50 protein-coding genes (2 of these 50 only partly in view) are annotated in these 57,671 nt (G+C 43.2%); 4 read left to right on the top strand and 46 right to left on the bottom strand.

What is annotated here, in order from left to right; translation table 11 throughout:
• The 29 genes from ABS301_RS08970 to ABS301_RS09110 all read right to left on the bottom strand — a co-directional run.
• Window positions 1-331, bottom strand: partial view of an alpha/beta hydrolase family protein gene (locus ABS301_RS08970; protein ID WP_349671899.1) — the beginning only. Its footprint begins 884 nt before the window's first position; the window shows 331 of its 1,215 coding nt (coding positions 1-331); it begins with the start codon at window positions 329-331; its stop codon lies beyond the left edge, outside the window.
• A 356-nt stretch (window positions 332-687) separates the two neighbouring features.
• The gene (locus ABS301_RS08975) at window positions 688-1,563 is read right to left on the bottom strand and encodes an AraC family transcriptional regulator (RefSeq protein ID WP_349671900.1); all 876 of its coding nucleotides are present in this window, start codon (window positions 1,561-1,563) and stop codon (window positions 688-690) included.
• A 263-nt stretch (window positions 1,564-1,826) separates the two neighbouring features.
• Window positions 1,827-2,159, bottom strand: coding sequence for a putative quinol monooxygenase (locus tag ABS301_RS08980; RefSeq protein WP_349671901.1), 333 nt, complete (start codon window positions 2,157-2,159; stop codon window positions 1,827-1,829).
• A 130-nt stretch (window positions 2,160-2,289) separates the two neighbouring features.
• Window positions 2,290-3,696 carry a helix-turn-helix transcriptional regulator gene (locus tag ABS301_RS08985; protein WP_349671902.1) on the bottom strand — a complete coding sequence of 469 codons (1,407 nt, stop codon included), beginning with the start codon at window positions 3,694-3,696 and terminating at the stop codon, window positions 2,290-2,292.
• A 572-nt stretch (window positions 3,697-4,268) separates the two neighbouring features.
• Complete coding sequence (gene rlmD / locus ABS301_RS08990) at window positions 4,269-5,639, bottom strand: 23S rRNA (uracil(1939)-C(5))-methyltransferase RlmD (RefSeq protein ID WP_349671903.1); 1,371 nt, start codon at window positions 5,637-5,639, stop codon at window positions 4,269-4,271.
• Window positions 5,640-5,769: 130 nt separating this feature from the next.
• The gene (locus ABS301_RS08995) at window positions 5,770-7,458 is read right to left on the bottom strand and encodes a DEAD/DEAH box helicase (protein WP_349671904.1); all 1,689 of its coding nucleotides are present in this window, start codon (window positions 7,456-7,458) and stop codon (window positions 5,770-5,772) included.
• Between the two features lie 217 nt (window positions 7,459-7,675).
• Window positions 7,676-8,605 (bottom strand): magnesium transporter CorA family protein, encoded by a 930-nt coding sequence (locus ABS301_RS09000; RefSeq protein WP_349671905.1) that lies wholly within the window; start codon window positions 8,603-8,605, stop codon window positions 7,676-7,678.
• A gap of 172 nt (window positions 8,606-8,777) precedes the next feature.
• Window positions 8,778-9,374, bottom strand: a complete 597-nt coding sequence (locus tag ABS301_RS09005) for a cytidylate kinase-like family protein (RefSeq protein ID WP_349671906.1) — start codon at window positions 9,372-9,374, stop codon at window positions 8,778-8,780.
• A gap of 15 nt (window positions 9,375-9,389) precedes the next feature.
• Window positions 9,390-10,052, bottom strand: a complete 663-nt coding sequence (locus ABS301_RS09010) for an amino acid ABC transporter permease (RefSeq protein WP_349671907.1) — start codon at window positions 10,050-10,052, stop codon at window positions 9,390-9,392.
• Window positions 10,046-10,780, bottom strand: coding sequence for an amino acid ABC transporter permease (locus ABS301_RS09015; RefSeq protein WP_349671908.1), 735 nt, complete (start codon window positions 10,778-10,780; stop codon window positions 10,046-10,048). The genes ABS301_RS09010 and ABS301_RS09015 overlap by 7 nt, the downstream gene beginning before the upstream one ends.
• 25 nt (window positions 10,781-10,805) lie before the next feature.
• A complete protein-coding gene (locus tag ABS301_RS09020) occupies window positions 10,806-11,702 on the bottom strand; it encodes a transporter substrate-binding domain-containing protein (protein ID WP_349671909.1) in 897 nt (298 codons plus the stop codon).
• Window positions 11,703-11,744: 42 nt separating this feature from the next.
• The gene (locus tag ABS301_RS09025) at window positions 11,745-12,476 is read right to left on the bottom strand and encodes an amino acid ABC transporter ATP-binding protein (protein WP_349667320.1); all 732 of its coding nucleotides are present in this window, start codon (window positions 12,474-12,476) and stop codon (window positions 11,745-11,747) included.
• 129 nt (window positions 12,477-12,605) lie between these two features.
• Complete coding sequence (locus ABS301_RS09030; RefSeq protein ID WP_349671910.1) at window positions 12,606-13,601, bottom strand: ABC transporter ATP-binding protein; 996 nt, start codon at window positions 13,599-13,601, stop codon at window positions 12,606-12,608.
• A complete protein-coding gene (locus ABS301_RS09035; RefSeq protein ID WP_349671911.1) occupies window positions 13,594-14,622 on the bottom strand; it encodes an ABC transporter ATP-binding protein in 1,029 nt (342 codons plus the stop codon). Before ABS301_RS09035 ends, ABS301_RS09030 begins: the two co-directional genes overlap by 8 nt.
• Window positions 14,623-14,637: 15 nt before the next feature.
• On the bottom strand, window positions 14,638-15,516 hold the full coding sequence (locus tag ABS301_RS09040; protein WP_349671912.1) for an ABC transporter permease: 879 nt from the start codon (window positions 15,514-15,516) through the stop codon (window positions 14,638-14,640).
• Window positions 15,517-15,522: 6 nt separating this feature from the next.
• A complete protein-coding gene (locus ABS301_RS09045; RefSeq protein WP_349671913.1) occupies window positions 15,523-16,476 on the bottom strand; it encodes an ABC transporter permease in 954 nt (317 codons plus the stop codon).
• Between the two features lie 83 nt (window positions 16,477-16,559).
• The gene (locus tag ABS301_RS09050) at window positions 16,560-18,191 is read right to left on the bottom strand and encodes an ABC transporter substrate-binding protein (protein WP_349671914.1); all 1,632 of its coding nucleotides are present in this window, start codon (window positions 18,189-18,191) and stop codon (window positions 16,560-16,562) included.
• A 258-nt stretch (window positions 18,192-18,449) separates the two neighbouring features.
• On the bottom strand, window positions 18,450-20,090 hold the full coding sequence (locus ABS301_RS09055) for a hypothetical protein (RefSeq protein ID WP_349671915.1): 1,641 nt from the start codon (window positions 20,088-20,090) through the stop codon (window positions 18,450-18,452).
• A gap of 20 nt (window positions 20,091-20,110) precedes the next feature.
• Entirely contained in the window at window positions 20,111-21,061 is a 951-nt protein-coding gene (locus ABS301_RS09060) for an ROK family protein (protein ID WP_349671916.1), read from the bottom strand.
• 65 nt (window positions 21,062-21,126) lie between these two features.
• The gene (locus tag ABS301_RS09065) at window positions 21,127-21,849 is read right to left on the bottom strand and encodes a phosphatase (protein ID WP_349671917.1); all 723 of its coding nucleotides are present in this window, start codon (window positions 21,847-21,849) and stop codon (window positions 21,127-21,129) included.
• Between the two features lie 122 nt (window positions 21,850-21,971).
• Window positions 21,972-22,664, bottom strand: a complete 693-nt coding sequence (locus ABS301_RS09070) for an MgtC/SapB family protein (protein WP_349671918.1) — start codon at window positions 22,662-22,664, stop codon at window positions 21,972-21,974.
• Between the two features lie 187 nt (window positions 22,665-22,851).
• Window positions 22,852-23,865 carry an inositol 2-dehydrogenase gene (gene iolG, locus ABS301_RS09075; protein WP_349671919.1) on the bottom strand — a complete coding sequence of 338 codons (1,014 nt, stop codon included), beginning with the start codon at window positions 23,863-23,865 and terminating at the stop codon, window positions 22,852-22,854.
• Between the two features lie 27 nt (window positions 23,866-23,892).
• A complete protein-coding gene (gene iolE / locus ABS301_RS09080) occupies window positions 23,893-24,792 on the bottom strand; it encodes a myo-inosose-2 dehydratase (RefSeq protein ID WP_349671920.1) in 900 nt (299 codons plus the stop codon).
• Between the two features lie 70 nt (window positions 24,793-24,862).
• Window positions 24,863-25,648: a 5-deoxy-glucuronate isomerase gene (locus ABS301_RS09085; RefSeq protein ID WP_349671921.1), complete on the bottom strand. Its 786-nt coding sequence runs from the start codon at window positions 25,646-25,648 to the stop codon at window positions 24,863-24,865.
• A gap of 31 nt (window positions 25,649-25,679) precedes the next feature.
• The gene (gene iolD / locus ABS301_RS09090) at window positions 25,680-27,611 is read right to left on the bottom strand and encodes a 3D-(3,5/4)-trihydroxycyclohexane-1,2-dione acylhydrolase (decyclizing) (RefSeq protein ID WP_349671922.1); all 1,932 of its coding nucleotides are present in this window, start codon (window positions 27,609-27,611) and stop codon (window positions 25,680-25,682) included.
• Window positions 27,612-27,632: 21 nt separating this feature from the next.
• A complete protein-coding gene (iolC, locus tag ABS301_RS09095) occupies window positions 27,633-28,667 on the bottom strand; it encodes a 5-dehydro-2-deoxygluconokinase (RefSeq protein ID WP_349671923.1) in 1,035 nt (344 codons plus the stop codon).
• Between the two features lie 158 nt (window positions 28,668-28,825).
• Window positions 28,826-29,845, bottom strand: coding sequence for a LacI family DNA-binding transcriptional regulator (locus tag ABS301_RS09100; RefSeq protein ID WP_349671924.1), 1,020 nt, complete (start codon window positions 29,843-29,845; stop codon window positions 28,826-28,828).
• Window positions 29,846-29,941: 96 nt separating this feature from the next.
• Window positions 29,942-31,453 (bottom strand): CoA-acylating methylmalonate-semialdehyde dehydrogenase, encoded by a 1,512-nt coding sequence (locus tag ABS301_RS09105; RefSeq protein ID WP_349671925.1) that lies wholly within the window; start codon window positions 31,451-31,453, stop codon window positions 29,942-29,944.
• Window positions 31,454-31,502: 49 nt separating this feature from the next.
• Window positions 31,503-32,348 (bottom strand): class II fructose-bisphosphate aldolase, encoded by an 846-nt coding sequence (locus ABS301_RS09110; RefSeq protein ID WP_349671926.1) that lies wholly within the window; start codon window positions 32,346-32,348, stop codon window positions 31,503-31,505.
• A gap of 225 nt (window positions 32,349-32,573) precedes the next feature.
• Here ABS301_RS09110 and ABS301_RS09115 point away from each other — a divergent pair, with 225 nt between their 5' ends.
• Entirely contained in the window at window positions 32,574-33,353 is a 780-nt protein-coding gene (locus ABS301_RS09115) for a DeoR/GlpR family DNA-binding transcription regulator (protein ID WP_349671927.1), read from the top strand.
• Here the strand turns inward: ABS301_RS09115 and ABS301_RS09120 are convergent.
• From ABS301_RS09120 to ABS301_RS09135, 4 genes are all read right to left on the bottom strand, one after another.
• A complete protein-coding gene (locus tag ABS301_RS09120; RefSeq protein ID WP_349671928.1) occupies window positions 33,350-34,669 on the bottom strand; it encodes a glycoside hydrolase family 28 protein in 1,320 nt (439 codons plus the stop codon). The two genes, ABS301_RS09115 and ABS301_RS09120, sit on opposite strands and share 4 nt — an antisense overlap.
• Window positions 34,670-34,816: 147 nt before the next feature.
• Window positions 34,817-35,662, bottom strand: coding sequence for a carbohydrate ABC transporter permease (locus ABS301_RS09125; protein ID WP_349671929.1), 846 nt, complete (start codon window positions 35,660-35,662; stop codon window positions 34,817-34,819).
• Between the two features lie 5 nt (window positions 35,663-35,667).
• A complete protein-coding gene (locus ABS301_RS09130; protein ID WP_349671930.1) occupies window positions 35,668-36,579 on the bottom strand; it encodes a carbohydrate ABC transporter permease in 912 nt (303 codons plus the stop codon).
• Between the two features lie 79 nt (window positions 36,580-36,658).
• Window positions 36,659-38,029 carry an ABC transporter substrate-binding protein gene (locus ABS301_RS09135; RefSeq protein ID WP_349671931.1) on the bottom strand — a complete coding sequence of 457 codons (1,371 nt, stop codon included), beginning with the start codon at window positions 38,027-38,029 and terminating at the stop codon, window positions 36,659-36,661.
• Between the two features lie 214 nt (window positions 38,030-38,243).
• Here ABS301_RS09135 and ABS301_RS09140 point away from each other — a divergent pair, with 214 nt between their 5' ends.
• Together ABS301_RS09140 and ABS301_RS09145 are read left to right on the top strand one after the other, a co-directional pair.
• Complete coding sequence (locus ABS301_RS09140; RefSeq protein WP_349671932.1) at window positions 38,244-40,001, top strand: sensor histidine kinase; 1,758 nt, start codon at window positions 38,244-38,246, stop codon at window positions 39,999-40,001.
• Window positions 39,995-41,521, top strand: coding sequence for a response regulator transcription factor (locus tag ABS301_RS09145; protein WP_349671933.1), 1,527 nt, complete (start codon window positions 39,995-39,997; stop codon window positions 41,519-41,521). Before ABS301_RS09140 ends, ABS301_RS09145 begins: the two co-directional genes overlap by 7 nt.
• A gap of 67 nt (window positions 41,522-41,588) precedes the next feature.
• Here ABS301_RS09145 and ABS301_RS09150 read toward each other — a convergent pair whose 3' ends face one another.
• Genes ABS301_RS09150 through ABS301_RS09160 form a run of 3 tightly spaced genes read right to left on the bottom strand, consistent with a single transcriptional unit; the run spans window position 41,589 to window position 44,635 of the window.
• Window positions 41,589-42,440 carry a sugar phosphate isomerase/epimerase family protein gene (locus tag ABS301_RS09150; protein ID WP_349671934.1) on the bottom strand — a complete coding sequence of 284 codons (852 nt, stop codon included), beginning with the start codon at window positions 42,438-42,440 and terminating at the stop codon, window positions 41,589-41,591.
• A 17-nt stretch (window positions 42,441-42,457) separates the two neighbouring features.
• Window positions 42,458-43,612 (bottom strand): Gfo/Idh/MocA family protein, encoded by a 1,155-nt coding sequence (locus ABS301_RS09155; protein ID WP_349671935.1) that lies wholly within the window; start codon window positions 43,610-43,612, stop codon window positions 42,458-42,460.
• Window positions 43,613-43,615: 3 nt separating this feature from the next.
• A complete protein-coding gene (locus ABS301_RS09160) occupies window positions 43,616-44,635 on the bottom strand; it encodes a Gfo/Idh/MocA family protein (RefSeq protein WP_349671936.1) in 1,020 nt (339 codons plus the stop codon).
• Between the two features lie 121 nt (window positions 44,636-44,756).
• On the opposite strand from ABS301_RS09160, the gene ABS301_RS09165 reads away from it, so the two are divergent.
• Complete coding sequence (locus ABS301_RS09165; protein WP_349671937.1) at window positions 44,757-45,602, top strand: helix-turn-helix domain-containing protein; 846 nt, start codon at window positions 44,757-44,759, stop codon at window positions 45,600-45,602.
• 13 nt (window positions 45,603-45,615) lie between these two features.
• Here ABS301_RS09165 and ABS301_RS09170 read toward each other — a convergent pair whose 3' ends face one another.
• The 10 genes from ABS301_RS09170 to metK all read right to left on the bottom strand — a co-directional run.
• Complete coding sequence (locus tag ABS301_RS09170; RefSeq protein WP_349671938.1) at window positions 45,616-46,374, bottom strand: DUF6062 family protein; 759 nt, start codon at window positions 46,372-46,374, stop codon at window positions 45,616-45,618.
• Window positions 46,375-46,376: 2 nt separating this feature from the next.
• Window positions 46,377-47,066 (bottom strand): response regulator transcription factor, encoded by a 690-nt coding sequence (locus ABS301_RS09175; protein ID WP_349671939.1) that lies wholly within the window; start codon window positions 47,064-47,066, stop codon window positions 46,377-46,379.
• Window positions 47,063-48,493: a sensor histidine kinase gene (locus ABS301_RS09180; RefSeq protein WP_349671986.1), complete on the bottom strand. Its 1,431-nt coding sequence runs from the start codon at window positions 48,491-48,493 to the stop codon at window positions 47,063-47,065. Before ABS301_RS09180 ends, ABS301_RS09175 begins: the two co-directional genes overlap by 4 nt.
• Window positions 48,494-48,780: 287 nt before the next feature.
• Window positions 48,781-50,055, bottom strand: coding sequence for a zinc-binding dehydrogenase (locus ABS301_RS09185; RefSeq protein WP_349671940.1), 1,275 nt, complete (start codon window positions 50,053-50,055; stop codon window positions 48,781-48,783).
• 35 nt (window positions 50,056-50,090) lie between these two features.
• A complete protein-coding gene (gene pfkB, locus ABS301_RS09190) occupies window positions 50,091-51,020 on the bottom strand; it encodes a 1-phosphofructokinase (RefSeq protein WP_349671941.1) in 930 nt (309 codons plus the stop codon).
• Window positions 51,017-51,487: a PTS mannitol transporter subunit IIA gene (locus ABS301_RS09195; RefSeq protein ID WP_349671942.1), complete on the bottom strand. Its 471-nt coding sequence runs from the start codon at window positions 51,485-51,487 to the stop codon at window positions 51,017-51,019. The genes pfkB and ABS301_RS09195 overlap by 4 nt, the downstream gene beginning before the upstream one ends.
• Before the next feature lie 162 nt (window positions 51,488-51,649).
• Complete coding sequence (locus ABS301_RS09200; protein WP_349671943.1) at window positions 51,650-53,755, bottom strand: BglG family transcription antiterminator; 2,106 nt, start codon at window positions 53,753-53,755, stop codon at window positions 51,650-51,652.
• Between the two features lies 1 nt (window position 53,756).
• Window positions 53,757-55,085 (bottom strand): PTS sugar transporter subunit IIBC family protein, encoded by a 1,329-nt coding sequence (locus tag ABS301_RS09205; protein WP_349671944.1) that lies wholly within the window; start codon window positions 55,083-55,085, stop codon window positions 53,757-53,759.
• A gap of 97 nt (window positions 55,086-55,182) precedes the next feature.
• Entirely contained in the window at window positions 55,183-56,565 is a 1,383-nt protein-coding gene (locus ABS301_RS09210) for a PTS mannitol transporter subunit IIBC (RefSeq protein ID WP_349671945.1), read from the bottom strand.
• A gap of 253 nt (window positions 56,566-56,818) precedes the next feature.
• Window positions 56,819-57,671 carry the 3' portion of a methionine adenosyltransferase gene (gene metK / locus ABS301_RS09215; protein ID WP_277409513.1) on the bottom strand. Its footprint extends 335 nt past the window's final position, so 853 of the gene's 1,188 nt are visible here — the last part of the coding sequence; the start codon falls outside the window, past its right edge; the stop codon is at window positions 56,819-56,821.

Raw genomic sequence — 57,671 nt, forward strand, 5'->3', positions numbered from 1 at the left:
TTTCAAATGCCATTACGCTTTTATCAAAATTTTCCATTCTTCTTTCATCAGTTCCATCTAAAAAGAATTCTCCAGTACGATAGTAATTATGGGCCCGTAAAAATGCCTCTCTGGCGCTTACCTTATGCTTATTATTAAAGCAATCCATTGCCGTCTGGCAGGTTCTGTCCGCTGTTTTTTTCCATTCCAGAAACCAGCTTTCAAAATTGCCCTCTTCTATTTTTGCTGCTGTTGCAAGGCACTCCCCTATTTCTGCTCCTTGATAACCTGCGTATGCTGCTGCCCTTAATAATTCAAATGAAAATGCCTGATCATTAAAATAAAATTTCATGTCGGTTTCCTCCTTGTAATTGTGATGTTAATTAGAAAAATTTGTTTTATTATTATTTCATTGAACATTCAGTGAATTATAATTCTTAAAAACTACCTGGAAAATTATACATTCTATTTTCCAGGTTAAAAATCACAATCAATATTTTCATTCACCGTTCGTTCAATCAACATTATATATCAATGTTTTTTTAAATGCAATAGTTTTTTATTGATAAATTATTGCATCGTAGCCATACGTTTGCACTGGTCAAAACAACTGTATTGACTTCTCCTATTTTAAATAGCTGGCACTCTATGGAATTACGCCTTAGAGTGCCAGCTCATTTTCAATTTATTTACTCTTATTTTGTAGTCTTATTTCTGGATAACCGGAATCCATATCTCAGCACTATATCCGGATTGTAAATCGCCAAAATACATTTCCATATCAAAATCACAATCAGCATGCTCATAGCTTGCTACTGGAAACCATTCAGAATAGATTCTTCTCCAGACTTCATGCAGCTTTTCATCATCGTTTTCACTTTTCCATTCCGTTTTAAATATTGCCCATGTTTGCTTTGGTATGGCCAGAGTCTTATATTCAGGTGGAACTGCCTGATCCTTCTTCATACAGCCAACCATGTAGGACATGTCTCCATTCGCATTATGTGCATATGTTACGCCTGCATCAATCGGCTCACCAGTCTTTTTGCCGGCTGCCTCCAGGAGTGACTGCCCCCGCCCATCCTGTCCACAGGCCATCCAAAACGCAGGGATGTCTTTGTAACATTGACCATTAATAACAGTTGTTTTCAGCTCAAGTCCAAATACCTCAAATGATTCTTTCTCTTCAATACGATAATTCATCTCAGATACTCCTTTAATCGATATTAAGAAGGTCATTTTAGGAAAAGCTTTGAGCGAAACACCTATATCGCGCGCTGATATCGGCATTACACCATGAAGATTTTTAAATGCACGACTAAATGCTTCTGGCGATTCATATCCGTACTTTACAGCCACATCAATCACTTTAATATTACTTGTCTGCAGTTCAAAGGCTGCCAATGTCAAACGTCTTCGTCTGATATACTCAGATAGCGGCACGCCCGTAATAAATGAAAACATTCTCTGAAAATGATATGTGGAACAACATGCAATCTGTGCCAGTTTCTCGTATGAAATTTCATCCGTAAGATTTAATTCAATATAGTCTACAGCATTGTTCATTCTGTCAATCCATTCCATTAATCTACCTCCTCTCGAAAGTTATATTATCATATCGGATTGTCTGACACCTTGCATTTGATGTACAAATAAATCATGTTGCGCCATGCGGATGCTACTATTGGTTTCCTATTACACCATAATATTTTTTCATAATATACATTATGCATTTTTAACTCTTGTAATCTTTGATCCAATACCTTCGACATATATAAGACTATAATCATACAATATCTCTATATATTTATCATTATTCTATAACACGCAAACCTGATTTTTATAAGTTATTCCTTTATAAATCCTTTATCCGAATTCGGTATTCCACTTTCATCAGATACATACCTTTCTACTCGCATATGAAGGTTATACTTATCACGAAGTTTTATAATTTGTTCCATCATGGGAGAGGAATGATGTAAATCAATAGAATTTTGGTCATTCCAACTGTCAATCAATAAGACCGTTTCCTTGTCATCCATGGGAAAGAAATATTCATATTTGATATTTCCATACTCTGCACGAATATTTTTTACCACATTACTTTCAACCATTTCTTCTGCAAACTTTCTTGCACTTCCATTTTTCCCACTGTAATAAATATTTATTGTGATTGCCATTTTCTATTACCTCTACAAATTCAAATTTGATTTTACGTTGCCAAATCATATACCAGTACATCTTAAGTAATTATACTAGTCCGTATCCTTATCCTTCTCACGTTCACCTCGTCAGAATATGCAAATATGATTACTCAATAAGAACGCAAGCAGCATCATAATAACATTGCTCAACTTTTCTGACAAGTCCGGCCAGTTCAATGCGGAAATCTTTGTTTAGAAGTGCTTTTCGGTTGGCCTCAAAGAAATAACCCCCCTGAAATTCAACAAGTCTTTGGAGTGCCTCATCTTCTTTTTTATAAGCCTGTTTAAGACTTTCAATCATAATTTGCATATCAGGACAATATTCTAAAGCGCGGTTAAGATATTCTTGAATATAATACATATTGGTACCAACAGAAACCACACAACTACCATAGGTATCCAAAGGGTTAGCCAACATATCCTCATTTATAAAATACTCGTCACACAATAATGACTCAGCCCATTGTTCAAAAGCTTTTTTTCCGAAATATATATTATCTTTGGATGTCAATGAAGCCAAAACAGGTATGTTTAGAATTGATAATCGTATACTTTCTGCAATATCTGGTATCTTATCTTTTCTTTTAAAAAAGATCAAAGCTTCCGAACGATCAAGACCGTTTTTCTTTGAAAAATAATTTTCCGATATTACCAGATCTGTTGGAATATCTTCTTTGCGCTCATCTGTGAATTGCGACCACCCTATTAATACCTCACCATTTTCATCATAACCGCAAATTATTGAACAAACAGGGGGGCCAGCAACGCCATATGTTAAAACTGGTAAGCCTTTATCTATAGAATCCACTATTTTTTGTATACATTCGCGTTTCATTCTTATTATATCATCTTTATAAAAATATTCGTATGAATATCCGCAAGAATCAAATGCTGCTTTAATAGGCAATTGAGTCTCCTTGCATACATTTGAATATGAATCGTTATATTGCCATTTTGGCTCAATCCATATCTGAGAAAACAGGTCACCAGTAACGCCAGCAAAATAAAGAAAATCCATTTCGTTTTTTTCTTTAAGCGCTCCCATTACAGATCCCATACAACTGGGAAACATATAATTTTCAGCTGGGTTTTCGTACAATTTAGATACATTTGGAATTAATCTTCTGGACATGGTGAATCCTCCCTTAACATTAATTTGTATTGTGAGAGGGCTGAAACACTTGACACATTTATGGAATGAGATCACCTCAGACGGAGTAACACCATGAAAACGTGAAAATGCTTTTGTAAAGCTTTCGGGAGTTTCATATCCGTATTTTAAAGCAATTTCTATTATTTTGCTTTTTGAATATAATAAATCTTCTCCAGCAAGTGATAATTTTCTATTTCGCATATATTCGCTGACGGAGAATCCCGTCACTATACGAAATACTTTATTGAAATAATCACTTGACGAAAACACATGATTTGACACATCATCAATGCTGATATTTTCCAACAAATGCATTTCCATATAGTTTATTGCTTTTTGAGTATCTTTTATCCAATCCATGCCAGTCACCTCACAGTACAATTATAGTGAACTATCTAATGATTATCCTGTCTTTTTTCGGTTTTATCTGTCCATAAACCAATTCTCAAATAAATGGCCTAATTACTGGCTGCAGGTGTATCCTATTCTATATTGAAACTATATTGGCCAGGATTCTGAAATGAATCATAATAGAACCGTTTTACATATCAATAATTAATAGAAAAAAGGCTGGTAAAAATATGAATGGCATATCTGTTTCATTTGATAGGGTATTTTTTGCCACGCTGTTCTTATTGCCCTTCTATGTCCGGGAAATTGCTTTACATTCACTTACAAAAGTATAGCACAGTTACTGATGATTTAAAACGTTTGGAGATCGTCAGAAAGCAAAATAATACCATGTATTTGTTTTCTATTACTAATTTACTTACGCCCATTTTTGCACTCATATTCGCAACCACATCCTTTCTAAAATAAATTTCGGAAAACAAAAGGAGACCATCCATTCTCAATTAGCTTGAAAATGAACGGTCTCACGACATGTTCTTATTTAGTTGAATAATGGAAAATAGTTGAAATGTTAACCTTTCTCAGATATTTTTCCGATGTAGTAGTATCACACTCTCCACATGGGTCGTCCACGGAAACATATCACACCCTCTCACCCGAACAAGCTCATACCCTCGCTCCGCCAGATACTTCAAATCCCTAGCTAACGTCGCAGAGTCACAGCTGACATACACTACCCGTTTCGGTCCCATCTTCACAATGGTCTCCAGGCATTTCTCATCGCAGCCTTTTCTTGGCGGGTCCACCACAATCACATCGGCATAAACCTGGTTCTTTTCAAACTGTTCCGGCAGTACCTCCTCTGCCTTCCCTACAAAAAACTCTGCGTTCTCAATTCCATTCAGCCTTGCATTCTCCCTTGCATCATCAATCGCCTGGGGAACAATTTCCACTCCATAGACCTTCTTCGCCTTCTGCGCAAGAAACAGGGATATAGTTCCAATTCCGCAATACAGATCCCATACTGTCTCACCGCCGGTAAGTCCCGCATACTCCAAAGCAGTTTCATATAACTTCTTCGTCTGTACCGGATTAACCTGATAAAAAGAGAGAGGGGAAATACGGTATTGAACGGAACCTATATAATCGGTGATATATCCGGGGCCAAAAAGATTCTCCACCTTGTCTCCAAGAATCACATTGGTCTGTTCCTTATTCACATTCAGGGATATACTTGCCATTCCCGGGATTTCAAGCAGACTCTTCACCAGTTCCTCACTGTGTGGCAGCTGATTTCCGTTAATCACCTGGCACACCATCAGCTCACCTGACTGAAATCCTTTTCGGATCAGAGTATGGCGGATCAGTCCCTTATGAGCGCTCTCATCATAAGGAGCCAGATGATACCGCTCCATGTGGTCCTTAATCCGTCCTAATACTTCCCGATTCTCTTCAACCCCTAACAGACAGTCCTCGCACCCGATAATGGCATGAGTCCTTCCTGCATAAAAGCCTGCCATCGGTTTCCCATCCTTATCCAGTCCCCAGGGAAACTGGGCTTTGTTCCGATATCTCCATGGCTCGTCCATCCCCATAATGGGTAGCATTGGAACATCTGTAAAGCCGCCGATCCGGGTAATATTGCCATAGATTTTGCGTTCCTTGTATCGTAGTTCCTCTTCATAGCTCATGGTCTGAAGCTGGCAGCCTCCGCACTGCTTCGCTACCGGACACCGGGGCGCGATTCTGCCTTCTGACGGCGTGACAATTCGTTCTAAATGTGCAAAGCCGTAAGATTTTTTCACCTTCATTGCTTTCGCTTCCACCTGATCACCAATTACTGTATCCTTTATAAACCAGGTAAAACCATCGGTTTTACCAATTCCTTCTCCGGTTTCACTCAGATCCTCAATTAACACCTGAATCCTGTCATTTTTTTTCCACTCTGCCATTTCGTCCTCCAATTGACTCCTCATTTGAACTAATTGTATCCTGTTTTCTATCAGGAAGCAAGAAAAAAACAGGAGCTAAACACCTCCGGTAAGACAGGCCGTCTTCCTTCGTTGTTTAGCTCCCGAAAATTTATTTGCCTTTTCCGTTGGCTTTTTCCATATGGATATTTTTACCCTTAATTTTTACATCCTTCATAGCAGTTAACACAGCATCAGCGCTTTCTCTTGGAACTTCTACAAATGTATATTTGTCATACATGTCGATGCTTCCAACCATCTTGCCGGGCATACCGGATTCTCCGGCAATGGCACCAAGAATATCTCCTGGTTTGACATTCTGGTTCTTACCGATGTTAATGAATAAGCGAGCCATATCATCTCTGGAAGAGGAATCATATCTTCCGCTGTTTCCTCCACGGCTGCTGCTGTTGCTTCTTCCTCTGCCGCCTCTGCTGTTGTTTCCGCCTCCGAAGCCTTCCAGCTCGTCAAGGTTGCGAGGTTCTCTGGTATCGATGATATCTTCATTCTCTTCACCCATCATCTTACGTAAGAGAGCCGCTGCCAGATCAAGAGAAGTGTAATCCTCTTCCAACAGCTTCTTCTCGATGATATTAACTGTTTTGCTGAGATCTGTATCACCAATGGTAGCTGCAACGCCTTCTAAAATCTTGTCTACCTTAATGGCAGTTACATCGTTGAGTGATGGAATTGCCTGAGGTACGATCTTGGTCTTGCAGTAACGCTGAATGTCACGAAGCTTGTATACTTCCTTACCAACCACGAAGCTAAATGCGATTCCTTCACGGCCGGCACGACCTGTACGGCCAATACGGTGTACATAATACTCGTCATCCTGAGGAAGGTCATAGTTAAATACCGCTTCAACGTCGTCTACGTCGATTCCTCGGGCTGCTACATCAGTAGCCACAAGAATCTCTGTTTTACCGTTACGGAAGCTGTTCATGACACGATCACGCTGGATCTGCTTTAAGTCTCCGTGAAGACCTTCCGCAAAATATCCTCTTCCCTGAAGGGACTGTACCAGTTCATCTACCTGCTTTTTCGTGTTACAGAAAACAACGGAAAGCTTCGGTGCATACATGTCTAAAAGACGACACATTACTTCCAATTTACTCTTTGGTTTCACCTCATAGTAATACTGGGTTACTTTCGGCACTGTCAGTTCTTTCTTCACTACCTTTACATTTACCGGTTCTTTCTGGAACTTTCTTGCAATGTCCGAAATTGCCGGAGGCATGGTAGCTGAAAACATAACTGTCTGCCGATCTTCGGGAAGCTGACTTAAAATGGTTTCCATGTCCTCTAAAAACCCCATGTTCAGCATCTCATCTGCCTCATCCATAACAACTGTATGGACAAAATCAAACTTAACGGTTTTCCGGCGCATATGGTCCATAACACGTCCCGGTGTTCCGATGATGATCTGAGTACCGTCTTTTAAGGAACGGATCTGTTTCACGATGTCCTGGCCGCCGTAGATAGGGACGACCTTCACACCATGCATATATTTAGCAAGCCTGCGGATCTCATCTGCCACCTGAATAGCAAGCTCTCTGGTTGGACAGAGGGCCACCGCCTGAAGCTTTTTTACCTTAGGGTCAACTTTTTGTAACAGGGGAATTCCAAAGGCAGCGGTCTTTCCCGTTCCTGTCTGGGCCTGACCAATAATATCTCTTCCTTCCATCTGAACCGGAATTGCCTGGGTCTGGATCGGAGATGCCTCTTCAAATCCCATATCTGCTACTGCCCGCAGAATTCTTTCATCTAATTGTAACTCATCAAATCTAACTGTTTCCATAAATGATTAATTCCTTTCTCATTGCCAGCCGGGTTCTTATGTTGCCGACGGCCGCACAAACACACTATCGCAAATAAAACGAGAGGTATCAGGCACGTTTCAGACCTTCATCCTCTCGTTTCACACGAAAGTAAAGTATAACAGGTTTTTTTTTTCATGTCAAGGGAATCATATTATTTTTTTTACTGTTTTGTGAGAATTTTATTCCTGTCTCCTGTTATTTTTTTAACCACCCTTTTTTCGTAAAATACCATATTTCCAATCCAATCAAAAGGATGCTTAAAAGAATACAAAGGGGATATCCATAAGTCCAGTTAAGCTCCGGCATATTTTTAAAATTCATGCCGTACCAGCCTGCTATGAGAGACAGGGGAGCAAAAACAGCGGTCACCATAGTCAGAAAGGATAATGCATGATTCTGCTTCATTTCCATTCTCACCTGATACATCTCCCGAATCTGCTGAGCGTATTCTCTCAGTTCTCTCCCGTATTCCAAAAGCCTTGCCACTCTGCCGGCAAACAGGTGAAACAGGGCCCGTTCTTCATCCTTTAACAGACCATTATAATTCTCTGTTAATGTCTGACTCATATTCATCAGCTGCCCATAATAAGACGCCACCTTTGCAAGTTCCTTTCTGGCCTTTAGAATGATTCCCAGCACGTCTTCCTTTTCCCTTCTGCCGCTCATGATTCTGTCTTCCATTTCCGTTAAGTATTCCTCATATTTCTGAAGATATTCAATGTCATCTCTGACCTGATATTCCAGAAACTCAAACAGGAGATGAGCCGGATAAGTTTTCTCAAAAATCTGCGTCTTATCAATCTCCTTTAACATTCTTTCCGCTTCTCCGCTGTCATCAATCAGGATCAGGCGGTTTTCATTCATATAATAACCAAATATCAGTGGGCGTTTCAAAGGATTTTTCTTTACAGGTATTACCAGGGTACCGACCACACAGTCTTTTAATAAATCTGTTCTGCAGTACTGGCCCCGTTCCAGACTCCGGATTAGTATATGATCCTCGTAACGGGTATGATGTCCCTTTAAGTATTCTTCCTTGCTTAAAATATCGATCAGGACATCATCCTCAGATATAGTTTCTTCCCCCTTTACAGGAATCAGTTTTTTGTCTAATTTATATCTCACATCTGTTTCCTCCTAAAACCCGATACTCGGTCCTATTTTATGACCTGCCTTTTCTAAGTTTAGTACCTGATATTTCACTTGTCAATAGAACAGGCCTTTTGGGCAAACGTTCGGACTCCCATCCTAGTTTCACCAAAAAGGCCTATTTTAATAGGAAACTTCTGAATTCATTTTATGATTCAAATAACTGATGTACAATCTCTGCGATTAACTTTGCGGTTCCAGTCACGCCAAGTAAAGAGGAGTCAATCATCAGCTGCTTGTGCTCCGGATCACCAGGTAAATAGCCTGCATATTTTTTATGATATGCATTTCGAGCTTTGTCTACGGAAAGAATCATCCGTTTTGCTTCCAGCTCTGTCATACCAAGTGTATCCACGCAGTTTTGCAGACGTTTTTCGTAAGAAGCGTAGATAAAAATGTTGATGTTATTTTTTTTCTTTTCAAGAAGAAAATCAGAGCATCTGCCAACCAGGATACAGCTTGATTTATTCGCCAGATTAAGAATTATATCCTTCTGCACATCAAATATAATATCCTGCATATATTCTTCGTCAGTTCCAAGAGGGAACATTCTTGGAAGAAAGCTGTGCCTGGATTTTTCCTCCTCGTTGCTGACTGTTGAAACCGGCAGATTCAGCTTATTTGCAACTTCCTCCACAATATCCCGGTCATAAAACTCCACTCCCAGAATCTGTGACAGTTCCCTGGCAATGGAACGCCCAAGACTGCCAAACTCACGGGTAATGGTGATCGTAAACTTCTCCATAACAGATGTACCTCCCTAACCGGTTACAATTGTTTTCTGATATCCCCTGACTACACAGCTGAGGGCAAAACAGATGGCAAAATAGCAAAGTGCCTCGAAAGCAAACAGCATCATCATTCCTCTGACATCGTAGATACTGCCCAGGACAACGGCGCAGTTTCTCATGAATTCGGCTACATCTACCATCTTTAAGAAAGAGGTGTCCTTTATAATGGTAATAACCTGGCTTAAGAGAGCCGGAATAACCTTCTTATATGTCTGAGGCAGCACAATGTACCATAATGTCTGTAAAAAGCTGAATCCCTGGGACTGAGCCCCTTCAAACTGTCCCTTGGGAATGGAATTTAATCCACCCCGGAAGATCTCTGCCACAACTGCAGAAGTGAAAAGGGTAATGGCAAATACCGATACTCCCACTTTATTCCCTTTTACAGTAAAATAGATCCAGAGAATCCATAAAAGATTGGGGGTACAGCGGAAGAATTCTGTATAGACTGCTACCAAAGTTCCGGCCCACTTCCATTTATCAGAAGAATAAGTACGAATCAGTGCAAGTATGGTTCCGAAAAATATACTGAGAATCGTAGCCAGCACGGCGATCATCACCGTCATCCGTAAGCCCTTCAGCATGAAAAGTACATTTGCCGGTGTAAATATCTGTTGAAATAATTCTAACATGCTGCCTCCTCGTCTGCCTGTATATCAAGCTTTTTTGCAACCGGCAGCCGCATGGAGCGGATCTCCAAATATCTTGCCAGTCTGGCTAACGGGAAACAGATAATAAAGTACATCACTGCACTTGTAAAATATGCCTGGGCAAAATACCCTCTGTCAGCGCCCCATGAATCCGTAAAATACATCAGATCCATGCCCGCAACCATGGCAAGTATGGAAGTATTCTTAACCAGATTTAAAGCCTGATTGGCAAGAGGCGGCATAATAATCTTAATGGTCTGAGGCAGAATGATATGATACATGGTTTCCAGATAGCTAAAACCCTGAGATGCTGCTGCCTCAGACTGCCCCTTCGGTATCGCTTCAATTCCAGTTCTTATGACCTCAGAAATATAGGCACCATGATAGACGCCTACCCCGATGACCCCTAATACGAACTTAGGGATACGAAACCCGGAACTGGAAAACAGCATGGGAAGAACTGAGTAATAACACATGACCTGTAAAGCCAGAGGCGTATTCTGTATGAATTCCACATAGATTCGTGAAATGATTTTAAGCAGCTTCCACTTGGATGATGAGAACATGCCAAATATCACTCCAAGGACCAGCGCAACCGCCAGTCCTACCAGTGATATTTTAAGCGTCATAATAAATCCAGGGATATAATATTCGGGGAATGCCGCAAAGAGGGCACTCCATCGTTTTCCATCAAAAAGACCTTTAATCATGTCATTTTTCCTTTACTAAAACAGCTTACTGTAATCCCCACTGATCCTGAAGTTTCTTCATGGAACCATCAGAAAGCATGGAAGTAACTTTTTTCTCTACAGTCTCTGCAAGACCTGTATTTCCCTTTGCAGCTGCAACACCGTAATCCTGCTCTGCGAAGCGGTCTTCCAGAATCAGATTGCCATCGTTTACATAACCTGCAAGAATTGCGCGGTCAACAGAGAAGCAGTCAATCTGCTTGGTTGCCAGTGCCTGAGCCAGTGCAGGATAACCATCAAATTCCTGGAACTGCGGATTTACCTTTAATCCCTTTTCATCCACATACTTTTTAAATCCGTCCTTCGTTGTGGAAGACTGAGCCACACCGATTACTTTCCCGTCTAAATCCTGAATGGATTTGATTCCGGAATCTTTATTTACTAAAAGACCAACTGCATCGGTATAGTATGGTGTGGAGAAATTATAGGTTTCTTTTCTTTCTGGTGTAATGGTAAAGGTTGCAATAACCAGATCGATTTCCCCATTCTCCAATAAAGGTCCTCTTGTTTTAGCCGTTACGCCCTGGAATTCCACCAGTTTCTTTTCCTTTGCCTCGGCTGCGCTGCATCCGAAGATGGATCCGGCAATCTCATATGCAAGATCATCTTCAAAACCTTCGTACTGTCCGGTTGCTGTATTCTGTAAGCTGAACTTTGGAATATCTGACTTACAGCCTACTTTTAATACTCCACGGTCAATAATCTTTTGTACGTCTTTTGCAGCTGTACCTGCTGCACCTGCTCCGGTTGTTGCCTCTGCAGAAGAACCTGCAGCTTTGGTATCTGCCGGTGCGGCGGTTGTCTCCGGTGCTTTGGAACCGCATGCGGTTAAGGTCGCTGCCATAGCAAACGTCAGTGCCAGGGATAACATTTTCTTCATCATAATTGTTTCCTCCTCAATCATCTTATTATATTAAACATCACCCTAATGAAGGATTTTGCTTAAGAACGCTTTTGTCCGCTCATGTTCCGGACATTCAAAGAAGTGTTCCGGTGTTCCCTCTTCCAGAATATACCCACCATCCATGAAAATTACACGGTCTGCGACCTGACGGGCAAAGCCCATCTCGTGTGTCACACAGATCATGGTGATATTCTCATGAGCCAGCTCCACCATAACATTTAATACCTCCTGCACCATCTCAGGGTCCAGTGCTGAAGTTGGTTCATCAAATAAAATCAGCGGCTGTTTCGTGCATAGTGCTCTGGCAATTGCCACCCTCTGCTGCTGTCCGCCGGAAAGCTGTACCGGATAATTACCCGCTTTTTCTTTTAAACCCACACGTTCCAGACAATTCATCGCTATCTTTTTTGCTTCTTCCTTGGGAACGTGCTGAAGTTTAACGGGTGCCAGTGTCAGATTTTCCAGAACAGTCAGATGGGGATATAAATTAAATTGCTGAAATACCATAGATGAATATTTTTTTGCCATTTCCAAATGATTTTTCTTTGTAACCTGTGTTCCTGCCACGGTAATGGTACCGCTGGTAGGCTCCTCTAAATAGTTAATACAACGGATAAACGTGGATTTTCCGGAGCCGGATGGTCCGATGATAACCAGTTTTTCCCCTTCCCTGACCGTAAGACTGATATCCTTTAACACCTCAAGGTCTCCGAAGTTCTTTTTTAAGTTTTCAACTTTCACCATATCTGGCATGTTTCCAGCCCCTCTCTGCGTAATTTCTGAAAAAAAGCACAAAGACGCCTAAGAATCTTAAGTTCTTAGGCGCCTTTGCCTGGTTGCGTTTTTATATTGTTGTTATTATAAAAAGTTTTGCATCAAAAGTCAAGAATTATTTTCCCCTGCATAGGGGCAGGATACAAAATGACCGGGAGAAAATTCCAACATTTCCGGAATATGGTTTTTACAGTCTTCCCTGGCATACATACACCTGGTATGGAAATGACAACCAGTTGGAACATTCATGGGGCTTGGAAGCTCGCCGCTTAGCATCACCCGTTTTGACTGGGCTGCCAGCTTTGGATCTGCCAGTGGAATGGCGGAAAGCAGAGCCTTTGTGTAGGGGTGCAGGGGATTTTCATAAAGCTCATCACTGTCTGCAATCTCTACCAGTCTTCCTAAATACATCACACCGATCCTGGTGGAAATATGGCGGACCATGGATAAATCGTGGGCAACAAACAGATAGGTAAGTCCCATTTCCTTTTGTAAATCCTCCAAAAGGTTAACCACCTGGGCCTGTATGGATACGTCGAGGGCGGAGATGGGCTCATCGCACAGAAGAAATTCGGGTTCTACTAACAAAGCCCTGGCAATCCCGATTCTCTGACGCTGTCCGCCGGAAAATTCATATGCATATTTATACATATCATCCGATTTCAAACCAACCTTTTTTAAGATCTCTTCCATTCTGCCTTCCATCTCATCTGTGGATAAGCCGGAAACTGCAGTCAGGGATTCTTTTAATATCTCCCGCACATTGTGGTGGGGATCTAAGGAAGAATAAGGATCCTGGAAAATGATCTGCATCTGTTTGTGAACAGGAAGAAGCTGCCTTCCCTTTAAGCCGGTGATATCCTGATCTTTAAACAAAATGGAACCGGAAGTCGGATCATACATACGGATTAAAGTACGGCCAAGGGTGGATTTTCCGCACCCGGATTCTCCTACCAGACCAAAAGTCTCTCCTTTTCGGATGGCAAGATTAATATGATCAACTGCCTTTACCTCCGCTTTCTTCCTGCCAAAGAAATCTCTGGCTGGAAAATACTTGCAAAGATCTCTGGCTTCCAGAAGTATCTCATTGTTTTTATTATCCATGGGATTCTACCTCCCCTTCCTTATGATCCAGCTCTTCCCCGGAATAGATGCACAAGGCTCTCTGAGTTTCGCTGTAAGTGCGGTACTGGGGAATTTCTTTCCTGCAGTCTTCACAGGCGAATTTGCACCGTTCCGCAAAAGGACAGCCAGATGGTGGGTTAATCAGTGATGGTGCCATGCCCGGTATGGGTTCCAGTCGTTCTTTCCCTGCTGAACGGGGTTTTGGTACTGCATGAAGAAGTGCTCTGGTATAAGGATGCTTTGGAGAATAGAAGATCTCCTCTGTAGTTCCTTCCTCCATTAAAAGTCCGCCGTACATAACAGCAATTCTATGGCTTAAGCTGGCTACCACCCCTAAGTCATGGGTGATGAGAATAATGCTCATCCCGGTTTCTTCCTGAAGGCTCTTAAGCAGATCCAGGATCTGTGCCTGAATTGTCACATCAAGAGCAGTGGTAGGTTCATCGGCAATTAAAAGCTTTGGCCTGCAGCAAAGAGCCATGGCAATTAAAACCCTCTGTCTCATTCCTCCGGAAAATTCGTGCGGATACTGTCCCAACCGCTTCTCTGGAGAGGGAATTCCCACCTGGTTTAATACCGCAACCGATTCTTTTCTTGCCGCTTCTTTATCCATTCCCCGGTGGCGTTTTAATACCTCCATTAAGTGAAAGCCGATGGTCTTTAAAGGATTTAAGGCAGTCATGGGATCCTGGAAAATCATGGCCATTTCTTTTCCCCGCATCTTTCTTAACTGCTCCGGATCCATAGCCAGCATATCCTGCCCGGCAAACATAAGTTCATCAGCCTTCACCTCTGCATTATCAGGCATCAGTCCCATAACCGATTTCATAAGTACACTTTTTCCGCTTCCTGATTCTCCAACCACTGCCAGAATCTCACCGGATTCCACATAAAGACTAACTCCACGCACGGCCTGCACGGTCCTGCCATGAGTATGGAAGGTGGTCCGAATGTCTGCAGCAGACAGTATTTTTTCTTTCTTTTTTAATGTCTCTTCCAATTCTTCGTCCCTCCTTTACTCTTTCTCACCGCTCATTACCTTTGGTTCTACATAGACCCGGAGCAGATTACCCAGTTTATTAAAAGCAAAAATTGTGATAATAATTAAAAGACCCGGAATCAAAGCCATATGAAAACTGTTCTGCATGGTTCCCTGGGCATTTTGCAAAAGGCTTCCCCAGGAAGACATGGGCTGCTGAATACCAACTCCAAGAAAGCTTAAGGAAGATTCCGTCATAATAGCATTAGCCATGCTGGTGGTAGCCGCCACAATAATAGTCGGGAAAACCGACGGTATAATATGGCTGATAATTATTTTCCATTTACTGACTCCGGAAAAACCAGCATAAAGAATAAACTCCCGCTCTTTTAAAGACAGCGTCTCGGCCCGCACAAGCCGCGCAATCTCCATCCATGTAAAAAGGCCAATAACCAGTATAATAGACTGAATTCCCGGCTTTAAGAAAATGCTGACAACGGTAACCAGTACCATCCACGGTATGGAATGAAGGATATCAACGATTCTCATCAGAATCATATCCACGATACCGCCGCTTAGGCCTGCAATGGTTCCTGCCGCCACACCAATGGTTAAACTTGTGAGCATGGCTAAAAACGCTACGATCAGGGAAACCCTGCCGCCATAGACCACTCTTGCAAAATAATCTCTTCCGACTTCATCCGTACCAAACCAATGGGTAAGAGACGGTTCTTTCAGTCTGTTGGCAATATCCGTTGCATTCGGCTCCATGGGAAGAAACGGTGCCAGAAGTGCAAACAGGATAATGATACCTAAAAGGATGAGGGAAATAACTGCCGCTTTATCATGTTTTAAAGCCAGCTTTACACTGTCAATCCGTATTGATTTATCTTTATTTGTCTTTTCTTTTCTCATGTCCCGTCACCCCATTTCCTTAATCCGCGGATCGATCAGACAGTACAAAATATCCGACAGCAGGTTTCCCAGAATAACCAGAGTGGAGGACAGCACCAGAATGATCATAACAATTGGGTAATCCATTCCCTGAATCGCTTTGATGAAATAAGGGCCTACTCCCGGCCAGCTGAACACCGATTCCGTGATGATGGCTCCTGTCACCAGAAGAGGCAGTGCCATACCAAGGCGCGTAATTACAGGCAGAAGCACATTTTTACATACATGCTTAAACATGATCTCACTTTTCGTTGCGCCAAACGCCCGCTGTACCAGAACATAATCTTCAGAAAACTGGGTCAGGGTGGAGGAACGGACAAACTTAATGTTTGCCGGCATAAAAGAAACCGTAAGAGTAAGAAACGGCATAATGAAGTGCTTTAAAAAATCAGCTATGGAAGATTCTTTACCCACTGCGTGCATTCCTACAATGGGCAGAAGTTTAAGTTTATAACCCAGAGCAAAAATGAGAAGCATGGCAAACCAGAAGGAGGGAACTGCAATTCCCACGGAAGAAACCGCATCTATGATCTTATCCGCTTTTTTATTTTTATTGGCACCAGCAATAAGACCCAGAACAACCGCCAGGATATAAGCGGTTATAAAAGCGGGAAGTACCAGTTTTATCGTATTGGGAAGTCTCACCGCAAGATCTGCCGCAATACTTTGTTTCGTCACGATGGAATATCCGAAATTACCGTTCATAATCCCGTCAAGCCAGCGGACATACTGAACATACACCGGCTGGTCATAACCGTATTTTGCTTTGATTAAATTAATTGTCTCCTGTGACATCTTAGGGGTTGTCATGGCGTCAATGGCATCATAGGGCGCAAAATGCATCAGCGCAAAGCATAAAACCGTTATAAGAAGGACCATAGGGATGGCTGTTAATATTCGTTTCAATATATATCTGGCCATATCATTTCTCCTTAATAAAGAAAGAGGTGTCTGCTGCAGCTAAAGCAGCGAAACACCATTCTCTCTCTTTTTTGCAGTTGCAATTACTTTTTCTGTAACTTGGAGGTATCCTCAAAGGTATAAACAGGAACCAGCTTTGCAGCATCAATACCTGATACATTTTTAGAAACCACTAAAAGGCGTTTGTTGGAATATAACGGATAGAAGCAGGCTGTATCCTGAATCTTCTTCTGAATATTGGTGTAGATTTCTTTCCGTTTTGTCTCGTCTGTTTCTTTGCGTCCCTGTGCAAACAGTTCGTTGATTTCAGGCTGATCATAATACATATAATTGAATCCAGCGCCTGTTTCAAATAAGCTGGAGAATGTGTCAGGATCAATTCCCATGATATAACCACCAAAGTACATATCATAGGTATTATTCTTATCCTTCATCTGCTGGCTGAGCGCCTTAGAATCAATACCGGAAAGAGTCACTTTAAATCCAGCCTTTTCAAGCTGTTCCTGTACCAGTAAAGCTGAAGTAGACTGTAAGCTGTCTGATCCGCTGTATGCAAGGTTCAGTTCAGGTTTCTGTACGCCGGAAGCTGCAAGATATTCTTTGGATTTATCAAGGTTCTGCTCGTATTTCTCCACATCCTCTGTAAAGAACTTGCTGTTTGGTGGCATGAAGCTCCATGGCAGATCATAATAATCAGAGCTTAAGAGAGCCGCATCTGCAATTGCCTTCTTATCCAGAGCATACAGAATTGCTTTTCTTAAATCCTCATTCTGAACCCGGGCTGCATTGATCATCATATATCCTACGCGGCCTTCCTGATAAGGATAAACAGTCAGGTTAGCAGAATCCAGATTCATCTGTGCAACCTGAGCCGGAGTACCAATCCATGCATCTACTTCGCCGCTCTGAATTGCAGTCATGGCTGTATTCTCATTTTCAATAATACGGTATACGATATTGTCAATGGAAGGTGCTCCCAGGAAATAGTTCTCATTCTTTGTGAACTTCACATAGGAACCTGCTGAGTATTCAGACATTACATAAGGACCGGTTCCCACTGGTTTTGTATTGACATCATTATTTTCAAAATTAGTTACATTCTCATACACATGCTTTGGCATGATGAAAATCTGGGAGAACATCTCCACTGCTGCGGAATTTACAAAAGGCATGGTTAATTTAACAGTATAATCATCAACCTTTTCGATCTTTACCGCACCTTCCTTATATACTAACTGGGAATAAGCCCAGCCTGCGTTCTCTTCCTTCTCCATAGCCTCGAATGTAAAGACAACGTCATCAGCGGTAAACTTCTCTCCATCTGACCACTTTACATCGTCGCGTAAATGCATGGTATAAGTTAAATTATCATCGGAGGTATCAATGCTCTTCGCAAGGAAATAGTTAATTCCATCTGCATTATACATATATAACGGGGAATAAATCATCTTGAGAGTCATAAGACCAAAACGGTCACTGGTTGTAATTACATTTACATTGGCGCCCGGATCACCAGCGATGGCATAGGTAAATGTACTTTCTCCTCCTTCAGACGGTTTAGCCGCCTCTGCTGTCGTCTCACCAGCCCCTGCTGAGCTGCCGGATACTGCCGTTGTTCCCTCTGCTGGATCTTTGCCGCCGCACGCGGTAAGTCCTCCAAGCACCATAACAGCTGCCAAAAGAATGCCCGCACGTTTCATAAAATTCTTTTTCATAATTTTCTCCTTTCATATACTGTCCCTTAAAACTTATCTGTCATTAATCAGAAAAAGTTAAAATCATTATATAACGAACTACCTACTTTTATCAACATATTTCGACATATATCCTATTTTTCTATAGTTTTAATATGTTAATAGTAGTTTCACCATAACCCAAGTAGTAAAAAAGACAGTCGTCAAGCCGGACAACTGCCTCTTTTGGCATATGATATATTTATTATGAACAATCTTGCAAATATGACTCTGCTTTTTTTATATATTTCGAATGGAAAACGTTCTTTCATAAGGAGTATAGTCATTTAAATAGAGAGTAAAGCCTGTCGTGTTGATTTCCTCCCCTGAATAATGACCGCCGAACTCATGTGTTCCGTAACCCGGTCCGATGAGAAGCTTCTGATCTTCGTGAATCAGATTGACGAAGCCGTCCCTGAGAACCATCTCTCCTGCCTTTTCCGCTCTCATGTGGAAGTGCTCATTTTCCAGAACACTGCCTGCTGGAATACAAATTTCGACACGGAGAGGCGCTCTATCAAGTCCTTCTGCCTTAACAGTCACTTCCATACCGTCAGTTAATTCTTTCAGTGTAACTGTCATACGAATTTCACTGCTGTTTAATATCTCACGTTTCTTATGATCCATCTTCCACCAGTCAGTTGTATCCTGCTTTTCCTTAAAGGGAAGATAATACCAGCCTTTGGCTACAGAGGTCAAAACACAGACCCCGTCTTTTTCTTCAATGGTCTGGGGAACGAAATTACGGATATCACAGTAGCTTTCGCCTATTTTTAAATATACCAGAGTTTCTTTAAATTTCAAGAACAAAAATGCACTTTTCCCCTTGAGAATGCTGTAGCCATAATTGGGAGTCTTTCCTCTGATTACGCCTGCTTCTTCAAAATGCTTGTGGTAGGTATCCAGAAAGCCGCAGCCCTTAAACTCATACTGTTCCATAAAATCATGAAGCATGATTATATGCAGGCATTCCGGTGCCATATCCCCCCGCTCCATATTGTCTTTGATGATTTTATGAGCGGCGCGGTCAAAGATTTCTTCTCCCGTTTTTGCAGCCATATATAAATACTGGTAGAAATACTTGTCCGGATAATCGGCTTTGCCCTGATCCTGCCTCGTTGAGTTCTGTGTGAAAATGGTATCGTCCGGGTCAATGTAAAAGAGCATCATTTTTAAGTTTCGCTCTACATAACCAAGATAATTTTCATTGTCGGTTTCCTCATACATTGCCATCATGGCATTGTTAACCACTGCATTATAATTGCCGGTGGAACGTTCTGCGTACTCCCCTTCCTCGTTACCGTCAATTCCTTCTGCCAGATACTGGTCGGCCCGGGCAAGGAGCTGGGCCGCAAATTCAGGATTGTCTTCTTTTACAAGATTAGCACCCTGCATCAGAGCAGCTGTAATGCCCCAGCGGTGGTTTGGAGTGTGAAAACCACCAGTTAAAAGAGCGTTTAAGGATTCTTCCAGTATAAAGCGGTAACCATCTTTCAGTTTGTCCAGTTCGCCTTCCCCGGTATATTTTAAAAACAGACGGTAAGTTGCGATGAGACGTTTAAAGCAAAAAGAGGTGTCCGGCGCAGATTTAAAATTACAGGATGGATAATCAAAGCTTCCATCTTCTCTCTGGCAGTTTGCAATAAAGGTTACAGCTGCCTCCATGGCACGAAGAAGCGCAGCGTCCTTATAATATCTGCTCTCAGAATTTAAATAAACCGAAGCTGCATCTGCCATTACATAGATGGTTGGCTTTACCTCTAAAATGGCACGTTTCATTCCGCCATAAAAAGGATCCTTCTCATTGGTGACCTGAGTGCTTAAGAAATGATCCACACGCTTCTCTGCGGAACGTATCAGATGTCCCATATATCGTTTCATAATTATTGTCCTCTTTTCTTCTAGTCTAACAAAGCAGCTCCGATAAGCCCTGCATCATTGTCCAACACAGCTGGAACGATTCTTGTCCTGCGTTTTGAAGTTCTTGCATAATCTTCCTGGTCAATTACCTTTTTCAATGGTTCTAACAGCAGATCTCCGGCTTTGCTGATGCCTCCGCCGATGCAGATTAACTCCGGCTGGAATATATTGATTAAATCCAGCAGACCCGCTGCCAGATATTCAATATACCGGTCAAATACCAGAAGCGCCGTTTCATCCTGTCTTCTGACACCGTCAAAAAGTGTCTTACCCTCCACAAGCTCAATCTCCCCGCCGCAAAGTTCCCAGAGGATGGATTGTGGTTGTTCAAGCATCGCCTCTTTCGTCTGTGAGATCAGGGCAGTCGCAGAGGCATAGGCCTCAAAACACCCTTTTCTTCCGCAATTGCAGGGAATTCCGTTCCGGTCTATGGTGAAATGACCAAATTCTCCTGCTGCATAATTAATTCCCTCAAAAAGTTTTCCGTTAAGTATGATTCCGCCGCCTACACCGGTTCCCAGAGTAACCGCCAGCATGGAGCTTACACCTTTTCCGCTTCCTGCTATATATTCTCCCAAGGCAGCCGCATTGGCATCGTTATCAAATCGAATTTTTTTACCAGGAAGTGCCTTCTCCATCATGGAAACCACCGGCTCATGATAAAATCCCAGATTATTGGCATATTCCACCATACCGGTCTCCTTATTGGCCGTCCCCGGTACTCCAAGTCCTACCGCTTCAATCTCTTCCCAGGCAATATTTCCTTCGTCTGCAGCCTTCTTAGCCAGCTCCGCCATATCCTGAACGATTTCCCCTGCACTTCTTCCGCTTCTGGTTGGTACAGACAGGCGGGTAAAAAGTGTTCCGTCTTCTCCTACCAGACCTGCGGCTATATTGGTTCCGCCTAAATCTATTCCGATATAATACTTCATTTTTATCCGCTCCCTTCCGCGCACAACTGCCGGAGCGCAGCAACGCCCCGGCATTCTCTTCTATACTATACTCTCCGTTTATGAAGAAACCAGGACTCTAACCGCTTCATGTCTGCATTTACCACCAGTTCTTCCGGAAAGTTCAGGCTGTTTAACATGGAAAGTGCTTTTTCAAACACTCCCACACTGCGGCAAAAATGCGCATCAGAACTGATTATCACAGGAACGCTGTATTTCATACAGAGTCTGGCAATGATCCGGCAATTTTGTGCAGAACTTTTCCTGACATGAAAGGTTCCTTCATTAATCTCAACCACCTTACCATTCTTTCCAAACTCCGGTATCACCCGTTCATAATCATATTCATAACAGGCAGTCCCGCTGTGACCTATCATATCCACCAGCGGATTTTCTGCTGCATGAAGATACGCTTTTGTATGATCCTCTATGCTTCCCGGTGCTGTCACATCCTCATGAAAAGAGGCTATGGTATAGTCCAGACGGTTTATTATGGTATCAGGGCTTAAATCGATTTCACCTCCAAAGTCAGTGAAATTCAATTCTGCTCCCCGATATACGCGGATACCGTCCACCCACTCCGGTATCACCCTGAGATTTCTAAAATGACCTTCAGGCGCCCCATCCGGGTGAGCCGGACAGTGGTTGCTGATTCCTACAGCCATTAAACCGGAATCCTTTGCTGCCGTTATGATTTCATAAACGGTACTGTAAGCATGCCTGCTTATATCTGTATGAGTGTGTAAATCTGCAACAAGATGTTTTATCATAAATTTCCCACTTTACTTTTTCTCATGTACTTACCCGATGAGTATATCCCTTTTACCCGCAAGGCTTCTACATTATTTTTGTCTTTCTTTCAATAATTATTGCAATTTTTGTTTTTCTCATTCTATCCGTTGACAGAATCAATCCGTTTATCATTTGACAGACGGATAACCAGATCATTTTTTTCATATCCGGCGGGATAAAGCAGATCCAGTTCGATCTTGGTACCGTCCTTGGATTTCCCTATCTTTACATTCAGCACCTTTACCTTATCTTCACTGAGCTTATGGAACAACTCTGTAATAACGGCGTCATAATGGGATGTATTGATTTTCAGCATGCAACGGTAAGGTTCCTTGGACAAAAAGGGAACATCATGGAGCAAAACCTGTATCATAATTAACAGAAACGCAGAACCGCAGCCCAGATAATAAGCACCGGCTCCTACCGCCATTCCCACTCCTGCAGTTGCCCAGATCCCGGCAGCAGTAGTCAGACCGCTGACTGAATTATTCTTTACAAAAATGACGCCCGCTCCCAGGAAACCAATTCCCGATACAATCTGTGCAGCAATTCTGGAGCCGTCAAAATTCGGAATATCCCGGAAGCCGTACTTGGATACAACCATCATAAGAGCAGCTCCCATAGCCACGATAGCATGGGTTCTCATTCCAGCCCCTTTATTCCGGTTTTTTCGTTCGTATCCAATTAAATATCCCGAAAATCCAGCTACAATAATCCGTAAAAGCAAACTGGTCTGATAGACCAGATCATAACGCTCCACCCAGCCGATCAACATCTGTTCCAATTGATACATGATAACTCCTCTTTTCTGTAATGAACTATATCTAATAAAATATGCTATTAATTTAACATGTTTGAACGGAAACGTCAGCGCAGAAATTGCTTTTTCTTTCCCGGTTACTATGCACTTTTTGTACTTTATAAGCTAACTGAAGGATATTGAAAAAAAGACCTGCCAGATAAGAGGCAGGTCCTTTGTCTTACATTGTAATTTCGGAGATTCTAACCGGTCTGTGCTCTTTCACAGATTTCTTTGCTGCGATTCCCATTAATACCGGTTTTAAACCATCTAATACGCCAAGAGGAGTGTCTGTATCATTCTCAATGGCTTCAATAAAGCAGTTCACTTCTTTTGCAAAGGACTGCATATAACGCTCTAAGAAGAAGTAAAGAGGTTTCTCGCCAGTCACACCGTCAGCCGTGCTTAAAACTGCACTGGATTCTGTGTCGTTAGAAGTTGCAACCATGCCCTTGGAGCCGAACACTTCTGCTCTCTGGTCATAGCCGTAAGCTGCTTTTCTGGAGTTATCAATCACTGCAATTGCGCCGTTCTCCATCTTGATGGTGATAACAGCAGTATCTACATCGCCAGCTTCTCCAATAGCAGGATCAACTAAAACTGCAGACTGTACATAGATCTCTTCTGCATCACATCCAGCCAGGTAACGTACCATATCAAAATCATGAATAGTCATATCAAGGAACATACCGCCGGATACAGCTGCATATTCTGCGCTTGGTGGCTCAGGGTCTCTGGAAGTCACTTTAATGATATGTGGATCGCCAATTTTTCCTGCTGCAACGGCATTTCTCACTGCTTCAAAGTTGTGGTCAAAGCGGCGGTTAAAGCCTACCTGATATTTAACCTTGCTGTCCTTTAATGCATCAATTACTTCTTTGATCTTGTCTACATCATGATCAATTGGCTTCTCGCAGAATACATGCTTTCCAGCTTTAATTGCTTCTACAGAGATAGGAGAATGAGTGTTTGTAGAGGAGCAGATTAATACTGCATCGATCTCTGGATCTGCCAGAATTTCTTTATAGTCCTTGGTTGTATTGGATACACCCATGCTCTTTGCCCAGTTTGCTGTTTCCTCGTTCATAAATGGGTCAGCAATTGTCTTAATTGTTGCGTTCTTAACGATATTGCAGATGCTTGCGGTATGAACCTTTCCGATTCTGCCTGCTCCGATAATTCCTACGGTTACCATAATATTCTTCTCCTTTTATCCTTTAAATTAAAGACCTGTTTTTTCAGCAATGAACTTTCTTGCGCGAATTGCATATTCTAACGGATTGGCTTTAGCCGGATCCTGCTCTGCTTCCACTACCATATATCCCTCATAAGCTGCATCTTCCAGCACCTTGAAGATTGGCTCGAACTCTACACAACCATCGCCTGGAATGGTGAATGCGCCTGCGCGAACGCCTGCTAAGAAGCTCATCTTCTCTTCTCTCACCTTTTTAACTACTTCTGGACGGATATCTTTTAAATGAACATGTTTAATACGTTTGATATGCTTTGTTACCATCTCAACCGGATTCTCTCCGCAGTAAGCAAAATGACCGCTGTCAAAAAGCAGGCTTACATATTCCGGATCTGTATGTTCCATCATGCGGTCAGTCTCTGCAGCTGACTGAACTACGGTTCCCATATGATGGTGGAATGTTAATGCCACACCGTATTTTTCTTTGGACAGCTTGCCAAGACGGTTTAAGCCTGTGCACAGAAGATCCCATTCTCTGTCGTCCATCTCATGCTTTCCTTCGAAAACCGGCTGATCCTGAATTCCCTGTGTGCTGTAGCTCTGCTCGGAAACACCCACTACCCTGGCGCCCATGGCAGCTAAGAAAGCTACATGCTTCTCAAACTCTGCCTCAGTCTCTTCGTAAGGCTTGCTGATTAAGAATGTGGAAAACCATGCATTGCAGATCTCAACCCCTCTTAATTCCAGAGCCTTCTTTAAAATCTCCGGATCTTTCGGGTATTTATTACCCACTTCAGAACCGGTAAATCCTGCAAGTGCCATTTCGCTGACACACTGCTCGAAGGTATTCTCCTTACCTAAATCCGGAAGATCATCATTTGTCCATGCAATTGGTGCAATTCCTAATTTAACTTTCTCCTTGTTTAACATTTTTGCTTCCCTTCCCTGTCTTATCATATTTTTATACCGCTGGTTTCGCGGCGATTAACCCCTGTGTCATTTAGAACTCCGCATCATGCAGCCACACGTATCGTTCATCTTCGTTGCGGTCAGTCTGATTCCATGGATTGCCCTCCAGATGGCGGATCATCCAACAGGTATACATCTGGTATCCCGGAGCCACTGCCTGGGGATGAAGTTCCCCTCCCGGAATTGCGGAAAAGCTTCCATCTGTGCTTTTAAATACCTGGTCGCCTACAAAGCTTGCACCAAATCCTTCCGGGTGGTCAAAAAGGAAATAGTAGGTCTCCGGCTGTGGATGTCTGTGTGGAAGATAACCGGACCAGTTTCCCCGATCATTTAAAACTTCTCCTAAAACCATATTGGAGTAAGGAGCGATCTCTATATCAAAAATCGTATTCACCTGCCGTTTTGCCACATTGCCAAACTTGCCCACAGAAGAATACTTCCATGGTGCATCTTCAGGCTGATACAGTTTTACTTCAAAGGTTCTTTTATTTTCTGCTGACTGGACTAAAATTTCTGAATCCTCTTTTGCTTCCACGGAAATCTCTGTTCCTACACAGCCATGCAGGCACCATGGTCCCTCCGTAAAAACATCAATTCTTGAGGCTTCCTGTTCCACATTGCCGCCACGGTATATGATCTTTCCCTTTAAAAGAAGCACAGCTGTTTCCTCTTCCTCTTTTAAAAAGGTTCTGGTCTCCCCGGCTTTCATGCGGTATACACGAATGTCCATGTTCATCTCCTTATACTCATTGGTATAAGTTGTTAAAATCTTCTCTCCGGACTCATCAAATTCCGGATATCCGAATACCTGACTCATATTATCTTCCTTTCCGGTCATGTCCGGCCGTCTAATACTTTCTTGCTGCGTTTCTGCCTTCCATGACTCTTCCAAATGCTTCGTTTACGCTGGTTTTTTCAGACGTATCAGCAAGTCCCACATTCCACCAGGATTCATATCCGTCGGACATGGTCTTTGGAATTACCTTTAAGTCAAACAGGCAGGCTTTCTCCTGGCTCTTGGCATCATTTAATGCATCTTCCAGCTCTGCAATGGTACAGCACGTATAAGTCTTTAATCCATAACCTTCTCCCACTTTTGCATAGTCAACAGGGATTAAATCGCCGGTTGGTTTTTTTCCGTCTGTATAGCGGTACTCTGTTGCAAGACTACCAATTCCATGGTTCATCTCCAGGTTGTTGATACAGCCAAAGCCGCAGTTATCAAAGATCAGGATATTGACTTTCTGTCTTTCCTGCATAATGGTCATAATTTCACTGTGCAGCATCTGAAAACTGGAATCGCCGACTACGCAGTAAACCTCATGTTCCGGCTCTGCAAATTTGACGCCCAGGGTTGCTGCCACTTCATATCCCATACAGGAATATCCATACTCAGCATGATATCCGCCCCGCTTGTCAGTAGTCCACATACGCTGCATACAGCTTGGGAGGGAACCTCCTGCAGTAATAATTGTGGCATCTGCATCAATCACTTTTCTGATTGCTGCCAGTGCTGCGGTCTGGGTAATCTTACCATTGGTCAGACGGACAAATTCCGGAATTGTTCTGGGATCTCTAGCTTTGATAATGGGCTCGAAATCATCTCCGGTATACTCAATGCTGCCCAGGCGTACCATCTCTTCATCCCACTTTTTCTTTGCATCTGTGATCTCATTCCGGTACTGGGACGCATACTGTTTTTCTCTCAGCTTTTCTGTCAGTGCCTCTACGGTTACTTTTGCATCTCCCACTGCCATGGATGCATCCATCTTATAGGCATGGAATCTGCTGTTATTTATAGTAACAAATTTCACATTTTCTCTTTTAAACAGCCACTTGGAGCTGGTAGTAAAATCGCTCAGTCTGGTTCCAATGGCGATTACCACATCTGCATCCTTTGCAATGACATTGGAGGCATAAGTACCGGTCACTCCGATTCCGCCCAGGCAGTATGGATGGCTTGATTTGCAGGCACTCTTTCCAGCCTGACTCTCTCCAAACGGGATCTTAAATTCCTCACAGAATTGTTCTACGACTTCTCCTGCATCTGAGTAACGAACTCCTCCGCCCACAATCACGATAGGCTTCTTAGCTTCTGCAATGATGTCAGCAATCTCTTCCAGTTCTTCTTCCACTGCCACAGGTCTTGTAATCTTATGAACCCGTTTCTTAAAGAAATACTCAGGATAATCAAAGGATTCTCCCTCTACATCCTGACAAAGGGAAATACAGCACGCTCCCGTCTCTGCCGGGTCAGTGAGCACACGCATGGCATTAATCAATGCGCTCATAATCATCTCAGGTCTTGTAATTCTGTCCCAGTACTTGCAAACCGGTTTAAATGCATCGTTGGTGGTAGTAGCAAGGCTGCTGCTCTGCTCTAACTGCTGAAGCACCGGATCAGGCTGTCTGGATGCGAAAGTATCAGCCGGAAATACCAGTAACGGAATGTTATTGACGGTAGCAGTGGCACAGGCAGTCACCATATTGGCAGCGCCAGGTCCTACTGAGGACGCACAGGGAATAATTCTTCTGCGCTGGTTCTGTTTGGCAAATGCAATGGCTGTATGGCACATACCCTGCTCGTTTCTTCCCTGAAGAACCCGAAGCTGTCCCGGATTCGTGTCCAGCGCCTCTCCCAGACCAACTGCAATTCCATGGCCGAAGATTGTAAAAAAGCCTTCAACAAACTTTATTTCTGTTCCATCCACTGAAACATACTGGTTATCCAGGAACTTTACAAGTGCCTGTGCTGTTGTCATTCTTATTGTTTTTGACATGTTCCGCTCTCCTTTATATTTTTATACACGGGCGATCATCTCACCGAATTTTTCCTTTTCCTCTTTTATAAATGCATGCACTTCCTCTGGTGCGGGAAGAGAATCCGAGCAGTTATTGCTCTTTACCATCATGGAAGCTTCCGCAGAACCAAATTCCAGGCAGTCAATAATATCCCAGCCCTCATACAGACCATATAAGAAACCGGAACCATATCCGTCTCCGCCTCCAAAGCCTTTTCTTGCCTCTACCGGGAACGGTTTGATGGAAAATGACTGGCCATCCCGGGTATATGCGGTAGACCCCTTCATACCATGCTTAATCACCACGATTGCTGCATGATATCCCTGCCATAAGGCGGCACTTTCTTCATCTGTCATACCAGGTTTAATCAGCTTTTCCGTCAGATCAAATTCTTCTCTTGATCCCATAATAATATCCGCTTCTTTAGCAACCGTTGAGTAGTAAATGGATAACTCATCTGTATTTTTCCAGTTATATGCCCTGTAATCAATGTCAAATATAATTCTTACATCGTTTCTCTTAGCCAGCATTACAGCCTTAAGAGCCGCTTCTCTTGATGGGCTTTCAGCAAGTGCAGTGCCTGAAATTAAAATTGCTTTTGCCTTTTTAATGTATTCTTCATCGATGTCTTCCACGCTCAGCTGTAAATCAGCGATGCAGTTTCTATACATCAGAATGCTGCTTTCGCTGGAGGACAGCATCTCTGTAAAAGTAAGTCCCAGTTTTTCTCCGTTTTTACATTTTGTAATGTGGGAGGTATCAATTCCCTGTTCATTAAAATAATCCACTACAAATTCGCCGAACTGGTCATCGGATACTTTTCCGATAAATCCGGCTTTCATTCCATGTCTTGTCACGCCTACGGCAATGTTGGCAGGAGAACCACCTACAAATTTTTCAAACATGTGAACCTTTTTAAGCGGTTTAAACTCTTCCTTCACCTGCTCATTATAAGCAGGGTTAAAATCAATGGCAACTCTGCCAAGAAGTATTAAATCAAGCTCTCTGGCTTCGTTAAATTTTATATATTCCATCGTCACACCTCTCCCATCTGTTTGCGTGCTTTTTCGCTCATCTCATGTGCCTACATTATACCACGCACGCAGTCCGCGTGCAAGTGATTTCGCTTAGTTAATAAAAAAAATCAGGACCTGTTTTTTATCCTGAACAGACCCCTGATTCCATGGTGATTTTAAATATTGTATTTTGTTTTAATAATTATATCCGTGTAAAAAAATTCCTGCTCTTTTCTGCTCCCAGACTGCATGATATCCGTAAGGATGAACAGGGCGCGGTACCCTTGTGTATAACCATTCTGGTCAATGAGAAAATCCGCAATTCCTTCTTCCAGAGCTTTGATATTTCCCGTGGTCATATCATAGATAATAATATGGGGCTTTTTTTCCAGCTTCAGCTCTTCAAACGCCTTTTTTACGCCCCCCTGGCCTCCTGAGAATATCACCGCACCCTGCAGATCCGGATAAGCAGTCAGGGTGTTGACAAGGATTTTTTCCACCTCTTCCTTTTCGTCAAAGCTGCTTTGTACTCCTACAAGCTCAAGCCCCGGAAATGTCCTCTTTATCTCATCCACAAACCCGTCTACACGCATACTGTTAACACTATTCCCAAAATATCCTGTAATAGCGAGAATCTTTCCCTGTCCGCCGGTGAGCATTCCCATAAGCCCAGCCGCCGTGCGTCCGCTCCGTTTGTTGTCCTGGCCTACAAAACAGCTTCGTTTTGTCCCTACAATATCCGTATTAAACGTTACGACTGAGATCCCCTGTTCAATCAGGGAATTGATCTTATCCCTTATTTTATCGCATTCTACAGGCATGATTGCAATGCCTGACACCTTGTTTTTTTCCAGCCTTTCAATGGCTGCCAGCTGCTCTTCCTCGCTTACAGTAACACACTCTTCCATTACAAAGACAATTCCTCTTTTTTTCAATTCCTTTTGTGCATCTTCTAACCCTTTTCTGATGGGAATCATAAATGACGATTTAGCCAGCTGGGTTACAATGCCGATTTTAACCGATTCCTTTTTTACTGCCGTCTTATCTTTTTTCGGCACATAACCGATTTCGTCTGCAATCTGAAAGATCCGCTCTTCCACTTCCTTGTCAATCCGCCCCCGTTTATTTAACGCGCGGTCAACAGTACCTCTGGACACACCTGCCCGCTCTGCTATTTCCCGAATCGTTCCCGCCATCTGTTCTCTCCTTTAAGCAATTCACTTCAACCATCATATCACACATAAAAATAGCACGCAAGTGTATGCGTGCTATTTTTTCAATAAAAACAAATTTTAGATTGTTCCATCCCAGGTATTAACAGCCGTGGACTCTCCAGTTTCTTCGTCGAACCATCTGGTGGTAACCACTTTATTCTCTGTATAGAATCTGAAACCATCTTTTCCCAAGCAGTGAAGATCTCCGATAAATGACAGCTTATTGCCGTTGAATGGGAACATACCAACCGGAACCGGAATTCCTACGTTGATACCGATCATACCGCCGTCTGTATGTCTTGCAAACTCTCTTGCATAGCGACCATTCTGTGTAAAGATAACAGAACCGTTGGCAAATGGATTGGCATTCATGACTGCAAGTCCTTCCTCGAAGTTCTTTACTCTCTTAATGCAAAGTACCGGTCCGAAGATCTCTCTTTCGCCTACGCTCATTTCAGGAGTAACATGATCAAGAATTGTTGGCCCTAAGTAGAATCCGTTTTCAAATCCTTCTACTACTACATCACGGCCGTCCAGTACCACCTTGGCACCTTCTGCGATTCCTGTCTCGATCCATTTTACAACAGAATCTTTGTGTGCCTGATTGATAACTGGTCCAAGATTTGTGGTTTTGTCATAAGCTGGTCCCACTTTTAACTTCTTAGCCTGAGCTACGATTTCTGCTACAAGTGCATCAGCAATTTCTTCCTGAACAACTACTACCGGAAGAGCCATACATCTTTCACCGGCACAGCCAAATGTGGAGTTGATAATACCTGCTGCCACACGTTTAACAGGAGCATCTTTTAATACAAGTGCGTGGTTCTTGGCTTCGCAAAGAGCCTGAACTCTCTTTCCTGTTGCTGCAGCTGTGGAATAAATATGCTTTCCGACAGATGTGGAACCTACGAAGGTAATTCCCTTAACATCGTCGTGTGTAAGAAGAATCTCTGCTTCGTTTCTGGAGCAGGTAACGATATTAATTACGCCGTCCGGTAGTCCTGCTTCTTTGTACAGCTCAGCGATACGCATGCTGGACTGAGGAGTAAAGGACGCTGCTTTTAATACGATGGTGTTACCGCATGCGATACACATGGGAGTCATCCAGCCCATTGGGATCATGGCCGGGAAGTTAAATGGCACGATACCTGCAAATACACCCAGAGGCATACGGTATAATACTGTGTCAAATCCGCTGGAAGCGTCCATTAAACTTTCTCCCATCATCAGTGACGGAGCGCTGATGGCCTGCTCGGTTCCTTCTTTTGCTTTCAGCACATCACCCTGAGCTTCTTCCCAGTTTTTACCGTTTTCTTTTGCTACCAGCATGGTCAGTTCATCCATATGCTCGATCAGTAAATCTCTCAGCTTATAAAGAATCTGAACTCTTTTAATAACCGGAGTTGCTGACCAGGATGGAAATGCTGCTTTCGCTGCTGCTACAGCCTCTTCCACTTCATCCGGAGTACAGCATGGTACTTTCGCAATTATTTCACCAGTGCTTGGGTCAAAGGCATCTGTATACTTTGTTGTTTTAGATTCCTTCCACTGACCGTTTACAAAATACTTTAATGTTTTTACTTCTCCCATCTTTCTATCCATTCCTTTCTTAGCGGTTTTATTTATTTAATAGTTATTATTATAGCGGCTCTACACAGTTAAAGATCTTGATATGCTGCTTCACATTCTCATATACGCCCTGGACCATGGCTTCATTCAGTCCAAAGTAATCATGTCTGCCTTCTGATTTTAAATACTTTTCAGCTTCCCTTGTAAGACTGTCAAAGCTGGCTGTTGCAATGTTGATCTTGCGAATTCCAAGTCCAACCGCTTTTCTGAAGTCTTCCGGTGTGATTCCGGTTCCGCCATGCAGTACCAGGGGAACATCTGTCTTTTCATCAATTGCCTTTAAAACATCAAATGCCAGTCTGGGTGCTACCGGGTAGTTGCCGTGGGCATTGCCAATGGCTACAGCCAACGCGTCCACACCTGTCTTTTCACAAAATACGTTCGCGTCTTCCGGATTGGTACAGCGGATTCCCTCATCTGTGCTCCCATCCTCACTTCCACCAACAAGACCAAGCTCCGCTTCTACGGTAGCCCCATATTCTTTTGCCAGACGGGCTGCTTCCAACGTTTTGTTTATGTTCTCATCAAAGGGAAGTGTGGAGCCGTCCATCATGACTGAGGTAAATCCATATTCCAGAGCCTGTCTCAACACACCAATGGTCTTGCCGTGATCTAAATGAACTGCAATCTCTACCTTTGCGTTCCTTGCAGCTTCCACCATCATAGGCCCCATGAGTGACAGCGGGGAATGTGGCAGACGGACTTCTGCAATCTGTAAGATAATGGGAGTATTCATTTCTTCAGCTGCCTTTATCGCACCTTTTATCATCTCCAGATTACCAACGCTGAATGCTCCCACCGCCCGATTTTGCTCTGATGCCTGATTTAGCAAATCTTTCATTTTTACTAATCCCATGTCCTGTTTCCTCTCTCTTCCTCCCTTTATGAGTATGTTTTGATTTTGTTTTTGTAATGTGTTGGTTATATTCTAACACTTTAATCGAGAGCGGTCAAGATCTACTGAAAAAAAATTTTCTTAATTTGGTGATCTATTGGTGATTTCTTGATATTTTTGCTTGTGTCTGATATAATAGGTCAATAACTGCATAACAATGGAATCGCCATATAAGGAGTACAAGCTATGAGAATTTCCCGAATTGAACAATTGGAGCAATATATACTGGAGCACAAATCCGCATCCATCGATACCCTTTGTGAATTATTTCAGATATCCAAAAACACGCTGCGCCGGGATCTGGAGGTGCTTGTGGGAAGAGGAACTGTGGAAAAGGTATATGGAGGTGTGATTGCCTCTGAAAATATTCCTCCAATCCCAGATCTTGTCACATTCCAGGACAGAGCCAGCCGTAATTTTTTAAGCAAACAGCGAATTGCATCTCTTGCCGCTTCCTTTGTACGGGACAGAGATATCATATTCATTGACAGCGGAACCACTACCATGAATATTGTAGACTTTCTCACTCATTTAAATACAGTCACTGTCATAACAAACAGCATTCAGGTCATTAACAAATCCATGAATTATCCTAATATTGACTTAATCGTGCTCCCAGGCACTTTAAAAAGGGATACAGCGTCTCTGACCGGCAGCTCCTGTGTGGAATATTTAGAGGATTATAACATTGTGCGTGCATTTATGGCATGTACCGGTATTTCCGTGGAATCAGGAATCTGTAATGCATCAACGGATGAGTATAACATTAAAAAAGCAGCATTAAAAAAAAGCCAGAAGCATTATCTTCTGGCGGATTCTTCCAAGTTTGGACGGGCATCTCTTATGACCTATGGAGATATGAATCAGTTTGATTATATTTTAACTGAAAAGATGCCGGAAGACGCGTTCTGCTCCTATTGCAAAGAGCAAAACTGCGCCATTTCCATTGCTTCCTATGAGGATTAGATGGTGATTTCTTCTGCGTGGCTTAAAGTGACATCCTGTTTGTAGAACGGTCTCATACCTTCCTCCACCTGAATCTTCACATGCTCAAACCGGATATCCCTGGCATACTCGGCATAAATTCCGGATATTTTAGTACGAATCAGTCCATCTCCCTGGCAGGGGCGGATATCATATCCCTCAATCTCCCAGCGGGAGTTTTTCTCCAGAGTGAGGTGGATGTTTTCAAAACTCACGTCTTCAATATAGTTATCTTCACTTCCCCGGATAAAGATACCGTTTTCACCCTTGCAGCTGATATTCTCAAACCGCACATTTCTGATTTTTCCAGCTTTTACACCCGGCTTTCTGTCATGGGCTGTGATGCAGATCGGTTCTGCCCTTCCCCACCACTCATGGGAGAATCGCCGTGTTTCAATGGTAATATTGGAGAATACCACGTTCTCTACATTTCCTCCGTCCCTGATCTGTATGGAGATACCACGGTTGCTTTTACTAATGGTACAGTTTTCTACGAGAACGTTTCTAAAATCACTTTCCCCTTCCGTTCCAAACTTGATCGCTGCACTGGTGGAGATTAAGGTACAGTTTGAGATTACAATATTCTCACAGGGACCGTATTGTTTATAGTCACCGGAATTTTTTAATACAATTGCATCGTCACCACATTCAATGTGGCAGCCGATAATCCGTACATTGGTGCAGTGATCCGGATCAATACCGTCGGAATTAGCCATCTGTAAGTTATTAATAAGGCGGATTCCATCGATTAATACATCGTTGCATCCCACCAGATGAACGGTCCAGAATGCACAGTTTACCAGTTTCACGTCACGGATGGTGAGATGGCTGAACTTTTCTAAGAGCATCAGGGGAATTCTGGGATAATAAGTTCCTTCAATGTGATAACCGGAATTATCCCCGTAAAATATGGCCTCATTGGCATCTATGGTGCCAAATCCGGTGATTGCCACATTCTCCTGGTCATAACCGTATATAAATGCGTGAAATGGTCTGCCATTATATTCACTGTTTAAAAAAGATGGAAGACCTGATTCATGAGCCACGATCTTTCCGCCGTTGGCCAGGGGATAATAATCATTTAAATCATCACTGGCTTTTAATACTGCTCCCATCTCTAAATGAAGCTCTACATTTGATTTAAGAAGAATTGAACCGCTGTTATAGATATGTCCGCCGGGAAGGAGTACACGACCTCCGCCTGCGCCGGTGCATTCGTCAATTGCTTTCTGAATTGCTGCAGCGTCATTTGTTTTCCCATCGCCTTTTGCTCCGAATTCCAATACATTGTTAATCATAATTTCCTCCATTTCCTGTGCCTCAACCAGATTGTACTACTAAACTGCCCAATTATATCAATTTAGACTGACAAATGAAAGGTCTAAACCGAAAAAAATAACAGAGGCGCACAAAAAAGCTGTTTTTTGTACTGCCTCTGCCATATTTTAACCTTTTAATCCAGATGTGCTGATTCCTTCCACCAGATACTTCTGCAGGCTGATAAAGATAATAACTGCAGGCAGAATGGAGAGTGTTGCCATTGCAAACATGGCTCCGTAATCAGAGGAGGAACCTGGATCACAAAACAATTTTAATGCAAGGCTGACCGGATACTTTGCAGATTCATTAATGTACAGGAGAGCGGAAAGGAAATCATCCCATCTCCACATGAATGAGAAAATGCTTGCAGTAATTAAAGCCGGTGTAATTAAAGGCAGTATAATTCTTGCAAATATACCGTAGTAGGAGCATCCGTCAATCTTAGCCGCTTCATCAAGTTCTCTTGGAATGCCGTCAATGAAGTTAATCATCAGGTAGATGAAGAATCCCTGAATTGCAAAATAATAAGGGACGATCAGGGGTCTGTAGCTTCCCACCCACCCCAGCTTCTGATACCATAAATACTGGGGAATCATTAATACCTGTGCCGGCAGCATCATAGAAAGGAGCATGGCTACGAACAGGAACTTTCTTCCGAAAAATCTGCATCTGGCAAGTCCATATGCCACAAAGGCAGAGGAAAATACCGTACCAAGAGTTGCAACAACAGCAATAAACATGGAATTTCTTAAAAATACAGCAAATCCTGTTTTCGCAAATCCCCTCCATCCGGTTGCATAATTGGCAAATACGAACTTCCCGGGTATCAGCTGGCCTGCTGTGATAAAAATAGTATTGCTCTCCTTAAACGAACTCATGATCATCCAAACAAGAGGGTAAATCATGATCAGACCAAGGCCGCAGACAATGACGTGATACACAATCCCGCCGATTCTTTTCCTTGTTTTCATGAATATTACACTCCTTCCGTATAGACCCAGAATTTTTTAGTAGCGAATAAGAGTAACGTGATCATTCCGATCATTCCCAGCATGACCCAGGCCAGAGCAGCACCGTAACCGGTATTGTAAAACTCAAAGGATTGCTGGTACATATAAACCGTGTAAAACAAAGTGGAATTTAAGGGTTTCCCCTGTGTAATAATAAAACACTGAGTAAATGCCAAAAATCCATTGATGGTCTGCATAACCAGATTAAAAAATATGGTGGGAGTCAAAAGAGGCAGAGTAATCTTAAAAAACTGGGAAAACCGGTTTGCCCCGTCCACTCTTGCGGCTTCATAAAGCGTAACTGGAATCTGTTTCAGTGATGATAAGAAGATCAGCATGGAAGAACCAAACTGCCAGACGGCCAGTATAATCAGAGTCCAGATGGCTGTATTTACATTTCCAAGCCATGGAAAACTGGTTTTTATTCCTACAATCCGAAGCAGCTGATTTATCACCCCGTCGGTTGCAAATATACGCTTCCAGAGAATTGCCACCGCAACTGAACCACCGATAATAGATGGCAGATAGTAGGCCGCCCGGTAGAATGCCGTAGCTTTTGTAGTCCTAAACAGGATAAGCGCTACAATCAGGGCAAATACCAGACGCATGGGAACCGATACAAATGCAAAATAAAAGGTAACTCCAATGGTTTTTAAAAATACCGGGTCATCTGTAAACATCTTTATGTAATTTTTCATTCCTACAAAGACTGGCGGTGCCAGAATGTTGTAGTCACAAAAGGAATAATAAAGGGACAGTCCCATGGGAACTACCATGAACATGAGAAATCCTATGCTAAACGGAAGGCTGAATACGAATCCTGCCGTACTTTCCCTGTTCATAAAATGTCTGAAGCTTTCCCTCTTTTTTTCTTTCATATACGTCCCCTCCGTTCACATATCACTGCTCTGATTGAAAACGGGGCAGAGCGTTCTCTGCCCCGAATATTACCGGTAATTATTTCTGGCTCATGATCTTATTGGCACTGTTATAGAATTCCTCAGCGGCTGCTTTTGAATCAAATGTACCATAGCAAAGCTGTTCCTGAACCTGATTTAACAGATTAAATACCTCACTTGCTCCATCTGGCTGGGGAGGATTGATCGGTGAACTGTTAGGTGTTACAACATCGTTGATATAGCGGATGATCTCCTGGTTGATGGCATCCATCTTGGGTGAAAGCTCCTGTGCAATCTTGCTGGATGCAGGAACGCCTCGTTCGCCTAAAAGAATGTTGTTTGCGTCGCTTGAATTAACCAGATAATTTAACACTTTCACTGCCTCATCCGGATTCTTGGTATGGGCTCCGACGGAGAAGAACTGGCTGGATTTTAAGTAGCCGGACTTCTTGGGATCAGGAGATGGCCAGGTAGTCATGCCAACGGTCACGCCTTCCGGAGCAGCGTTCTGAACTGCTGTCAGCTGGTTGGAGTTTGCAAATGCGCACCAGGACATGGTTTCCGGGCTGGAACCATTTACCATAGGATCCTGTTCAACAGAACCAATGGAGATTTCTGCGAATACACCCGGATCAATGAGCCAGCCCTCTTTTAAGCCGGTCTCATACATCTGGAAGAACGGAATGTAATCCTCTGCTGTTCCGCCCATTTTCTTATCACCGAATAAAACCACATCGTATGCTCTCATAAAATAATCCAGATAAGTCTGGGCAGTGCCGTAAACGATTGATGTCTTATATCCGGTTTTTTCATATACCTGACGGCAGACTGCCTCGAAATCGTCAATGGTCATATAGTCCTTGATTGTAATGCCGTTCTTATCAAGTAAAGTCTTGTTATACATCATGGCCGGAGAGTTAATCCCTGCACAAATTGCATAAACTCCTCCGTCTACAGTACCGGAAGCCATAGTGTTTTCCGAAATATTGGATACATCCAGGGCACCCTTTTCAATATAAGGCTTTAAATCAACTAACAAATTGTTCTTTACATACTGGTCTATGTACATGTAATCCATCTGAACGAGATCAGGAAGTGACTGGCCTGCTGCCGATGTAGCAAGCTTATTCCAGTAATCAGACCACTCGGAAAACTGTCCTTCAATGGTTACTCCTTTATTCTGTTCCGAATAAAGGTCTAAAGCTGCCTGCGTTCTCTCATTTCTAACCTGGTTCCCCCACCAGCTCATCGTAAGTTTCACATCTCCGCTTCCACCGGAGGCTTCCTTAGAAGGAGCCGCCGTGGTCGCCTGTGTGGTTGCAGGTGCCTGAGCTGCAGCTGTGGTAGCACTTGCAGAACTACCTCCGCACCCTGCGAGAGAAGCTGCCGCCATACAGCATGACATCAGTAATGCAATTTTTTTCTTCATAATACCTTCCTCCTTAAAATTAATTACTCATCTTAGGTAGTTTTATTATACGTTTCTAAGAATAAGCAGTAAATGTGGAAAACCGAGTTCAAAGTGGAAAAAACCGAGTTTTTTTGTATATTTTGTATATTTTTAACGGTTTTGTGTTGTATTATTGTCACGTTTTATATATAATCTGTTTATCAGACCAGGGCTGTCCCGTTAAGGAGGGCGTATGAAAGCATTTATCCGGAATCTTACGTTAAAAAAGAAGATTCAGTCCATTGTATTTCTATGTATCCTGCTCCTTACTTCCGTTTCTGTATTTAATATCCGTATGATCTCTGTGGCTCACCAGAAGATTCTTTATCAGACAGTTGCTTCCTCTTTGTCTTTTTCCGCCAAGGAACTGAATAACCATCTGGACGTGATCAGCACCATGGCGGATATGGTGCTTGCAGACAGTACCATGCAGAAAAATCTGGGAATCCTAAAGGATACAGAGCAGATCCAGGAACGCACCGTGGCCTATAAGGCGATCTATGGTATGTTAAATGAATACTATTTTAACTTCAGGAAAAATAACATCCGTTACATGAGCCTGTACCAGGGTAATTTTTCCATTCACACCCACATTATCAATAAAGAAAAACTTCCCGATTCCATACGCAGGGACTTAATTTCACGGGCTGAGTCGGCAAAAGGTAAAACCATACTGGTAACGGATTACAGCAACCAGTACGGACTTTTTATGGTTAAGAACATCCGCCGCACCCAGTTTTTAAAGCTGGATTCCATCGGCAGTCTGATCATAAACATTGATATGAAGCAGCTGATTGATTCCTCCACGGATAACAGTCATCTCTATGAATCTGCCGATTATATCCTGTATGATGGGGAAAATTTAATCTATCAGTCTTCCGCCGTCATTGACAAAGATCCTTCGGTAGTCTCAAAGATCTTTCAATCCCGTTACGGTCTGTTTCAGTCCATGGGAAAGAACTACTTCTATGTAAGACAGGCTCTATCCAGTTATAACTGGGATTATGTCTGCATCATTCCTTATGACAATATTCTGGCTTCTCTTACCACAAGTTTTCGGTTCTCCTTTTTTATTACTGTCATTGCAGTGATTATATCCAGTATCCTTTCTTCCGCGCTGATTGACTCTATAATCCGGCATTTTAATAATCTGCTGTTAAAAATGAAGAACTTTGCAGACGGGCAGAAAGAATCCCTTAACATTCCCTATGATTATTCAGGGCGGACCGATGAACTGGGTATCCTTCATACCCAGTTTGACCAGATGGTAAATGAGGTAAATATACTGATTCAAAACGGCTACTTAAATGAGATTTTAAGAAAAGAAGCACAGCTAAAAGCCCTGGAAACCCAGATGAACCCCCACTTCCTTTACAACACACTGGAATCCATCAACTGGAGAGCCAAATCGGTGGGCGCAAAGGATATCTCTTCCATGGCCGAGAATCTGGGCACACTTTTAAGAATTACTCTGGATCAGAAAAGCAAAGAAGTTCCCTTAAGGAGGGAGCTGGAGCTGGTGCAATGCTATATGACCATTCAGAAATACCGTTATGAAGACCGGCTGGAATATAAGATCACAGTACCCCAGGATCTTTACTCCTGCTACGTGTTAAAACTCACCCTGCAGCCATTGGTGGAAAACTCCATACGTTACGGCCTGGAAGAGAATACAGAAGGCTGTTTTATTCACATATTGGCAGAACGGTCTTTGGATGTTCTTTATGTTTACATAAAAAATAACGGATCTGCTTTTGAGGATCAGCTGTTAGAAAAGCTGAAGACCAATCAAATCAGTCCCCATGGCTTTGGAATCGGGCTGCTTAACATTCTGCAGCGAATGCAGCTGACCTATGGGGAGGAATACGGTCTCACCCTTTATAATGATAATGAACAGGCAGTGGCAAGGCTTGCCTTTCCTCTTGCTCGAAAGGAGAATGAAATTTGCTAAAATTAATGATTGCAGATGATGAACGTATGATAAGGGAGTCCATTTCCAGTTTAATTGACTGGAACAGTCTGGGAATTGAGCTGATCGGAAGCTGCAGCGATGGAATCGAGGCCTATAACATGATACTTGATGAATCTCCTGATATTGTTCTGACTGACATCCGTATGCCAGGAATTTCCGGTCTTGAACTGGTTGAGCGAATCTCACAGACAGACATGGATATCCAGTTTATTATTCTTTCCGGGTTTGGAGAATTTGAATATGCCAAGCAGGCCATGAAATACCGGGTTCACCATTACCTGCTAAAGCCCAGCAATGAAGAGCAGATTATAGAAAGCATGAAAGATGTGATTAAGGAATATTATCACAGGCGTGCGTTTAAAGATTTGCAGGACAGGCAGAAAGCGCTGACCTGCCACCTTCATTACAGTGTGCTGGCAAATATTATTAACGAAGGAATTTTTATGGAGGAGGGTTCCGGTCCCGCCTGGGAAGTCTATTCCGGCTTTATGGATTTCTGCTACACCGGTTACGAGCTGTGCTACCTTCATTATCTGGAGGAACCCCTCCTGGAAACAGCCCTCCAGCTGATTTATGACTACATGACTGAAAGCGCACCAGGCATTGCGGTATACAGCATCTACGTTAAAAACACCCTGATATTGTTTTTTGAAAGCCACCAGGTATCCTATGAACTTCTGGATGATTTTATGAGACAGCTGGCATTAAACGATCAGCCTGTTACACTGGATTATCACAGAAGCACCTATCCAAATCTGATTCAGCTGATCGAGGCCTTAACTGCAAAGATCAGACGGTATGGTATGATTTATTTTATGAATGGGTTAAGACCAGTACCAATCTGCAATTATAAAAATCTGATCGAGAAACTGGAACAACTGACCACTCTTTTGATGGAAACAGATATGGAAGAACAGCAGTTGGGGCTAAAAGAACTAAAGGACACGCTTCACGATATCAGCAATCCTGATTTTTTGAAGCAGGCAGGTTCCCGCATTATCATTAAATTAACAGCCGGAAACCGCTATGGTTCTTCAATCGTAGCCACCGAATATTTATTGACCCTAAACCAGCAGACGGATCCGGAAATCATACGCAATATGCTGATGGAGAAAATAAACAGGATCCTGGAGGACTCTTTGGAAACTACCAGGTCCTACAGTCCGTTCATTGAAAAAGTCATACAGTATGTAGAGAACAATTTAGACAATCCAAGTCTGACACTGAAATGGATTGCTGACAACTACTTATTTATGAACGTGGATTATGTAAGTGCCCGTTTTATGAGAGAAACCCGACAAAAATTTTCCAATTACCTGACTACCCAGCGAATCCAAATAGCAAAGCAGCTTCTGGCTGAGGGGCACGCAGAGCAGATTCAATGGATCGCAGAAAAGGTAGGCTGCGGAAACAACCCCCAGTATTTCAGCCAGATCTTTAAAAAAAATACCGGTATGTCGCCCAGTGCTTACGTGAAACGGATTAATGGAGGAGAATAAAAGAACCGCCCTGGTCTGGTATGGAATTTCCAGCCCATGGCGGTATCAGTTATTAACAAACTGGTAGTTAAGAAATGCGATTCAGTATTTTAATCAGAGAATCATGAGCCAGAGTAAACGCCTCTTCCCCGCTCATTTTTTTCTTCTGTTCTCCATGCTGCTCCAGTGCGGAGAAGCCGGCGAAATCACTGAGATGGGGTTCCAGGGATAAAAAGCCCTGATATCCACTCTCTTTCAAGTTTCCAAGTATCTTTTCCACATTTCCGTCTCCCATTCCTGCAGGAACCACGCTTGCATCCGCCCAGAGGGCATCCTTTATATGAATGTAGGAAATATAAGGTTTTAACATCTCATAAGCTTCCATGGTATCCTGTTTGCACTGGACGAAATTGGCAAAATCAAATACTGCCTTAAAATGATCCCCATAAAATTCTTTCATGATTTCCAGGCATCGGTCTGCCATATCGCCATAGATATCCTTCTCATTTTCATGAAGAAGAATCACTTCATTTGCTTTGGCGTAATCCACAAACTGACCCAGCTGATCCATCACCTTGTTTTTATAAGGCTCATAGCTGGAATTTTCAGGCATAAAGAAGCTGAACATACGGATATTGGGAGTTTCCATTACATGTGCCAATTCCACAGTATGCTTAAACAACTCCATATAAGGAGCAAACTCCTCTGCAATTTTAATTTTTCCAATGGGAGAACCTACGGATGATAATTTAATTCCATTGCTGTCAAGGCGTCTTTTAATCTCTTTTGCCTCTTCTGCTGTATGCTCCACCAGACCCTTACCATCTACTCCGCGCATCTCTACATAAGACATTCCCAGTTTTTTCAACACGTTCATCTGAATGTCTAAATCCATATCAATCTCATCTGCAAATCCGGATAGTTTTATTTTGTCCCACATTATGCTCTCTCCTTTTCTTAATAACTTCCTTCAGTATCAAATACCACGCCAGTTCCCTCTTTTTTTCTGGAAGCAGCACGGCGTTTATTTAATTCCTCTAAAAACAGATTTTCATCAAATGGAATTTCAACTTCCTGGTTCAGCCAGCTGGATAAATGCATGGCGTTTGATAAGGTCAGTCCATTGATTCCTTCCTCTCCTTCTGCCACCAGAGACGTTCCTCTTAAAATCTTCCCTGCAAATGCCTTTAACACTCCTACATGCTGCTCGTTGATACCGTCTGTCTCCACCTCTGTGACGGTACATTCTGGTGTATCAAATCCACCTTTTGCGGTTTTGCAGAAGGTACGCTCATTTTCCGCCAGTTTATAAAGCATAAGGCGGTCGTTTTCGCAAACCACTTTGCCCATCTCCATGGTGATCTCGAATCGGTTTGTACCGGGTGCATCTGCTGTTGTGGTTACAAAAACTCCCGTTGCCCCGTTTGGATATTCCAGATAGGCTGTCACATCATCCTCCACCTCAATATCATGCCATTTTCCGTTGTGACAGAAGGCACGTACTTTATCCGGCATTCCGCAGATCCATTGAATCAGGTCCATATTGTGAGGACACTGATTTAAAAGTACGCCTCCGCCTTCTCCGTCCCAGGTTGCTCTCCAGCTGCCGGAATCATAATAGGACTGTGTTCTGTACCAGTCAGTCACAATCCAGTTCACCCGTTTGATTGCTCCTAACTCTCCGCCAGTTACCAGCTCATGCAGCTTTCTGTAAATGCAGTTGGTTCTTTGATTGAACATCATGGCAAATACACGGTCAGATTTTTGCGCTGCTTCATTCATCTCTCTGACCTGAGCTGTATAAACGCCTGCAGGCTTTTCACATAGAACATGATGGCCGTGCTCTATAGCATAGATTGTAAGCTCCGGATGCTGATAATGAGGTACAGCAATTAATACCGCATCACACACTCCTGCATCGATTAAATCCGTTCCTTCTTTAAAAAACAAGGTCTCAGCTGGCATATATTCTTTCGCCCAGGCAATCCGTCTGTCCTCCCTGTCAGCCACTGCTGTCAATTCAATCTCCGGAACCTTCCCTTCCTGAATACTCTTTAAATGGTTGGTACCCATATTACCAATTCCGATAATTCCCAGTCTCACTTTTTCCATGATTTATTTCTCCTCACTTCCTGCAGATTCATAGATATCCATCATTGTATTAAATGTAAGCCGAACCGACTCAAGATCATTCCCATAAGCTTTTCCTGTGCTGACACAGTCATAAAAATCGTGAATGCAGGCTTCATGTCCACTTCCCCAGTAAGATTTTCCCGGTACAAGGCTTTTTTTTGAACGCCAGATAACAGGTTCCATCTCTCCTGCCTCCTGATAAGTGACTGTATCTCCTTCCACCCGGATAAATCCTCTTTCCCCTGCAATCTCAATGAGAACAGGTGCGTCACTGACGTATGCAGTCGTGGCGTAGAAGCTGGCTCTTACAGGATCTTTCCCCTGGGTAAACTCCATATAGGCTTCCAGGGTATCCTCCACCTCCACAATCCCCTTTAAGTGATGATTGCTCACGGAAGCTTCTGTTTTGATCGGCCTGCCAAGCCAGCGAAGCAGCAGATCAAGAGCATGTATGGACTGATTCATAAGGGCTCCGCCGCCTTCTGTCTCCAGCTTTCCTCTCCATCCGCTTTCCGTGTAATAAGACGCATCTCTATGCCAGGTGACAAATGCTCTGCCTCCCCGAATGGTGCCGATCTTTCCTTCCTCAATTAACTCGGTAGCTTTTTTGGTGGTCTCGTTATACCGGTTCTGAAAGCAGATTCCAAGTCTTGCGCCGCTTTTTAACGATACCCTCTCTAACTGTTCAAATTGCTGCCTGTTAATAGCCGGCGGCTTCTCCATAAATACGTGAAGGCCATTCTTTAAGGCCATTTCCGCCATGGGAACATGACAAAAATGAGGCGTACAAATATGAATTCCATCCAGCTCTTCTCTCTCAAGCATCTCTTCTAATGATTCATATGCACGTCCTTTTCCTTCCGTATATTGGCGGCAGAATTCCTCCGCCCTGTCTATACGAATATCAGCCATGGCACAGAGCCTGACTTCTTTTAATTCCTTTAAGATCATGGAATGGACTTTTCCGATATTTCCGCAGCCAATCACTCCAACCCGAACCATAATCATTCCTCTTTTCTTTTCCTTGTTTCTTCTGTATTTCTATTATATAATTATTTTAACGCAATTTGTTTGCGCAGATTGACTATAAACATGCGTAGATTGTCTATTTAAGGAGGTGCCTATGAAAAAGGAAAGCCCCTATCATTACAGCGAATTTTCCGATCCCATCAGCTGTGATTTCACCACCAGCAATATGGCTGGTAATGTGGATTTTCACATGCATAACAGCCATGAAATTTATCTTCTGGTAGACGGCCATATCCAGTATTTTGTTGAAAATGCATGCTATGACATGAGTCCCGGCAGCCTGATTCTCTTTTCCAACCGGGAGATTCATAAAGCAATCAATACCTCCAATGAACCCTTTACCAGACTGGTGATTCACGTTAATCCATCTTACATCCGGCCTTATTGTACCCCATCAACCAATCTCTTAGACTGCTTTCACAGAGATCCTGGAAAAAACAATCTGGTATTGCTGTCCCAGACCGATCATGAACTTCTCATTTTCATGGCAAAAAATCTGGAGAAGGCAATAAAAAATCGCCGCCCATACGGCAGCGATTTAACAGCGTTAACAACCATTATTCAAATTCTCATACTTATTAATCAGGCCTGGCAGAATACCGGCTCTGTAAAAACAGCGCCAAGGCCTCATAGGGCACAGGCTATCATGAATTATATTGATGACCATCTAACGGAACCCCTTACACTGGACTCTATCTCCCTTGCTTTGTCCCTTGATAAATATTATTTAAGTCACTTATTTAAATCAGAAACAGAAAGCAGCATCTTCCAGTATATAGTGGTGAAGCGGGTAGCTCTTGCAAAGGAACTGCTCTTAAAAGGTCATACGGTTTCAGAAGCCTGCCATCTGTCAGGTTTCGTGGATTACTCCAACTTTATCCGCACGTTCCGACAGACAACCGGCTGTACACCGGGTCAATTTAAACGGCTTAATCCATAGCCATCAGAACAGACTATTTCTGCTTATAGGGAGGGTCAGCAGGGTATCCTCCCCTGATCTTTTGCATCCCCCGCTGAACAGCATCCTTTGACTGCTTCCAGTCTGCATCCCGGTTTAAATAATCATACTTTTCAATAAACCAGTCTATGTCACCGGAAACCCGTTCCATGTTTTTAAGCATCAGTGGGAAAATCACAGAATACAGCCCAGTCCGTTCTTCGTCATTTAAATACCGGTCTGACTCTCTTAACAGGTCTCCGAAGTGATGGAGACAAAAACCTTTGCTTTTCTTCAGCTTTTCAGAAAAGGAAGCATCTTTTTTATACAGATGATAAAACGTAGCGATGTAGCGGTCATAAACCGCCGAAGACCTGTCGCAGATATAGCAGGTCTTCTCTTTGCCCTCAATCCAGCTGCATATGGAATTTTCCTCTGTCTTCCTGCCAGTGATCCGGTCCTTCAGAGATTTTTTACCGGGGGAAAAGTTCTTAAATACTTCCTGCATTTCTGATATCATCTTCTTGTAATAGGTTTTTAATACCCACCCATTGCCCAGGGCATTGCCGTAATCAAACATCCGCTTCTGATGGGTTCGGCAAAAGCCTGCACAGTCGGTTTTCTCTCTGGTATCACTCTCCATATAGGAGGCACAGGACCCGAGTACGAAGTCCATCAGCTCTTCTTCCCCTTTGCGCTCCAAATAGCAAAATGGACATTCATCAGCAGCAGCCATCGCATCATTTAGGGGAATCTCGTATAGTTTTTCCTTCATCATTACACCTTAAAGCGGTAACCTACGCCCCAGATTGTCTCTATATACTGAGGTTTCGCCGTGTTGAATTCAATTTTTTCCCTGATCTTTTTAATATGAACCGTAACTGTGGCGATGTCTCCGATGGATTCCATATCCCAGATCTTATTAAACAGCTCTTCTTTCGTATAAACATGGTTTGGGTTCTGAGCCAGGAATGTAAGCAGATCGAATTCCTTGGTAGTAAAGTTCTTCTCTTCCCCATTCACCCATACTCGCCTTGCCGTCTTATCGATCTTAAGTCCGCGGATCTCGATTATCTCATTATCCGGCATACCGCTGCCAATCAGCCGCTCATAGCGGGCGAGATGAGCCTTTACCCGGGCAACCATCTCGCTGGGAGAAAAGGGTTTTGTAATATAATCATCAGCACCCAGTCCAAGTCCCCTGATTTTATCGATGTCCTCTTTTTTAGCAGAAACCATAATAATGGGAGTGTTTTTCACTTCACGAACCTTCCTGCATATCTCAAATCCATCCACTCCAGGAAGCATGAGATCCAGTATGAGTAAATCAAAATCCTCATGGAGTGCCAGTTTAAGCCCTTCTTCTCCGTCATTCTCAATCTCAACTTCAAAACCGCTTAACTCAAGATAATCTTTCTCCAGCTCTGCGATGCTCTCTTCGTCTTCCACAATCAATATTCTGCTCATTCCTGCATGACCTCCTGGTATTTTCTTAAAACAAAGTGTATTTCAGTTCCAATTCCTTCTTTGCTGGTGGCCCAGATTCTGCCTCCGTGATCCTCAATGATCTTTTTGACAATGGATAAACCAATTCCACTTCCGCCCTGGGAAGAATTCCGCGAGGAATCAGTCCGGTAGAAGCGGTCAAAAATACTTGGTAAGTCCTTCGCCGGAATTCCTTTTCCGTTGTCTTCAATTTCCACCTGAATAAAATCACCTACATCCTTGATCCTGATATTAATAATTCCGTTTTTCTTATCCATATACTTTACTGAGTTGCTGACGATGTTGTTAATGACTCTTCGCATCTGCTCCGCATCCGCTATAATGATAACATCTTCATCTACATAATTAAAATAACCAAGCTCAATACTTCTTGCCTCCATCTCCAGACCTACCTCATCGATGCAGTCACCAAAATAATTGGACACATTGATTTTGGAAAACGTATAAGGAATCTTATTGGTATCGATCTTGGAATAAAAGGTCAGCTCATCAATCAGCTTATCCATGTCGTTGGCTTTGTTGTAGATTGTCCGGATATAACGGTCTAACTTCTCAGGGGAAGAGGCAACCCCATCCATAATTCCCTCCACATATCCTTTAATGGCGGTAATGGGAGTCTTTAAATCATGGGAAATGTTACTGATCAGTTCCTTGTTCTCCTTGTCGTACTGAACCTTTTCCTCTGCTGATTCCTTTAAACGGATTCTCATCTCTTCAAAATCCTGGCAGAGCTGACCGATCTCGTCATCATTCTCTACTTCCAGATTAAAATCCAGATTCCCATCCTTGATCTTTTTCGTGGCTACCTGCAGCCGTCCCAGAGGACTTACTACGGACCGGTATACCCACATCATTAAAATCGCATCCGTAAATAATATGATCATAATGGCTGCAAACAGCATCTCCGCCATCATAACCTTGATTTCAGGCAGAAGTCCGTCTACGTTGGATACGATAAAAACACTTCCCGTCTCCTGGTCTGAATACAGGAAGTCCATCTGCTTCACCAGATGCTGTGTCTCCCCATCCAGATAAATGGCTCCGTCAAGGGTGCTGTCTACCTCCTCATACTTGGGCAGCTGTTCAAAAATCCCCTGAGTAATATGGCTGTTGCCGTCATAAATCAGAGTATTCCCTTTTCGCACAATCATATAGGCATATTTAGATGCCAGATTATCATTGAGCTTCTGCAAAAAATCCTGATCATTAAACTGGTCAGGGTCACTTTGTAATATCCTGCTGATCTCTTTTTGAGTTTCTCTGGTTAAACGGTTAAATATCTGCAGGGAATTGCCGGATAATAGATCTACATGCTCCGTTAAGTTGTAGGCTTTGCGGAATGCTTTCATCTGATAACTTCCAAGACCTGCCACCACTGCAAAAATCATGGTCAGAGGAACGACCGTTATGATTATAAACGCTACGACCAGGCGTGTTCTTAATTTTAGTTTCACCTTTTCGTCTCTCCCACGTTATCTTTGATTTATAACAAAAAATTAATATTACGTAAAGGTATTATAACACACATAGCTCTCAAAATTTATAAAACAATTCTAAAATTTAAGGCATTATGTAAAATAAATGATATTACTATTTTTATACATAAAAAAACAGGAACCGTTGATTCATAAGTTTTAAAATCACTTACGACCAACGATCCCTGCTTTGTATTTATTTATAATTCATCTGGATCAATACCAAAATGATCAAAAAGAATTTTTTCTGCCTCCCGATTCCATAATCCCTTATGGGCACCACAGGATTCACTGAGCTTTTTAAAAAGCGGATCAGTCTTTCCCAGTTCTTCAAAATCGTCAATGGCCGTTAAAGGCAGATCGAATTGGGTATAGGTAAGTTTTTTTCCTCCGGGAATGGAAGGCAGATTCTTAGTCGCCTCTGCAATGCTGTCAATTCCTCCCACATGGGTTACCATAACAGCTGCTTCAATGGCTCCTTCGGCTGACAGCTGATTGGCCTCTACCAGATCATCTGTATTACCGCCAGTCGTTCCCATGATGTGTGTACTTGTATAATGACAGTTATAAAGATTGATTTCCGCCTTAAACTGGCTGTCAGAAGGTCCGGCGAAAAAGTTCATGCAGCCGTCAAATGCAAGGAGTTTATCTCCCATCTGTGCTACCTCCTTCACAGGTACATACACAAATACATCATCATATCCATGTCCTTCCGTAAATGCCATAAGTTCCGAAACGGCATCAGCCATAATAGCTGTATTAACATAGCGGAGCTCAATTCCTCTCTCCAAAGCAGACTCTTCCGAAATAACTTCCTTTGCCCGGGCAATCCGCTCCTCGCTGATATCCGTTACCACAATTCTTTTTGGTTTATTTTCAAACTGCAATCCATAACTGACTGCTCCCAGTCCCATGGGGCCGCAGCCTCCCATAATCAGGATATTACCGTCTGCTCTGGTTCCCATGGCATGATCGTAATTTCTTTTGTTGGTATGATAATTGGCATGAAATCCACCAATGATACAGCTCATTGGCTCTCCCAGGGATGCTTCAAAAAAGCTCTCCCCTGTATAATCAAGAAGACACCCCAGCTCCATAACCTCGTTAGGCATAATACAGTAAGTACAGGCTCCTCCGCAGAATTCATAGGAATATCCCGGCGAATCCAGCTTTCCCTTGTAGTTTAAGGCTGGCTGCAGAGAAAACTTCTGCCCCGGCCGAAACTGGTCCTTCCACTTGTTCCCAACTTCCACAATCAGCCCCGCACACTCATGACCCACAATGACTGGATTGGTATCCATGTTCTGAGGTGCTCTTTTATGCTTTTTCCCCTGCTTTACCAGCTTGTAGGTGGACATACAGATACTGTCGCTAACAATTTTTACAAGAATCTCATTTTCCTTAATCGGAGGAAGTTCAAACTCCTCCAGTCTTAAGTCATCTGCACCGTACATTCTTACCGCTTTTGTTTTCATAGTTCCAGCCTCCAGCCTATTCATGAATTTTAGTATTAAATCTCCAACAGTTCTACCCGCTCCATCAGTTCATCCACCAGGCTACGTTTAGGCGGCTTGGTTCCTATGCTGGTGACCGCGCCTGCTGAAGCCCCCATGCATAAACGGATACAGGTTTCAAGGGGGAGCTTTTCATCCCAGCTGTATGCCATGGCTGCGACCAGAGCATCACCGGCGCCAACAGTGGAATGGGCTTTTACCCGAAGTCCGGGACAACGATACCGTTTTTTATCTGTTAAAAAAATGGCACCCATTTGCCCAAGAGAGATTGCAGCCATGGACACTCCCTGATCAAGAAGTTTCTCTCCCATGGAAACCAGTTCCTGTTCGGAAGCCCTGTAATCCATCTGATAATAACGTTCCAGTTCTGAGCGGTTGGGCTTTAACATATCCGGCTTTCCTTTTAAGGATTCTGAAAAAAGCACGCCGTCTGCATCCAGCAAAACCTTTGCACCTTTTTGGTGGACCTGTTCCGTAATTTTTCTGTATATATCCGTTTGTATTCCCGCCGGTATGCTTCCTGCCAGCACAAACAGGGTATCTGGATTTGCATAACCTTCCAGCTTGTTAAGAAGATCGTTAAGCTGTTCCTTAGATACTTCCGGTCCAGGCTCATTAAGCTCTGTTACCTCACCGGTTTCCTCCACCACCTTTAAATTCGTTCTCGTCTCCCCTTTTACGTCCACGAAATCGTCCCTGATCCCCAGATCAGTCAGAACCTGTCTGATGATGGTGCCGCTGGTTCCTCCCACAAAACCTGTGGCAATACTTTCCCCTCCTAATTCTCTGATTGTTTTGGAAACGTTAATGCCTTTTCCCCCGGCATCAATTTCCACCCGCTTTATTCTGTTTAAATCTCCCCGTTCAAATTTTCCAATATCCACTGTTTTATCAATGGCTGGATTCATGGTTACTGTAACAATCATTCAGAACACCCCTTTCCGGTAAACATGGTATAGATCTCCTTCGCACTGCACCTGGTAATCCGGTCCACATCGTCCGGATCAGCAAGACACTGTGCAATGACAGAAAGTATTTCCAAATGCTCCTCTCCTGCTCCTGCAATTCCTATAACCAGTTTTACCGTCTCTCCTCCCCAGTCTGTTCCATCAGGAAATACCATGACTGCAATACCGGAACGTCTGATGTTTTTTTTGGCTTCCTCTACACCGTGAGGAAGTGCAATTCCATTGCCGATATTCGTTGGAAAGGTCAGTTCCCGCCGAAGCATTGCCTCTATATAGGATTCATCCACGCAGCCACTTTCGCAAAGCATTCTCCCCACTTCCCTTATGACTGTATCTTTTTCTCCGGATCTGCAATTCAGGCGGATATTCCCAAGTTCCAAAAGTTCTGTATTCTTTTCTTCATTTTTTTTCCCGTATCCAAACACGCTGTTCCCCTCCTTCGCTGGTGTTCTATTAAATTATAGGGTTCCTATCTTATGTTTTTCAACGAAAACAAAATGGCATTTGGCGTCATCAGATGATGCCAAAATTAAAAAGCACAAGAAAGGCCAGGTCCTTTATGGACCCGGCTTTCCTGTTTTTATTCCTCAGATTTTATCCAGATAATGTCTGAAATATTGATTCAAATACAGGGAAACAAATGCTCTTATTTCCTCTTTTCCTCCATGCCTGACAGCTTTTAAAAACTCCTCTTCCTCAATCAGTCGCTCGCTTAAGACACCCAGGATTTCACTGTTTTCTGCTGTGTGGTCATCTTTTGGAACCAGCATGACCAGCACAACACATACTCCTTTAAAATATGGATCAGAAAATGGCGTTCCGTCTTTTGTCTGGCAGACCGAAAATACCGGCTTACCTGCCCCTTCCGTCCTGGCATGAAGCAGGGCAAAGTTTAAATCAGGGAAAATCTGGCTGCAAAGCCGTTCTCTCCTCATTAAATCCTCCTGTATCATGATCTGACGTTCCGGATAGGAAGCCAGCTTTTCGCTGACAGCTATTAAAAGCTCCTCAAAGGTGATCCCATTGTCTACCCGCTGATACTCCATGAGCCTGATCACATTTTTGATCTGGACCGCCATAAAATTCACCTGATCCAGCTGTATGGTAAACTCCTTGTTATCCTGCTTTTTGGGCATATATTCACATTGTCGCACCTTCCCGGCAATCCGTTCCATTTCTTCCATGGAAAGCAGAGGACTTACATACAGGATGTCTGCCTCTTCTTTTAACGGTACCGTAGATACAAAGAAATCTGTCTTGTTTAACACATAGGGTGATAAGTCCGTCATACCATAAACAGACAGCTCCACCCTGTCCGAAAAATCTCTGGCAATTCTGGAAGACATAAGCCGGGAAATCCCGATTCCGCTGGCGCAGACGATCCCTATATTCACCTTTCTACGGTTTTCCTTTCTGCTTTCCATACGGACTTCAGCCGCGCCAAAGTGTACGGCAAGAAATCCGATCTCCGGCTCCGGCACCTCATATCCGTATCGGTCTTCAATTACTCTGGCAACGGTTCTGCACCGATCAAATATGGCCGGATAATCCCGTTTGATCTGCTCCAGCAAAGGATTCTGGATCTTCATACCATTGGCAAGGCGAACCAGAGTGGGTTTTAGATGGGCAATCAGTCCCTGGATTACAAATTCTTCATCCTGCTTCAGTAAATACGCCATGCCGTCGTTATAGCAGTCAATCATTTCATTGACCACCTCCCACAGCTCCCTGGATTCCTCTATTTCACTTTTTGACTTCTCATCAATATTCAGCTGCTGAATCTTAGAGCCTTTGATATGCAGGCAGATATAGGCACATTCAATTTCCGGAATCTGAATCCGGAATTCTTCTTCCAGAGATTTGGTTATGGTTTCCGCAAGATCATAATCCTGGTCTTTCTGCAAAAAATCCGCCATTATGGGATTTTCTTCAATGATCTCCTGGCGGCGGATCCGGTTTACGGCAATTGCCACATGGATCACCAGACCAAGATAGGAATCCTGGGTCAGATTCAGAATACGCTTATCTCTTATCCTTAAAATACAGGCAGTCACCCGCTTTACAATATCATCATCCAGGATTCTGTAAATGTTTCTCTCACTCTTATTTTGAATTACATTTAACACGGTCTGGTTTCTGTCTTCATACATCCCCTGTATCATCTCTGTATGAATGTTTTCATCGATAAAAACCCGGAGAGCCCTGCGAAAATCCCGTTCACTGCCCTCAATAAACACACCGTAACCCGGTTTTCTCTTAATCTCCAGATGATATCTGTGAAACCACTCTTTCACCGCTTCTAAATCCGAGCTGACGGTAGCCTCGCTTACCCCAAATATATCACTGTAATAATACAGTTTCTTTAACGTCTTATCCTTGAGAATTTCCAGGATCAGACGCTTCTGGCGTTCAATCCGGTCCGAAACATCAAGGGCATTATCCGCTTCAAGTTCGTCCTTTAACGCTTCGATCTGAGTCCTGTCTCCTTCCAGCCAGATACCAGTCCCGGTTTTGGAGCAAAAAGTCAGTCCGTATTTCTTCAGCGCCCTGGGAATATACTCCAGCTCCCTTTGCACTGTTCTTTTGCTGATACGGATCTGGTCTGCAAGCCGTTTTACAGGAACCGGCCCCTGTTCTTTAATCAAAGCCAGAACGATTTGCTGCATTCTGGGCGTAAAATCACTGCCTCCCATATTATCCACCTCCCATTAACCAGTTCAGGAGTTCCTTATAACCAGACATATCTGTTAAATTGTCCACCGTAAAGCACGGAATATGAATTTGAGGCAAAGTCCGGGCAAAATCCTTCTGGCAGACAACTGCATCTGCATCAGCCGGAATCCGGTCAGCGGACACATGAAATACCTCTATCCCTGTTAAGCCTTCCAGTCTCAGTCTCTTCTTAAAAAGTGCACTGGCCATGGCGCTGGATCCCATTCCTACATCGCAGACAAAATATATTTTTGCATGTTCCATTCTCATTGGCATCACTTCATCCTTTTGTTCCTTTTCTATATCAGCACATGATTTACCCCTGTTTCCCAGCAGAATCAGGCAGGATACAAGGCAGGCCACAGCGGCGGAAATAAAAATCCCCATAACAATCCCCAGCCAATGCTTTTTATCCGCCATAATCATTATGGTAATGATGCTTCCAGGGGAAGCCGGTCCCAGAAGTCCGCTGCCTGTCATCATGAAACAGTAATTTCCCGCAATGCTTCCGGCTATGGCGCCGGCCAATAACCGGATATCTGACAGGATATAGGGGAAATAAACCTCATGAATGCCTCCCAGAGATTGTATAATAAGGCTGGAAACCATTGTTTTTCTCATATTGGGGTGAACCAGGGCATAAGCAAGAAGAATGCCCAATCCCGGTCCGGGATTGGTCTCCAAAAGAAACAATATGGAACTCTCCTGGGTTTTTAACTGTTCCAATCCCAGCGGCAGAAAAAAGCCGTGATTAATCCAGTTATTAAAGAAAATAATTTTTAACGGCTCTACTATAAAGCTGATAAAAGGGATGATTCCCCTGTCTATCATAAAAGATAAACCATTTCCTAAAAATCCCAACAGCCACTCTGCCTCCGGTATTACCAAAAGATAGGCAGCGCCTCCGGCAAGCAGCCCTAAAGATGCTAAATATAAATTGCTAAAGAGCATCTCAAAACCGGAAGGAATCCAATTTTTGATCCGGTCTAACCCCTTCCTGCATAGAAACCCGGCCATACTGCCTACCATTACAGACAGAATCATGGAAGAGGCAGGCTCTGCCATAACAACAACAGAAGCGGCAAGGGTGCCGGCTAACCCGCCGACCTCCCCGCCGCACACAGTACCTGCCTTATATCCCATAAACACCGGAATCACCAGAGAAGATAAAATTTTGGACATTTCATACAGGTGCTCATTCTGGAATATGCCTGCCGAAAAGGCTGACAGCAGTCCTGCTGTCACAAAAAGAGGTATGCATTCAGCAATCACCCTGCTGTAATACTTCAGTACTTTCCCCGCTAATTTCATCTGTGAAATTCCCCTTTTAAACCCATTATATATTTTTGTAAGTATTATAACATGGTTTACAATCAGATGAAAGGCAGTAGTTTCGCGATGAATTTAACTAATTTTCTTTTAATGATTCCACCAGCTGGTCATATTCCGGAGCTGCCATAAAATTTGTAATCAGAACCAGCTGTGCATCCGGATTGCTGTGAGCCGCACGCTCCTTTAATTCCTTATGGGTTACCACGATCTGGGCATCCTGGGGGATCGAAGATACAGGCGAGTGAACCACTAAAATATCTCCAAATCCTGCTGCTGCCAGCTTTTTTTTCAAGACTGTAGCTCCCATTGCGCTGGAACCCATGCCTGCGTCACAGGCAAATACGATTTTTTTAATATTACCATTATATACCGTTTTGATCTCCGCTGTCTGATTTCCTTTTGACTCCTGCTTCATCTTATTCACCATATCTTTCATTTCATCCAGATCTCCGCTCTTTCCTGTAAACCGGAGCAGAGGAAGTGCCACAAAGAAGGAAACAACAGCAGCTACCGTAACACCTGCCAGGGTACCAAAGTATCCGCCTTTGGGTGTCATTGCAAGAATAGCCAGAATACTTCCGGGAGATGCCGGTGAGATCAGTCCCACACCCAGAATCTGGAAGACAAAAATCCCACTGGCCCCTCCTGCAATCGCCGCCAGAAGTAAAAGAGGATTCATCAGGATATAAGGGAAATAAATCTCATGGATCCCTCCTAAAAAGTGAATGATGATTGCGCCGGGTGCTGAGCTCTTGGCATATCCCTTACCAGCGATACAATATGCCAGTAAAATGCCAAGTCCAGGTCCAGGGTTTGCCTCCAGTAGAAAGAATATGGATTTCCCCACTTCCTCTACCTGCTGGATTCCCATAGGAGAAAGAATCCCGTGGTTGACGGCATTGTTTAAAAACAGGACCTTGGCAGGTTCAATAAAGACGCTTGCCAGAGGCAGCAGTTTATGATCCACAAAGAACCCGACCCCTGATTCCATCACCCGGTTCAAAACCTCTACAACAGGCGCAACTCCCTTTAAGGCAATCGCTGTTAAGATAGCACCGATAATGCCCAGGGAAAAGTTATTAATCAACATCTCAAAACCGGCAGGGATCTTCTTCTCTATTCTCCGATCAAACTGCTTTAGTACCCAGGCGCTGACCGGACCCACGATCATTGCCCCCATAAACATTGGAATACTGGATCCAACGATCACTCCCATGGCTGTGATCGCGCCGATCACGCCGCCCCTCTGACCATAAACAACCGTACCGCCCGTATAGGCGATTAAAAGCGGCAGAAGCATGCTGGCCATAGGAGAAACCAGTGCTCCGATGGCTTCATTGGGATACCAGCCCGTTGGGATAAACAATGCCGTAATCAGCCCCCATGCAATAAATGCACCGATGTTCGGCATGACCATACCGCTTAAAAAGCGGCCAAATACTTGTACCTTCTCTTTCATATTACATACCCTCACTTTATGATATAGTATTTACTGTGTGATCCGTGGAAGGTATGATTGGCCAATCAATTCCTTTTCATAGCCCTATTATAATCAATGTGAACTTAAGATTTCAACACGAAGTAACTGGGATTTGGCGCTAGTTTTAGCGCCAAATATTAAAAACCATAGTCAGCTGTCTGTTTCGCCATAAAAAAAGATGCCGCTCCCAGCTGTATATCAGCTGTCTCGCGGCATCTTTCTCATGTTATAACTATAAATAAGCTTTTAAAAGGGAAACCTTATCAAGCTTCTCCCATGGCAGATCCAAATCGTTTCTTCCAAAATGACCATAAGCAGCAGTCTGCTTATAAATCGGACGGCGTAAATCCAGCATCTTAATAATTCCAGCCGGCCGTAAGTCAAAGTTTTCCCGGACAATCTCAACCAGCTTTTCATTACTTAGTTTACCGGTTCCAAAGGTATCAACCATGATGGATGTAGGGTGAGCAACTCCGATGGCATAGGACAGCTGAATCTCGCACTTATCGGCAAGGCCTGCTGCCACAATGTTCTTTGCAACATAACGGGCTGCATAAGCGGCTGAACGGTCTACCTTGGTGCAATCCTTTCCGGAGAATGCTCCACCGCCGTGACGTGCATAACCGCCATAGGTGTCTACAATGATCTTACGACCGGTAAGACCGCTGTCTCCATGAGGTCCGCCAATTACAAAGCGGCCGGTAGGATTAATAAAAAATTTAGTATGATCATCAACCAGTTCCGCAGGAATGATCTCATCAAATACATATTTTTTAATATCTTTGTGAATCTGTTCCTGGCTGACATCTTCATCATGCTGGGTAGATAATACCACCGCATCAAGGCGAAGAGGCTTGCCGTTCTCATCGTACTCTACCGTCACCTGGGTTTTTCCATCGGGACGAAGATACGTTAACGTTCCGTTCTTACGGACTTTTGTCAGCTGAAGTGCCAGCTTATGAGCCAGTGCAATGGGATATGGCATATATTCTTCTGTTTCGTTGCTGGCGTAACCGAACATCATACCCTGATCTCCGGCTCCGATGGCATCAATTTCTTTGTCTGACATCTTGTTTTCTTTTGCT

Source organism: Lacrimispora sp. (assembly GCF_031982545.1).
Classification (GTDB): Bacteria; Bacillota; Clostridia; order Lachnospirales; family Lachnospiraceae; genus Lacrimispora.

Excerpts from the sequence above, each read along its gene's own strand:
- ABS301_RS08975 (WP_349671900.1), bottom strand. The coding sequence starts at position 1,563 with ATGGAATGGATTGACAGAATGAACAATGCTGTAGACTATATTGAATTA.
- ABS301_RS08980 (WP_349671901.1), bottom strand. The coding sequence starts at position 2,159 with ATGGCAATCACAATAAATATTTATTACAGTGGGAAAAATGGAAGTGCA.
- ABS301_RS08985 (WP_349671902.1), bottom strand. The coding sequence starts at position 3,696 with ATGGATTGGATAAAAGATACTCAAAAAGCAATAAACTATATGGAAATG.
- rlmD (WP_349671903.1), bottom strand. The coding sequence starts at position 5,639 with ATGGCAGAGTGGAAAAAAAATGACAGGATTCAGGTGTTAATTGAGGAT.
- ABS301_RS08995 (WP_349671904.1), bottom strand. The coding sequence starts at position 7,458 with ATGGAAACAGTTAGATTTGATGAGTTACAATTAGATGAAAGAATTCTG.
- ABS301_RS09005 (WP_349671906.1), bottom strand. The coding sequence starts at position 9,374 with ATGGAGAAGTTTACGATCACCATTACCCGTGAGTTTGGCAGTCTTGGG.
- ABS301_RS09010 (WP_349671907.1), bottom strand. The coding sequence starts at position 10,052 with ATGTTAGAATTATTTCAACAGATATTTACACCGGCAAATGTACTTTTC.
- ABS301_RS09015 (WP_349671908.1), bottom strand. The coding sequence starts at position 10,780 with ATGATTAAAGGTCTTTTTGATGGAAAACGATGGAGTGCCCTCTTTGCG.
- ABS301_RS09020 (WP_349671909.1), bottom strand. The coding sequence starts at position 11,702 with ATGATGAAGAAAATGTTATCCCTGGCACTGACGTTTGCTATGGCAGCG.
- ABS301_RS09025 (WP_349667320.1), bottom strand. The coding sequence starts at position 12,476 with ATGCCAGATATGGTGAAAGTTGAAAACTTAAAAAAGAACTTCGGAGAC.
- ABS301_RS09030 (WP_349671910.1), bottom strand. The coding sequence starts at position 13,601 with ATGGATAATAAAAACAATGAGATACTTCTGGAAGCCAGAGATCTTTGC.
- ABS301_RS09040 (WP_349671912.1), bottom strand. The coding sequence starts at position 15,516 with ATGAGAAAAGAAAAGACAAATAAAGATAAATCAATACGGATTGACAGT.
- ABS301_RS09045 (WP_349671913.1), bottom strand. The coding sequence starts at position 16,476 with ATGGCCAGATATATATTGAAACGAATATTAACAGCCATCCCTATGGTC.
- ABS301_RS09050 (WP_349671914.1), bottom strand. The coding sequence starts at position 18,191 with ATGAAAAAGAATTTTATGAAACGTGCGGGCATTCTTTTGGCAGCTGTT.
- ABS301_RS09055 (WP_349671915.1), bottom strand. The coding sequence starts at position 20,090 with ATGAAACGATATATGGGACATCTGATACGTTCCGCAGAGAAGCGTGTG.
- ABS301_RS09060 (WP_349671916.1), bottom strand. The coding sequence starts at position 21,061 with ATGAAGTATTATATCGGAATAGATTTAGGCGGAACCAATATAGCCGCA.
- ABS301_RS09065 (WP_349671917.1), bottom strand. The coding sequence starts at position 21,849 with ATGATAAAACATCTTGTTGCAGATTTACACACTCATACAGATATAAGC.
- ABS301_RS09070 (WP_349671918.1), bottom strand. The coding sequence starts at position 22,664 with ATGTATCAATTGGAACAGATGTTGATCGGCTGGGTGGAGCGTTATGAT.
- iolG (WP_349671919.1), bottom strand. The coding sequence starts at position 23,865 with ATGGTAACCGTAGGAATTATCGGAGCAGGCAGAATCGGAAAGGTTCAT.
- iolE (WP_349671920.1), bottom strand. The coding sequence starts at position 24,792 with ATGTTAAACAAGGAGAAAGTTAAATTAGGAATTGCACCAATTGCATGG.
- ABS301_RS09085 (WP_349671921.1), bottom strand. The coding sequence starts at position 25,648 with ATGAGTCAGGTATTCGGATATCCGGAATTTGATGAGTCCGGAGAGAAG.
- iolD (WP_349671922.1), bottom strand. The coding sequence starts at position 27,611 with ATGTCAAAAACAATAAGAATGACAACAGCACAGGCACTTGTAAAGTTC.
- iolC (WP_349671923.1), bottom strand. The coding sequence starts at position 28,667 with ATGGAATATATAAAATTTAACGAAGCCAGAGAGCTTGATTTAATACTT.
- ABS301_RS09100 (WP_349671924.1), bottom strand. The coding sequence starts at position 29,845 with ATGGCGGGAACGATTCGGGAAATAGCAGAGCGGGCAGGTGTGTCCAGA.
- ABS301_RS09105 (WP_349671925.1), bottom strand. The coding sequence starts at position 31,453 with ATGGGAGAAGTAAAAACATTAAAGTATTTTGTAAACGGTCAGTGGAAG.
- ABS301_RS09110 (WP_349671926.1), bottom strand. The coding sequence starts at position 32,348 with ATGGGATTAGTAAAAATGAAAGATTTGCTAAATCAGGCATCAGAGCAA.
- ABS301_RS09115 (WP_349671927.1), top strand. The coding sequence starts at position 32,574 with ATGAGAATTTCCCGAATTGAACAATTGGAGCAATATATACTGGAGCAC.
- ABS301_RS09120 (WP_349671928.1), bottom strand. The coding sequence starts at position 34,669 with ATGATTAACAATGTATTGGAATTCGGAGCAAAAGGCGATGGGAAAACA.
- ABS301_RS09125 (WP_349671929.1), bottom strand. The coding sequence starts at position 35,662 with ATGAAAACAAGGAAAAGAATCGGCGGGATTGTGTATCACGTCATTGTC.
- ABS301_RS09130 (WP_349671930.1), bottom strand. The coding sequence starts at position 36,579 with ATGAAAGAAAAAAAGAGGGAAAGCTTCAGACATTTTATGAACAGGGAA.
- ABS301_RS09135 (WP_349671931.1), bottom strand. The coding sequence starts at position 38,029 with ATGAAGAAAAAAATTGCATTACTGATGTCATGCTGTATGGCGGCAGCT.
- ABS301_RS09140 (WP_349671932.1), top strand. The coding sequence starts at position 38,244 with ATGAAAGCATTTATCCGGAATCTTACGTTAAAAAAGAAGATTCAGTCC.
- ABS301_RS09150 (WP_349671934.1), bottom strand. The coding sequence starts at position 42,440 with ATGTGGGACAAAATAAAACTATCCGGATTTGCAGATGAGATTGATATG.
- ABS301_RS09155 (WP_349671935.1), bottom strand. The coding sequence starts at position 43,612 with ATGGAAAAAGTGAGACTGGGAATTATCGGAATTGGTAATATGGGTACC.
- ABS301_RS09160 (WP_349671936.1), bottom strand. The coding sequence starts at position 44,635 with ATGGTTCGGGTTGGAGTGATTGGCTGCGGAAATATCGGAAAAGTCCAT.
- ABS301_RS09165 (WP_349671937.1), top strand. The coding sequence starts at position 44,757 with ATGAAAAAGGAAAGCCCCTATCATTACAGCGAATTTTCCGATCCCATC.
- ABS301_RS09170 (WP_349671938.1), bottom strand. The coding sequence starts at position 46,374 with ATGAAGGAAAAACTATACGAGATTCCCCTAAATGATGCGATGGCTGCT.
- ABS301_RS09175 (WP_349671939.1), bottom strand. The coding sequence starts at position 47,066 with ATGAGCAGAATATTGATTGTGGAAGACGAAGAGAGCATCGCAGAGCTG.
- ABS301_RS09180 (WP_349671986.1), bottom strand. The coding sequence starts at position 48,493 with ATGATTTTTGCAGTGGTGGCAGGTCTTGGAAGTTATCAGATGAAAGCA.
- ABS301_RS09185 (WP_349671940.1), bottom strand. The coding sequence starts at position 50,055 with ATGAAAACAAAAGCGGTAAGAATGTACGGTGCAGATGACTTAAGACTG.
- pfkB (WP_349671941.1), bottom strand. The coding sequence starts at position 51,020 with ATGATTGTTACAGTAACCATGAATCCAGCCATTGATAAAACAGTGGAT.
- ABS301_RS09200 (WP_349671943.1), bottom strand. The coding sequence starts at position 53,755 with ATGGGAGGCAGTGATTTTACGCCCAGAATGCAGCAAATCGTTCTGGCT.
- ABS301_RS09205 (WP_349671944.1), bottom strand. The coding sequence starts at position 55,085 with ATGAAATTAGCGGGGAAAGTACTGAAGTATTACAGCAGGGTGATTGCT.
- ABS301_RS09210 (WP_349671945.1), bottom strand. The coding sequence starts at position 56,565 with ATGAAAGAGAAGGTACAAGTATTTGGCCGCTTTTTAAGCGGTATGGTC.